The following is a 42,311-nucleotide window of genomic DNA, read 5'->3' as shown; positions in this document are numbered from 1 at the left end:
GCTCCTTTATTTGCTTTGCTTCAGCCCTTTTGTCACCCTTTCAGTCGATGATTTTTTATCATTTGCTTGCTTGCGTGTGATGATAGGATGAATGAGATTTTGAGCTAATTCAGCGGCACAAATGGCACGCACAAAGTCTGGACAAAAGATTTCTATCGATAAACTCCAAGCTTCCGTAGCAAAACTAGAAAAGTTAGAAGAGAAACCTAAAAAAGAATTAACACTGCGAGAGAGTATTTATTTTCTCCGCACTCAGTTACAATCGGCTCTGAAGAAGGGCTACAGCTATCAAGACCTTTCTGAAATACTTGCCGCTCAAGAAATTCAAGTTTCGCCAGCCACGCTCAAGCAATACTTAACTGAGATTGATAAAGAAGAAAGTTCCAAAAAGCGAGGAACTAAATCAAGACAAGTTAAACAAGCTTCCTCTTCTACTGAGAATTTACCAGGAGCGGCAACGTCATCAGAACCTCAATTAACTCAATTTTCTCAAGTTAATGCAGATTTGACTCAACCGACTCTAGAAATTCCACAGAAGCAGTCATCAGCGGATAGTATAGAGCCTGAACAGGAAATTAGCAAAGTTAGTAGGCGAAGAAGTCCAAAAACTTCTAAGTCGAAAGCAAATATTTTAAATGATTTCAATCAGTACTAGAGGTAGCTGTTATGCCGACGATTCATTTAGTAGATGGTGAAAAGGGTGGAGTAGGGAAATCTCTAGTAACCCGGACAATGGTTCAGTATTGTCTGGATAAGAGAATACCATTTGTACCTATTGAAACCGATCGCTCTAATCCAGATGTCGCTGGTGTTTATAAGGGAATATGTCAGTATGCTGTCTTTACCGAAGATGAACGGCAGGCTGATAAAGCAGATCGCATTTTTGAGATGGCGATGTCTAAGCCAGTAATTGTCAATCTGGCTGCTCAATCGCATAGGGCTGTCAAAAACTGGATTGAGAAAAATCAGTTACTTGAATTGGGAACTGCTGAGGGAGTAACTTTTTGCAAATGGTTTGTGTCTACAGGAGGCTATGACAGTCTCAATTTATTTGTGCAGTCAGTAAATAGCTACGGAGACAAAATCCTTCATATTCTGGTAAAGAATTTCGGTTTGTGTGACGATTGGGAGCATGTTGAGTCAGACCCCGCCATGCAAAAGCTTCTGAAAAAACATAGAATTCAGGTCGTAGATTTTCCCAAGCTGGCATACAAAGAGAGAAATATAATTGACCAAAACCGCCTCACCTTTGCTGAAGCCAGAGACTATAAAGAATTTGGGGTACTTGGCAGACAGCGAATTGTGCATTTTCTCAAGCTTGCTTATGCTGCTTTTGAGACAGTCGGTATTTGGTATGAAGAGGTTAAGTAGAGAAGGTAGGAAGCAGAGGGGCAGAGGGGAAATAACAACTGACAACTAACTCTTGTACAGACGCGATTAATGAGCCAGCGCGTTACGGTGAGCAGTCTGTTGGGCGGCTTCGCCGACTTTAAGGAACTGTGAACCCGAAGGGGGAAACCCCAAGACCGCAGTGGCTCCCCGTTGTAGCAACTGGCGTCGCGTCTGTACGACAACTGTGGCGATCGCTTATTTCGCCATGAATTCGAGCGTCGTTATACAGCCCAGCCCAATATCAAAAAAGCTGAACTATTTGTAAAGCAGCTATCAGAAAAATTACTATCGTAAACTACATAATCAAGGCTTTACCACTACCCATTGCGTGACAGCTGCCATTGCCCGCCAGCCCAAAAATTTACCAATAGGTTCCGCTCTTTGGATGGCAATGCGAGTCAAATTACCCCCGACTTGTTCGTGCCATTGAAATAAGGTTTGCTCGCCTTCAACAGTGACGACATTTGCCACCAAACGTCCGCCTGGATGTAATGCTTGCCAGCAAATATCAAAAAGTCCCAGCGCTGTTACTCCACCACCAATGAAGATGGCATCAGGTGTAGGCAAGTCTTTGAGGGCATGGGGTGCTTTACCTGTAATGATTTGCAAGTTTGGCGTACCGAGGGCATTAGCATTATCAGCAATATAATGCAGTCTCGAAGAATTTTGCTCGATCGCAACTGCCCGACAGCGAACATGACTCCGCAGCCATTCGATAGAAATTGAACCGCAACCCGCGCCGACATCCCATAGCAGTTGTCCTGGTGTGGGAGCTAATGCTGCTAAGGTTATCGCTCTAACTTCTCTCTTAGTTAGCTGTCCGTCATGGTGATAGGCATTATCTGGTAATCCAGGCAACCTCGGCAAAGGCGCAACCCCAGCATCAGCAATACAATCAACTGCGATCGCATTCAAAGCCGCAATTTGGGTTTCACTCCAAGATGCAGCCGTACCTTCTACAATCCGTTCGTGAATGCCGCCCATACGTTCTAAGACCGTAATTTTACTACCACCATAGCCACGTTTTGTCAATATTTCGGCAGCGATCGCGGGTGTATCCTTGCCTTCGCTTAAAATCAACAGCCGCGCCCCCGGATAGATGTAAGACTGGAGTAGGGAGGGTGGACGAGCATTTAAACTCAAGGTTTCCACCTCAGTCAAAGACCATCCCAATCTGGCACTAGCAAGGCTAAAGGTTGAAGGTGCGGGGATAATTGTCATTTCCGAGACAGGAATATGCCGCGTCAAGGTGACACCAATGCCGTAACACATGGGATCGCCACTTGCCAGGACACAAATTGACTGACCCCGACGGCGGATAATTTCTTCTATTGAGGTGCTGATGGGAGATATCCAGGTGATTTTCTCGCGTCGGTCGTCTGGGGGCAACATTGCCAAATGGCGATCGCCACCGACAATTACTTCAGCTTGTTCGATGAGGGAACGAGCGATCGCACTTAATCCCTGTAACCCATCTTCGCCAATGCCCACGATAGAAAGCCATTTTCGTGCCATATCAATAGGATTACACCCTGGAACACCTCAACATTTTTGCATTAATATAGCGGTGCGATCGTCCTTCGCGCAGCCATCGCCTAGCCTGTATAAATTAAGTGAATTATCAGAAAATATCAATTTTGATAGGATGTAAGTCATAGTCCTAAATAAATTGAGGATAACTCAATGAACTCACTCCTAGAAATCGAAGCCGCTATTATGCAATTGTCTGGGGGTGAAATACGGGAGTTGTCAAATTGGCTCCAAGAATATCTTAATGATTCCTGGGACAAGCAAATCGAAGCAGATGCAAAATCTGGTAAACTAGATTGGATGATACAGCGTGCTAAAGCAGATATTGACGCTAATAGAGTCAAACCGTTAGATGAAGTCCTTAACAACCCCTGATTTTTAGCGCTCATATGCTACACTTTCACCGTAAATTCAAGAACAAGCCAGAAAAGCATATCGCCTGTGGATTAACAATCAATTTCATCCTTCTTTGCATTTCAAAAAAGTAGCACATGATTTGTGGTCAGTCCGGCTTAGTGGTGGATATCGGGCACTAGCATTGAAGAAAGGAGAGGATTATGGATCGCACGATGAGTACGAAGCGCTGATTGGTTGAAAGTTAAGCTAACTCGGAAAGTATTTTGATGATTCACTTCGCATTTCCATGAAATTTATCGGCATTGATTTAGGCTGGAAATCGCAACCAAGCGGGTTATGCTGCTTAGAATGGACAGATAAACAACTGCAACTACTCGATCTAGACCGCAAAGAAGCCATTGCAGATATCCTCACCTGGATCGAGCGAAACGTACAACCAAACGAACCAGCCATCATTGCCGTAGATGCACCTACTCTCATTCCCAATATCACCGGGAGTCGCCTACCCGATAAACTCACCCACAAATATTTTGGTAAATATCACGCTGGCTGCTACCCAGCTAACATGAATTTACCCTTTGCAGAACGCACTGTAAACTTTGGTTTAGAATTAGAACTTCGGGGTTTTGCACACGCACCCACTATCGAACCGCAAAAACTCAGCAGATATCAAATCGAAGTTTTTCCCCATCCAGCAATCGTGCATTTATTTGGCTTAGAACGCATCCTCAAATATAAAAAAGGACGCATCAACGAGCGTCGTTTAGAATTAATCAAGCTATATCAATATATTCTTGATATCCTACCTAATTTCTTGCCTCCACTGCACTTGGGCGATTCCTTTATTTTAGAAATTCCTACCACTGGCGCAGCCCTCAAAGCAACCGAAGATAAACTAGACAGCCTAATTTGCGCTTATGTTGCAGCACACTGGTGGTATTGGGGCGAGCAACGTAACTTAGTATTAGGCGATCGCACCACTGGCTACATTGTCATCCCCAAATCAGTGCTGAGGAGCGAGTGTTGAGTGAAGAAGAAAGTTAAGAGTAAAAAGTAATAGATATAACTCACAACTTTCTACTTATAACTCTCTTAAACTCAGCACTCAGCACTCTATTCTGCCCAAGCAATCAACCTTGGTTCATAAGAACTAGACAAATATTGATGTTTCGGCAACACGCGCAAAGACAAGCCTTGCAAACCAGAACTGGTGTAGGTGATGTCAGCCGTATAAACACTCAATTTTTGATTATCCTGTCCTTGGAAATCCATCACTACTGGTATAGCATTGACAATTTCACCATTGGCATCGATCGCACCTTGGTAGAGTTCTACCTGGACATCATCATTAGTCAAAGTTGACAAGTCAATTTTGGCTTTGACAGCAACGGTTTGGTTAACCTCAATGTCCGCAGCTGAGGATACGTCAATATCTTTGATTTTGATATTAAACCAGTCTTCGCTCAGTTTTGCTTTCCATTGGGCTAATTCTTTAGCTGGAGCATAATTATCGGTAGCCAAGATATGGTAGCGATCGCTAGCTGGGAAATAAGCTCTTAGTGCGTATTCTCCCACCATCCGCGCTGTATTAAAAAATGGACAATTCAACCGAATTGCATCTTTCATTTTGGCAACCCAAGGACGGGGTAAACCATCTACATCGCGGTGGTCGTAAAATAGCGGTACTACTTCTTTTTCTAGTAACTCGTAGAGAGCATTCGCTTCTACTTCATCTTGATAATTGGGATCGTCGTAATTCTCTCCGTGTCCAATTGCCCAACCCGTGCGGACGTAATCAGCTTCATCCCACCAACCATCGAGGACACTTAAATTTGGCAATCCGTTCATAGCGGCTTTCATTCCACTAGTACCGGAGGCTTCGCGGGGACGACGCGGTGTATTTAACCAGATATCGCAACCCGCTACCATCAATCTGGATATGTGAATATCGTAATTGGGAACAAAGACTACTTGTTTTTCTAAGTGTTGTTCGTGGATAAAGTGATTGATGTCGCGGATCAGTTCTTTACCGGGAATATCCTTCGGGTGTGCCTTACCAGCTATTACAAATTGTACTTTCCGGTCTTTGTTGCCCAACAAAATCCGCTTGATGCGTTCGATATCGCGCATCCAGAGGGTGGCGCGTTTGTAAGTGGCAAAGCGGCGGGCAAAGCCAATGGTTAAAACATTGGGATCTAAAACTTCTTGGGCTTGGGCTATTTCTGAGGCCGAAGCACCGCGATCGCGCAAATGTTTGACTAAATGCTCCCGGACATACAAAATCATGTCTAAGCGGCAGCGTTCGTGATTGCGCCACAACTCTTCATCGGGAATCGCATCCATCCTCTCCCACAATTGGTTCTCTGGCGGTACTGATGACCAATTTGGCCCTAGGTAGCGATCGTACAACTCTTGAGTTGATTTAGCTACACAACTACGAGCATGGACACCATTGGTAATTGCCGCGATGGGTACTTCCTCTATTGGGACTTTCTTCCACAAACCTTGAAACATCTGCCGCGACACCACACCGTGCAGTTGTGCCACTCCGTTAGAAAATGTTGCCATCTTCAACGCCAGCACCGCCATACTGAAAGGCCCGGATAAATCGCCTGTATTTTCACGCCCCAGCCCTAAAAATTGCTCTTTGGGCAAACCAAAAATCTCTGCATAGTGCCCTAGGTAGTACATAATTTTGTCGGGGGCGAATAAGTCAATTCCCGCCGGCACTGGTGTATGAGTAGTAAAGATGTTGCTAGAAGCCACAACTTGTCTAGCTTGGGCATAATTCAAGCCATTTTCTTGCATCAGAATCCGGATACGTTCTAAGGCAGAAAATCCCGCATGACCTTCATTCATGTGGTAAGCAGTGACGTTATACCCCAACGCTTTCAACATCTGTACGCCACCGATACCCAACATCATTTCTTGGTGGATACGCATATCGATGTCGCCACCGTACAGCTGATCTGTGATGTCGTGATCGTAAGGATTGTTAGGTTCAATGTTGGTGTCCAACATATACAGCGGAACCATTCCTACCTGTACGCGCCAGACTCTGGCATACACCTTACGCCCTGGATACTCTACAGCAATCCGCAGTTCTGAACCATCAGGATTGCGCTCTAGGTGCAAGGGCATGTTATAGAAATCGTTGATCGGGTAGCGTTCCTGCTGCCAGCCATCAGCGTTAAGATACTGAGCAAAATATCCTTGCTGGTAGAGTAAACCAACACCAACTAGGGGTAGCCCTAGGTCGCTGGCAGATTTGAGGTGATCTCCCGCTAGAACACCCAAACCACCAGAATAGACAGGTAAACAATCTACCAGTCCAAATTCAGCCGAAAAATAGGCGTAGCATTCTTTGGGATTCTGGCTGCGTTGTTTTTGATACCAAGTGCGTTCTTGCAAATAATCTGCTAACTGGCGATCAGCTCGATCCATTTGGGCCAAGAAGCCTTCATCTTCGACAACTTCTAAAAGCCGCCCTTGCGAGATAGTACCCAGCATTAACACTGGATTATGATGGCTAGACTCCCATAAATCGGGGTCTAGGCGACGAAATAAATCTTTGGTTTCAACGTTCCAGTCCCAGTGCAAGTTATATGCCAGCCGCCGCAGCGGTTCGAGTCGCGGCGGTAGTGAGGGAGAGACGTTGAATGTGCGAATTGGCTGCATAGGTTGGCAATACTCCTAGTTTAGCTATGGCTATTGTTGACTGTCCTTACCCAATGTTGCCAATTCTTTATACTGTGTTTGTAAAAATCTGATGACTTTGTTAAGGTTTGGAAACAATTCTTTCCTTAGCTGCTAAAGTTTACACCAAGGTCTTTCTACGTCTAGACGTTTCCTTGAAGCACAAAGTTGTTATATTAAAATTTAATTATTTTCTAGGTTTTAAGAGTTCAATACACATCTGTTTGAACTAACGATAAATATTTCTATTTATTTTATATTCAATCTTTTAGTTACTACTTTCTCGCTCGGCACACAACAGAAATTCCATACTAGAAATTATGAGTTTGGGAATAAAGATCGTGGGTGTTTTGTAGTGGTCTGCCAAGGAAACTTTGCTTGGTTAAAAATTCTCCGCGTCTTTATGTCGGCCTTAACCCAACAATTTTGGGTTGGTCGAGTAGTAGGCACAACAAAAGTAATACAAATATTTTTTCCTAATCCCCAGTGGCTGATTCCTAGTCCCAGAATCTAGTCAACCATTAATTATATTCTAAATTCGGTAAGCTAGAGTAGGCTACTGCGATACCATTTTTATAATGTAAATCACATCACATAAACTTATGGAGCCAGACTCTTTACCAACCGAGGTAATTCTGACGCATCCGCGTCAATGCCTTGGTAGAGTCCAACTCGATTGGACACCCCAACCTGGAAACTATCTAGATTTTGAAGGAAAAACCTACGCTGTTTTAGAGCGCCGCCACAGATACCAAATTAAATTAGGGCGTTACCACTTGAATAATATTGCTATTTACGTCCAGTCTGCTCAAAGACCAGCTGAAAAAACTTTAGTACAGGGACGTTGGGTAATTGGTGATGCCACTTGTAGTTTTAATGCTCATTCTGAAATCATTCGCTGTGCAGTTAATCCAGAGGGGCCTTGCGAATCTTGCCGCTTTTATGAAGAGTCACAGTTGTCGTAGAGACGCGATTATACTCTTACGAGAAGCCGCTCTGACGAGCGTCTACGCGTCTCTACAAAGGTCAGTTGTTTTATTTCTTCTGCTCCCCCGGCTGCCTCATCCCCCTTCCTTAACCCCCAAGACCAAATACTTCTCCTACAGTTAGGCGAGTACCATTAACAAAATCCCAGCCCGATTGGGGGCGTTTGCCAGCTGGCTGAACTTCTTGCAAGAGCAACAAACCCTCACCAGTTTGGACGATCGCTCCAATTCCCTTGGCGATGCTTACTATTTCTCCAGGGCTACCCGATATACTTGACAAATTAGGTAGTTTGTGAATTGACTTTTGTAATTCTGTTGGGAGTTCGCGATCGTAAGCAGAACCAAGGGGAATGGTAGCTGTAATTTTTATGGGGTGGCTGCGAAAGGTAGCAGTACAGTTTGGGTAAAAGCCTCTAATTTGATTGTGTAATTGGATAGCACTTTTTGACCAATCTAATCCGTAATCCTGCTTTTGAATCAAAGGTGCATAAGTCGCTTCAGAATTATTTTGCAAAACTGGTTCAATTTCTTGACTTTCTAGTTTTAAAAGAGTTTCTAGCAGTAAATCTCCACCAATTGTAGATAGGCTTTGGGCTAAATCTTGGGCATTATCAAGTAATCCAATAGGTGTAGTTGCTGTTAGTAGCATTGCTCCGGTATCCATCCCCGCATCCATTAACATTGTGGTAATCCCCGTTTCCTTTTCACCGTTATACAGACACCACTGAATCGGAGCTGCACCTCGATATTTAGGTAAAATCGAGCCATGGACATTAACGCAACCTAACTTTGGCATATCTAAGATTTTTTGCGATAAAATCTGTCCGTAAGCAACAATAACAAACACATCTGCGTCTGATTGTTGGAGTTGTGTTAAAGTTTCAATGTCTTTTTTCACTCGCTGGGGTTGCCATACTGGCAAGTTGTGAGCGATCGCAACATTTTTTACTGGTGAAGGGGTAAGTTTATTTCCCCTTCCCCGACGTTTATCTGGCTGGGTCACAACTGCCAAAACTTCAAATTTTGGTTGATTCAGCAACTTTTCTAGGGTAGGAACAGCAAATTGAGGAGTACCAAAAAATATGATTTTCATTAGTTAATAGTTAAAGGTCATTGATGAATAGGCATAGCCATTAGTCATATTCTCTGCGTCCTTTGCAGTTTGCAAATACTTTCAATTACACTAGCGAAACTTGGGTTTATTTGATAGACTTGTGAAAAAATAGCAAGCAGATAAGCTGATATCAAATGCATTTACTGCTGACATTTCTAAATTATTTAGCTATGTCTACCGATAGGTAATTTATGTATAAATCAGTCGGCACAATCAGACCAAACTATGTGAATAAACATGAACTAAATTAAAATCCTCTTTCCTTGTGCCTTGCGCCCAATCTCAATGATAAATATTCACCCTGACTTACTCACCTACTTAATCTCTTTTATTACTATCCTTTTGGATTTGGCTATAAGTATATTTGCGTTAAGTAGATTGTACTCTCGCAATTGTTACAGTTAACATTAAGTTATAGCTGAGGGTGGATGCTAATAGTATTTTTCGAGTATCATGTGATGTGCGTCATCTTTCCCAGCTTTTAAAGTAACGCCTCACTTCTACCGTTATCGGGGTCTGTGCTGTTGTAGCAGGAAATTAGGGGAGCCTCCTGCGACTTAGCTATTGCTAACGCCACTCCCAACAGTTCAGCTATTCTGCTCTACCTTTGTGCTGCTAGTATCTCTAGCCAACATCAGACGTTTAATACTCTTTAACATAAGTTAAGGGTAGCAAAAGTCTATATTTATGCAGTCATTACTTAGTTAATCTGCGTTTGTTTTCTGCTGGCATAATTTCCGTATAAATAAGCGAATGCTAGTAAAAGGTGCGAATAATGATACTAAACTTTTGTAAAAATATTCAAACTTGAAGCAATTTATCTCATTAAACTCGTTCAACTTTTGAGTTTGTTGTTATACCTGTAAATATCGCCTACCCACTTGCTACACAGTCATTGCTCCTCACACAGCAACCACGCCTCTAGAGAGTCTACACATGCTTAAATCCCTCTTGCTGTCAGGATGGTTCCGCGCTCAACCATTTCTCAATTACATTGTCGTTGTGATGCTGATTGCTCCTTTAGTTGCAGCATCTGGTCACGCTACTTCAGCGAAACAATTGAAAGAAGTAGCAAAAGTTACTTCAGAAACCGGAGAATCTGATGTACCTCAGGAAGTTGCTGCTGTTAGCGAACCTGAGTTAGCTGATATATTAAAGCCTTCTCCAGCCACCTCGGCAACTGAAGAATCTGACTCTGTATCATTGGAAATGAATGCTGGAGATCCGCCAACATTACAAGCGGACAACAATGAATCTTTGGTGGCAAAAGATTATTCTCGATCGAGTAGCGATCTAGCCGATATCGGTTCGTTGGCAGCAGTAGAACTCGCACCGATGCCAGAGATATCTGTTAGTAAACTAAATTTAGCACCAAAATTTAAAACTGCTCGTAGCCAATCTTTGACAGGAGAAAATAATTCTCTACCGAGTAAAGTGCCTGTAGTGAAGACATTGGCAACAACTCAAATTACACCAGTCGTACCAATTCTGACAGAATCACAACTAGATTCAACTACGGAAACACCTGCCGAACAACCTGATGAGTCACAAGCAGTTCAAACAGACCCAATCGGAAGTCCGCATCCGATACCTTGGAAGTGGATTGTAGCAACTCAAGAAGCTGTTGGTTCCAAAGGGATTTCTGGAGTCCGCTATTACCGTAGCGTACCTGTGGTTTCTCCTGATGGTAGGTATGTGGTTTACAGTCGGGTACAAATGGAAGTAAAACCCGAAATGTATAACAGCAGAGTTACTAGCGTTTTATTTGTAGAAGATAAACAAACTAAGAAGTTACAGGTGATGGCTTCTACTGCTGCTGTCAACGATCCTTTAGCGAGTACAAATGTTTCTGCGGCGGAAGCAAACGACACCAATGGGAAAATTGGGGTGTTAGTTCCTGTTAGTTGGTCGGAAAAAAGCGATCGCTTCTTAGCACGCAAGTTTGAAGGAGTATTCAACACAGGCGATGCTACAGATCGTGCAGTGATTTGGGATCGGCAAAAAAATCAAGTCAACACCGTTGCTCCCGCCCAAGAGGAAGCTGACCATGAGAAAATTGCAGTGTTATTAGGTTGGAGTAAAAATCAACCAAATAATGTACTATTCCGGGCGGGTGAAATGGGAGACGAAAACTGGCCTTTAGTACAAGTTGATACTAATGGTAAGACAGTGAATACTACAGATGCAGATCAGCCGATTACTTTTGGTCAAAAAATTACAGAAGTTTGGCCGGGTTCACAAGTCGCTTCTAGATAGTTTATCTAAAATCAATTAATTCCCGTTGTCACTAAAGCTGATAACGGGAATTGTTTTGCGATCGCACAAAAATAATATTTTTTTGAATTTTAAATTGAGATAGCTTTCGGCATTTGGCTTGGAGTTAATCTATGGCATGTTTTCTTAATTGGTATAGCTGGGGATTGGGGACTGAGTGAAAAGTCTTTTTGTGTCTAGGTTTAATCGTCTGTATGATGTCCAAACACTACTGGCGACCGCTATATATAGCAAAGTGCTGAGTAAAAACCCAGTTGCTTTAAGGCTTTGAGCAATTAAAAATTGTTTGCTTAAAAAACTCTTTCCGAGCAAAAAACCAAAATTCAAAAGTCAGGAAAAATCTTGATTCTTTTGGCTTCTGACTCCTGAATCTAGACTTTTTGGAGAATCGCTGCTATCTAATTCGGATGTTTCTAGCAACATGTCTTTGACGCGACGGATCGGCAAATTAGCAATTAAGGCTGTCGTTCGTTGGTTGCTTTCTAAAGAAAATTCCAAACCATTCGTCTCAACTTCAACATAGCGACAAACTATTTCTAAAATTTCTTGTCGCATTTTTTCTAAAATCTGAGGTTCTAAAGCTGCGCGATCGTGGGCAATCACCAATTGCAGGCGACGTTTTACTTGAGCGCGACTGTCATCAGAATTGCGAGAAAAAAGTCGTTCTAGAAGTTCAATCATTGCAAATAGGTCTGGGGCGAACCCTGGAAAATGAATTAAACAATCTTTGTCCACAATAACTTTCGCAGACGCGCGAAAATATTCTCTTGGGGTGAGTCGAAATCTAGAAATTCAACGGTTTCCCCTTCTAATCTCCGAGCAATGTTTTCAAAAGCTAAAGCAGCTATAGAGGGAGTTTCATTTAATACCAAAGGTTCTCCGCGATTGGTAGAGACAATAACACGCTCATCGTCAGGGATCACCCCAATTAAGGGTATTGCCAGAAGTTCCTGAACATCTTGCACTGACATCATATCATTTGCTCGTACCATTGCGGGTCTGATACGGTTAATTATTAAATGAACGCGCTTGACACCTTGGGCTTCTAGCAATCCAACTACTCGGTCAGCATCACGAACAGCGGAGATTTCTGGCGTGGTGACAATTAAAGCTTCTTTGGCGGGGGCGATCGCATTTTTAAAGCCATTTTCAATCCCAGCCGGACTATCAATCAGCACGTATTGATACTTTTGTGCTAGTGCATTCACCAATAACTTCATCTGTTCGGGATTGACTGCATCTTTAGAACGATTTTGCGCTGCTGGCAAAAGTACGAGGTTGGGTAGCCGCTTATCTTTCACCAAAGCTTGTTCTAATCGGCACTCTCTAGATAGCACTTCTACGGCAGTATAAACGATGCGGTTTTCTAGGCCGAGCAGCAAATCTAAATTTCTCAGACCAAAATCCGCATCAATTAGGGCAATTTGCCGCCCCATTTTGGCTAAAGCCATACCTAAATTTGCTGAAACTGTGGTTTTACCCACCCCTCCTTTGCCGGAGGTAATCACAATAATGCGAGTCATGATGTGAATGCGCTCGATTGACGTTCAGGAAATATAGAACAATAAATTGAAGTATGTAAATTGAAGTATAAAGTATGAAGTATCGTATCAGATATGAAGAAATATCCGATCGTCATGACGAGAGCGAGGTGAATGTTTTTTATTTCATCCTTTAGCCTTTATCCTAGCTTGCGGCAAGTCGCTTTGCGTCTACATCCTTCATCTTCAAGTTAATATTTATAGGACTTGATTGATCCTGTTGAGTTGATTTTTGGAAAAATCAATTGCCCTAGCAATGCGAATTCCTTGGGGCGTAATATGGGCCACTTCCGGAAAAAACTGCATTGGCGATTTCTCTGGTGCTCTAGCTACAGTATCTGCAATCCGCAATTGGGTTGGTTCCATTTGCAAGGCCATAATCAGGCACTCACGATTGCCACCAGCACCAGCATGAGCTATTCCTCGTAAACGCCCCCACACCAAAATATCTCCTTCTGCAATTACAATACCACCTGGATTTAAATCTCCCAAAACAATTACCGAACCGGGATGACGAATTTCTACTCCAGAACGTATGGTCATTTCCAGGTAGAGGGCATCTGCTTGGGGGGCCGAGGCTGTTTTCAATTCCGAAGTGAGTAATGTTTCTGGTTGTATTTGTTCTACAGAATAACCAGATGTGACAGCAGCGATCGCAGTTTGCCGACGACTTGTTGCTACAGATTTCAGTTGTAGTTGAACTTCGCTAAAACTCTCAGCGAGTTCTTGCAGCTGTCTGCCATCTAATAAGCGGTCTTGTGCGATTAAATGTACTGGTGTATTGGTTACACGCAAGCGATCGCCTGCGTTCAATCGTAACTTTAATTGTTGCCAAATTTCAGACCAAGTAAGTTCTGAAGCAGGTACTTGAAATTCTGTTGGCAAAATTACTACTAGTCGTCCCTCCTCACTTTTCAATTGAACTTGGATGTTATTTGGGAATTTATTCTCTACTATTGCTGATTCAGTGAAATTGATATCTAAAAAAGCAGAATTTGACTCTGCATCGATGGGAACAGAATTAGATTTCATATCTAGGATTGCAGGCTTTGACTCTACGTCGTCAACGGGAGAATTTGACTTTAAATAGAGGAGAACAGAATTTAGCTCTGCATCTGGGATGATAGAATCAGAATCTGCGTCAGAAATGGCAAAATTTGGCTCCATATCAAACACGGTAGAATTGACATCTATATCCGAAAGGTCAGAGATTGATTCTGCATGAGGAAGTGCAGAATTTGACTCTAGATCGGGAGTAACAAAATCAGAAGTCATGCAGCACCAGCCAAAAGACAAGGAATACACCGAGTAAGAGAACTCCAAAAAATAAATTATTCCGCTTAAAGTTGTTGACTGCGAACAGTCAACAGTCAACAATAACAATGGAATATTTTTTACTTGGAAGTTCCTAGTTACCAATATTAGTTGCATAATGCAACAATATTTTCACTTAGTATTTTTAGTTAATCTTTTGTAAATTGTCCCTAAGGCATCAGCATCGCCAACATTACCAGGAAATAGTACAACTGGCAAATTAGGAAACTGGGGATGGTCAGAATTTGTAATTACCATCGAACAACCAGGTAAAATTTGACCGAGTAACCGAGCTGAGGTTAAGGCAAGACCAGTACTCAGGATATCGTTTGAGGTAATGCCACCCTTACCGATCAAAAATCCGATATCCGATGGTAAACCTCGCACGATATCCATTAATAGGCTGGAAACCTTGACCCCAAATTCTAATCGTGTCTTGACATCCTGAAAAGTTAGTTCTTGACGACTGGTATAAACTACTGGTGTTTTGCCAGCGTTGTGTACCCCGCGAATCTTTTCGAGGATATCGTTTAGTAGTGTAGCAGATTGATTTTCTCCATCAAGTAATCGTGCTACCTCCACTTCGATTCCTGCTATGCCTTCTACTTGTAATAGTGCTGCTAATTGCTGAGTTGTCTTTTTGACATGCGAACCGACAATGATTGCACCGGGTTTACCTTGGCGCACGTACTTTGCCATGTTTTCTGCGGCAATGGGTTGGGGAGGTAAGGCAGCTAAAGCCGTTAAGATACTGGCAGCACTACGAAATAAAAAGCGTTTCCCAAGACTTGCTGCGGCCAACACATCAACTGCAAAGGAGTTGAGATCGGTTTGGATTTCACCATCGACAACAGCGCACTGGTTACTACTGAGTTTTAGCAAACGTTCTCGGCTACCACTACGAATATCGGCAAGTAAAAATCTTTCTACTGTCTCGGCACTAATACGTCCTTGAGTTTTTTCTTCTACGTATTTGGGTAAATAGCTGTGATGGTAGCCGAAGACTGAATCTTTGGCAAACTCAGTTTCATGTACTGGGGTGGGTATGCCATCGATAATCAAGTAATGTACGCTGTCACGGGTGATGCGTCCGCCTTCAAAAAATGCAGGGACGAGAAAATGAGCGTCAAACGGGCCGAGTATAGATCCGATCGCATCTGTTTCAATCGGGTAATGTCCCCGCAATGTAGAATCAGAACGGCTGACAATCAAAAAATCTGTAATTCCTTCAGCAGCTAACGCCAGTTTCAAGTTCTGGCAAACTTCTTTCGTCACAGTTGCTGCTGACTCCGTAGGCATAGCTCTGGTATTAGTTAGCACAAAGAAAATCGGCGAATCATCCCGTAATCCGATGCGTAAAGTGTCTACATCCCAACGCATTAGCAGCAAACAGCTGTGAACTGTTTGCGAACCTGTGGGGTCATCATCCAGGACAATTATTTTCGGTTTATTGCTCATTTAAATCTCAGGTGCGACTGTATTTATGGGAAAATTGAGTGAGGAAACTTCAGCTTAGTTTTGTTGTAATTTTTTGATTTCTGCTTGCACATCAAAGGCAATTTGCAAAGATTGATTTAAAAGTTGACTGTATTCGCTGGCTTGACTGCTAACTTGTAAAGCTTGCAGATTGGCTAAATTGTTGACAAATAACTCTTGATTATTAGCAAGTAATTTTTTATTATCTCGTAAAATCCGTTCGCTTTTTAGAGCTAGGACTAAATTTTCTCTAATAAGTTGTAAGGCAGTAATTACTTTTTCTCGATCGTTAATACTACTTTGGGAATTTCCAGACGTTGCTAATTGGTCGTTAATATCTATTGCTTGGACAACAGTATGATATTTATCGACTTCATCTAAAAGTATTGTCAGTGCTTTAGGAAAGGTGATGCGTCGCCATAGCACTCGCCCAATTGTGACTGCGATCGGAACTAAAATTAGTAAGAGAATTCCCAATTTAATTGAAGAACCAATGATTGGCAAAATTAGAAATGCATAAATCAAACCAACAATTATTGGGGTTAGCGCCAAGGCTACTAGCATTTCATTAATAAAAAACCCTATTCGCTTCTCGCGGTCTTTCATCATAGAAGGTCGAAATACATCATCTGGGTCGAAACCAGTTAAACGTCTTAATTCACCTTTGCTAATTTCCAAGCCTATTAAGTCCGGCTGCACGGCTGGATACTCCTATGGAAGTGCGAGTTGCTTATTTATGATGGCATTTTAATTAGGATATGAAGCAGGGTGACAGAGGGTTTCTATCTTCTGGCCGAAGTCTAGAGGAAAACCAACATCTTACTTTGAGGCTTCATCGAATATTTTGCTTTACTTAACATAAAAATTAATCATAAACCCTACATATTCAAGACTTTAGGGAATTTTAAGTATAGAGAGTCTTGGCAGTAAACACTCTCATACTTATTAAGATCTATGAAAATTAGCCAAAAACTGACAACAAGTTTTTTAGGAGTCGCTGTACTAATGGGAACTATCGGAAGTCTGGCTGTGACTCTACAAAGCCAAGTTTCTCAAAAAAGAGCTGTAGAAGAAGCTAAATATGTTGCTGAAACTATTGCTTATTTTGTCAGCGAACACCTTGAGAAGGATTTGGCAGGAAAAAACAAATCGTTAACTGCTGTCGATTTAGAACGTCTTCAACACAATATTACACGTCTCCATGCCTTGAAAAAACGCGATATTGAAATCATCGATCGTAACGGCATCATCATAGCAGATGTAGTTGCTGCCGATGTGGGTCAGCATTTTGCAGATGATGAACATGGAGAAGTTAGGCAGACCCTCAAAGATGGTATACCTAGAACCTTTATTGAGGTTAGCAATGACTATCCCCAAGGTATTAGGCAAATTGTAGTACAGCTCAAAAACGACGAAAGCGGTGAAATCTTTGGAGTCATGCTTTTAGAGTATACAAATCTCCACAACGAAATAGCGATCGCAACACAAAAAAGCATGATGGCGATTCTAAGTATCACTTGTGTAACTAGTTTGCTTGCGGTAGCACTAGGATATTTCATTTCTGCAAGTATATTGCAGCGAATTGAGGAATTACGACAAGCTTCGCTGAATATTGCTCAAGGAGACTTAGATTACAGAGTTGAGATGGAATCAAAAGATGAGATTGGTGATTTAGCAATCTCGTTTAACAAAATGGCTAATCACTTGCAGGAGTCGAAAACTGAATTAGTCAAAACTAATCAGAAATTAGTTAGTGAAATTGTCGAACGCCAGCAAGCAGAGACAGAACTTCATCAAGCACTTCAAAATTTACGGCAGATGCAAGCACAGTTAATTCAAACTGAAAAAATGTCTAGCTTAGGTCAACTTGTGGCGGGTATCGCTCACGAAATTAACAATCCTATCAACTTCATCTATGGTAATCTCGTTCTCACCCAAGGATATACTCAAGATTTGTTAGATATTGTGTCTCTTTATCAAGCGCATTTTCCTGAACCAGGAGAAAAGATTCTCGCAAAAGTAGAAACAATCGATTTAGAATATTTGATTGAAGACTTGCCAAAAATGCTTGCTTCTATGAAGATAGGAGCCAATCGCATTCGGGAGATTGTTTTGTCGTTGCGTAATTTCTCTCGTTTAGATGAAGCTGAACTCAAAGCTGTAGACATCCACGAAGGTATCGATAGCACACTGCTAATTTTGCAAAATCGACTCAAAGCCAAATCAAATCATTCTGAGATTGAAATTATTAAAGAATACGGTCAATTACCTTTAGTCGAGTGTTACGCTGGACAGTTAAATCAAGTTTTTATGAATATTATTAACAATGCGATCGATGCTTTAGATGAATTCAATCAACAGCGCTCAAGTGCAGAAATTCAGGCAAAACCTAGCACAATCCGAATTCGTACAGAGGTGATTCATGGAGAATGGATAGCGATCGCCATAGCAGATAATGGAGGAGGAATAAGTCAGGAAATCATTTCTAAACTGTTCGATCCTTTCTTTACAACAAAACCTATCGGCAAAGGTACGGGGTTAGGATTATCGATTAGTTATCAAATTGTCACAGACAAACACTATGGAAAAATCTGGTGTAATTCTGCACCAGGAAAAGAAACTGAATTTATCGTTCAGATTCCAATTAAACAGCAACTTCCTGCTGGAAAAATTAGGAATAAGGAATTAAAAACTTAAAATTTCCTAACTTTTCATTCTCAAGTTTACTAGCAAGTTATGTAAAGCTTCCTTTGCTGTTGGTGTCTCAGGTAGCGTACTAGCTTCATACGCCTCTTGCAAGCGATCGCGCAGCCTTTCGTATTCTCTATAATGAAAAGCTATATCAACATTTGGTAAAGTTGACTTTTCTACTTCTGCTAGTTTTTGGGCGATTAAATCAGAAATGTATGGTAAATTAAAAATTTGATTAAGTTTAATTAAATTCGCTTCAACTATTCCTGTTTGCATTAAGTAAATGCCAGTCAATAGGACTCGATAAATATAAAGCAATGGCTTGACTCGATGTGGCTGTTCTTTCTCAAAAAGTTTCCATTGCGTTGCGGCAAAACCAAAGTAATGATGGCTATGATGACGAGTAACACAAGCTTTAGCAATTACTTTTAATTCTTCATGTTCTGGTGTAGTTTTCAATATTAAAGGTGAGTAAAGTTGCTCTAATACATAACCATTCTTTTTTAGAAGCAGTAAAAAGAACTTTTTGATATCGTGAGTTACCAAATCAATTTCTAAAGATTCACGAGATTCTGAGATTTCAATAGTTTCAGCCCCAGAATCTAATCCCACCACTTCTGGCACTGGTAAAATATGTACGCCGCGCAAATCATAATCAGAATCTGGTGACGGAAAACCATACAAATGAGAACCGCTAATCGTAGTAAATAAAAGTGGGTAAGGTTGTTGCTCGATTATCGTGGTAATAGAAGCTGGAATATTCATTTAAAAGGTCAGGTAAATAGTTAAATCTAACTGCAAAAAAAGAGATTAATAAAGACTTTCAGCTTTGCAATAAATTTTAGTTGGCGGGTTGCTAAAGTATTTTAACAATGCTGGACATAGCCATCCTTATAAGTTTTTTTCGCTCCAGCGATACCAATGTCCTCCATACTCTTCTTTTACCAAAATCAACTCTATTTGGTAACTGGGAAAGGGATTTGCAGAAAATAACAGTTTAAAACCTTCATCAACATTAGCAATGTCTTGAATGAAAATATCAATCATTTTAGGTATGCCGCTAACGAATGGTTCTTGGACTAATCCCATTCGCTCATCATCAAATACCCATGTTTGATTATGTCTGTATGGGAAAATTACCATCATTGAGTTAGTCATCAGTAATTAGTTATTAGTAATTGCTCATTTATCCTATTTCACTGTTATATTTAAGGATTACCGCAAAATCATCTAAATTTATCTAAAATCTGTTGAGGAGAGTAAAAAGGCTACTTTATCCCGCTCTCACTCAGGCGAGCATAGCGCAAATTTATCCAACATTCAGCGAATTCTCAGTCATCAAGTTTATTCTATACAACTATTGGGAGCAAATACTTCATATCATGTGCCGTTTACTCGCCTACCTCGGTTCGCCTGTTTCTCTAGAACATCTTCTGTTTAAACCAGAACATTCCTTGATAGTTCAGAGTTACCAACCCCGCGAAATGAGTTCCGGGGTAGTAAATGCCGATGGCTTTGGTGTGGGTTGGTATCACAGTCAAAAAGATACTGAACCCTTTATTTATAAAAATACACTGCCGATTTGGAACGACATAAACCTGCCTAGTCTCAGTCGTTATGTTGAATCCAAATGCGTACTAGCTTATGTTCGTAGTGCAACACCCGGTCAAGCTTTAGATTTTGCTAATTGTCAACCATTTCACTATCAACAACAGTTATTCATTCACAATGGACGCATTGTGAAGTTCCGGCAAACATTACATCGAAAAATTCGTAGTATTTTAACTCCCGATTTATACGCAAAAATCAATGGTAATACTGATTCCGAACACATATTTGCCCTACTACTTTCTCAGGGTGAAAACAACAAACATCGACCTCCAGAATATGCTTTACGCAACACATTAATAGCGCTATCAGAGATGGCAAAACGCTATCAAGTAGAAGCTTCAGCAAACGTAATTTTTAGCGATGGAAATCGTCTGATAGCCTCCCGCTTTGCCACTACTTCACCACCTCCATCGCTTTACTGGTTACGGGACGATCCGACTTTTCCTAATTCTGTAATAATTGCTTCCGAACCATTATTTATTGGTAATTGGAATACTTGCCCAGAGAATAGCATTATCAGTGTGAGAGAAGACTGTGATATCCAAATTGAGCAAATCTAGCCCCAAAGAGAGTATTATTTATGCCTTGCATGAAGTTCGTCCTCAAACCCTGAAGCTATTTGAGGATATGGATGAAGCTACATTTCGCAGTCAGCCTCATCCTGACTTTAGCCCTGTTGGTTGGCACTTAGGACATATTGCTTACACCGAGTCTTTGTGGTTGCTAGAGTATAGTGCGGGTTTATCCTGTTTGTTTCCACAATACCGCAAGCTGTTTGCAGCTGATGGTTTACCCAAATCAGAACGCGTTCAATTACCAAATTTAGGTGAAATTTATGATTACCTAAACACAGTTAGAGAAAAGGTTGTGGAACACTTAGAAGTAGGCGATATCGCACAGCATGAAAGTCTTTGGCGCTTTTTAATTCAGCACGAAAGCCAACACTGCGAAATCATCAGTTTTATTTTGGAATTAATTAAGAGGCAAGAGTTAGTTGTCGTAGAGACGCGACGCCAGTCGCTACAACGGGGGGAACCCCCGCAACGCGCTGGCTCATTAATCGCGTCTGTACAAGAGTCAGTTGTCAGTTGTTATTTCTCCTCTGCCCCTCCGTCCCTGCGCCCCTTTGCTACCGAGATGATTCAAATTCCGGCGGGTGAATTTGAGCAGGGGAATGACTCCATAGATGCTTTAGATAACGAACGCCCCGCACACAAAGTATACTTAGACACTTACTGGATCGATCGCTACCCCGTGACTTGTGGGCAGTATCAGCAGTTCATAGAGGCAGGAGGCTACCAAAATTCTTGCTGGTGGTCAGAAGCTGGGTGGCAATGGCTACAAACCGAACAGGTGACAAAACCGCTTTATTGGTGGGACGATCGCATTTACGATTATCATCCAGTTTATGGTGTTAGCTGGTACGAGGCAGAAGCATACGCACAGTTTGTTGGTAAGCGGCTACCTACAGAGGCCGAGTGGGAAAAAGCAGCTAGTTGGGATGCCAAAGCTAAACGTCGTCGTACCTATCCTTGGGGTGATGAACCACCAACTGCTCAATCTCAAAATTGTAACTGCGATCGCTTAATTGGTAAAACAACAGCAGTAGATGCCTATCCTGCTGGGCAAAGTGCCTATGGCTTGTACGATACGATAGGAAATGTCTGGGAATGGACAGCTTCTTGGTTTGATGGCTATCAAGGTTTCCAAAGTTACCCTTACAAAGGTTATTCACAGGTTTATTTTGACCGCAAACACCGTGTTTTAAAAGGTGGCAGTTGGGCAACTCGTCCTTGGGGGCTGCGTTGTAGTTTTCGCAATTGGTATTACCCCAGCGTGCGCCAAATTTTTGCTGGGTTTCGCTGTGCTGTTAGTGAGTGCTGAGTACTGAGTGCTGAGTGAAAACACTTGACGCTAAATTTAATGGGAAAATCCGTAAACATAGCTTTTAAGCTTGATTAAACTGCCTCAAACGTGATTTCATCGGCTATATCTGTGTGTTTTGAGGTAGTGTGCGTTCAAAACAACTCAATTTATTACACCAAGTAGGCAGAGGTTAAATGTCAGTGTCTAAAGCTTTTAGTAAGAAGTTTACTTTCCAAAACAATGTTGAAGAACGCTTGCAAATACAGCGTTTGATAGAAGTAACTCGAATAGTTGCCTCTAGTGCGGGGAGTGATGTAGTTAAAGGACTAACTCAAACGCCCAAATCCCTACCCCCTGCTTACTTTTATGATGACCGTGGTTCTGAGTTGTTTGAGCAAATTTGTGAGTTACCAGAATATTATTTAACGCGTACAGAAACAGCGATTTTACAGCAGTATGCTGGTGAAATTGCCAGAATAACTGGCGTTTGTGAATTGGTTGAACTTGGTAGTGGCAGTTCTACCAAAACCCGCATTTTACTCGATGCTTACCAAAAACTAGGCTATCCTCTGCGTTATCTACCGATTGATGTGAGTGCAGGGATATTAGAAAGTAGTGCTAGGCAGCTATTAGTAGATTATCCTTCACTGCAAGTTCATGCATTAGCTGGAACCTATGAATTAGCTTTAGCACAACTATTGTCAACGCAACTACCCAGTAGGATGATTTGTTTTATTGGGAGTACTTTGGGTAATCTCAAACCTCAAGAATGCGATGTCTTCTTATCCCAAATTACAAATGCTCTGAAAGTCAATGAGTATTTTTTATTGGGAATAGACTTACAAAAACCAAAAGAAATTCTAGAACCAGCTTATAACGATCGCCAAGGAGTGACGGCAGCTTTTAACATTAATATGTTGGATCATTTAAATCGACGGTTTGAAGGTAATTTTGATACAACTCAATTTGCACACGAAGCATTTTATAACGAAACCGAACATCAAATAGAGATGCATCTACGAAGTTTGCGATCGCAGTCCGTTCAATTAAAAGCCCTCAACCTCACCATTAATTTCGCAGCCGATGAGACTATCCTTACTGAAATTTCTCGCAAATTTGACCTTAACACTATCCAACAGCAACTCACAGCAAGAAGTTTAGTACCAATCGAAACATGGACTGATTCAAATCACTGGTTTGCTTTACTGTTATGTCAACTAAAAGTTTGAAGAAGAATTCAGGAGTCAGGAGTCAGGAGTCAGAATAAATTAATTGCAAGGGCGAACGGTCGTTCGCCCTTACCCGTGTACCTCATTGACCTGAAAAGCGCTGTACTTTTATTAGTACTTAAATTGTCAATTATCTACAACTGTGTACTTAAAAATAAGTTAGCTGATTTTAATTTTCTTTGAGAATAAACGTTATCGCAATAAAGTGCCCAAGTAAACCCAAATAAACCATTTAGAGAACCTGCGATCGCAGCTGTTACACCCCATCCTAATGGCCCAGTCCAGTTAGTAATTTCCTTTAAGATGGCAGTACTTGCTTTACTGACTATATAAGCTGCGCCTATTGCACCAACTGTTACTAAACCTAACTCTGCTAGTATTTCTAATAATCCCTTACTCGATAAATCTTCATCAAAATAAATTCTCCAAATTCTGGCATACATTAAAATATCAGAAGCTGTGACAATCAACTGCTTGGGAATTTCTCCACTAGGCGTTGGTGCAATTAGGGCTGTACCGCTACCGACAGCATAAGTTGCGATCGCTAAAGCAGTTTCTAATCTTTTATTGCCTAAATTACTCACAGTCTCATCTCCTATAACTCTTGCAGACCTTGTATTGACCAGTGAGGTTGATATAGGATTTCTAATTGATTTTTGTCAAGCTAGCTCCACCTTTACTTCTCTTTTTTTCTATTGTTTACTACCTACTTAGCCAAGTAATCTCAATAACCAAATTGGATTACTATGCAATTTTATCAACCCCATACAGTTGGCTACCCTAATTATGATATATTGGCTTTTCGCTATTAAACATGCATATTTTTCTCTATTTTAAGAATAAATTTACTTTTTATCCTTTTTAATATGATAAATAAAGTCCGCTAAAGCGGACATACTATAAGGGCTAATGATTACCTGATTAGGCAATAATCAGGTAACACTTTTATTTTCTCTGTTTGCAAAAATAAATCAAGAGTATAAGATAAAACATTTAGACATAATTTGTTTTTTTACTTTAGCTTCTCCAAGGATATTCTTATATTTCTGAATAGCTTGACTGGCAAATTTTGTATTTAAGTATATATAAAAATAAAAGTCCGCAGGTGCGGACTCATGACATTGGATAAGGTTAGGTTATTACAAAGAATGCCTACTATTTCTTTAGAGGCTATCTTTATTTTTGACGAACAAATTTAAAAATACAAGTATTGAAAATTAAGTCTTTAGACATAAAATCAGGAGTTAAGTCTTGTTAGTTAAATACTAAGCTACCTAAAAAGTATGTAAATTTCTCTATTGTTGAGAATCAGTTTTAGAGATTTTATCAACTTTAGTTGATTAAGGATAGCTAATTTTAATATTGAGATAGTGATTTATATAACAACTAAATTAGACATAATCAAGAAAATTAGGTCTATATCATTAAGATTGGGCAAATATTTTTAAGTTAAAAATAAAATGGTGGTTCAAGAGGAAAAACCCCAGACTTGATAAGTTCTGGGGCTTTTTTACAACATTTTTCAATTGATTGAACTCAAAAGACAGGAAGCAGCAAGGTACAAGATTTAGAAGTGAGTTAAACTCCATACTGCTTAAACCATGCTTGGAGGCGATGCCAGCCATCTTTAGCTTCTTTCTCGCGGTAGGAGGGGCGATAATCAGCAAAAAAAGCGTGGGGTGCATTAGGATAAACAATGATTTTGGATTTACTGCTGCTTTCCTTAAGGCGATCGCGCATCTGTTTGACTGTATCTAGGGGAATGCTCGTATCCTTACCGCCGTAGAGTCCGAGAACCGGAACTGTGAGGGCAGATGCAATATCAACGGGATGTTTAGGTGTCAGTTCGCTAGTATCGCCTACCAGTCGCCCGTACCACGCCACGCCTGCCTTGACTTTGGGATTATGTGCAGCGTACAGCCAAGTAATGCGACCGCCCCAGCAGAAGCCAGTAATCGCCAACTTATCTGCATTGCCCTTAGCTGACTTCACAGCCCAATTTACAGTGGCATCAAGATCGGATAGCACTTGGGCATCTGGAACCTTAGCTACAATGGGGCGAATTTCGTCGATACTGCTTAACTTGGAGACATCGCCTTGTCGCACGAACAATTCCGGAGCGATCGCTAAATACCCCAACTTGGCAAAACGACGAGTGATATCCTGAATGTGTTCGTGTACGCCAAAGATTTCTTGAATTACCAACACGATTGGAAAATTTTTACCAGTTGCTGGTACTGCCCTGTAGGCAGGAATTTCACCATCTTTGACGGGGATTTTTATTGCACCGGCTACTAACCCTTTAGCATCGGTGGAGATGACTTGTGCAGAAATAGGTTGCACTGCGAGGGCAAAACCCGTTGCGATAGTGGCAGTTGCAATAAATTTGCGGCGTGTTATTTCTTTCATCGTCTTTTGCGATCGTTTGAGAAAAATTGCCTACAGTTGTGGATAATTACTTAACCTACCTTTACGTAGTAAGGGCAAATTTTTCTTGGTATTGACTAAAACCCGATTGTCTGTCACTCGTGCAGTATTGCACGAGTGATACTACGGTTTGTTTATTAATTTACCGCAATCTTAGCTGCTTTTGCTACCCTAGCGTTATCTGTGGTTCATTTCCTTGCCTGTATATCAAGGCGATCGCTACACTCAAAAATAATCTCTGATTAAAGCTGAAGCTGCTTTGAAGAATGAAACACAGTTAAGATATTTACTTCATCACCACTTACTAAATATACAATTCGGTAACTACCAAACACAACCTCTCGAAGATTCTCTTGAGCAATTTCAGGTACTACACGCCCTGAGCGCGGAAACTGTTCTAGACGTTCCACAGATTGAAATACTCTATCTACAAATATCTGGGTAAAACTGGGTGCATCCCGTGCAATAAAATCGCCAATTGCTTCTAAATCAGTTAAAGCTTCACTAGTCCAGCTTACTCTTGCCATGTCTTAATCTGCTTTTTGGCTTCTGCATGTGAGATGGTATTACCAGCCTTGACTTGCTTTAAACCTCGATCGACTTTGTACAAGAAATAAAGATGTTCCATTACTTGCTCAAAAGTAACATCCTGAGGCATTTCTTCTACTGCCTTTAAGACTTGGTACTTTACAGTAATATCTGTCATAATTTAGCCTTCCTCAAGCAGTGAGTCGGATTTAATTCACAAATTTCTTCAATTTTAGCTTTTGGTGCAAGTTATTTCTGTCACCACGCTCGCAGTTCATTTCCTTGCCTGTATCACTTGCAAACTGCCACCTGCATACAAAGTTGGCTTGCCTACCTTAAACCCAATTTGAGTTAATAGATTGGGTAAATCAGTCTTCAGTAACTGCCAAGCTGTTTGTGTCTCAAACAACAGCAAAAATAGCGATACCCCAGGCCAAAATATCGGATTAGTCGGAGCATGAAAATCAACCAGTGTAAACATTCCTCCCGGTTTCAGTACCCGATAAACTTCATTAATAATTTTTTGCAACTGCTCGGACTGCATCTCGTGCAGTGCAACGCTGGTATGCACTACGTCAAATAAATTATCTGCAAACGGCATCTTTTCCGCAAAAGCTTCTACATATGCAGCTTCAGGAACATTCTGCTGTGCCCGTCGCAAAGACAATGGTGAAGCATCCAATCCTGTTACGTTTTGTGAAGATTTTACTAAGAATTGTGTCGATTGACCGCTACCGCAGCATAAATCTAATACCTGATTATCTGAGTTAATTGTTAAGCCTTGCAAAGCGAGTTGTCGAAAACGCGCTTCACCGCCTACACTGAAAGCCGCTAAACGTGATATTCCATCGTAAAGCCATTGATAGCGGTAACTCCAATCTCTTAAAATTGTTGCCATTATATCTTTCCTGATGATTAACCTTATATATTTAATAATTAGAGATATATTGTTAACATTAGTAAAAAATCTGAAAAGGTTGGGGGAAAGTAACTGCTATGGGTCGTGTAGGCGTTTTATTACTCAATCTGGGAGGACCTGACAAATTAGAGGATGTCGGGCCGTTTTTGTATAACTTATTTTCCGATCCGGAAATTATTCGCCTACCGTTTCGCTGGTTGCAAAAACCCCTAGCTTGGTTCATTGCCTCCCGACGAACCAGAACATCTCAAGAAAACTATAAACAAATTGGTGGCGGTTCCCCACTGCGGCGGATCACAGAAGCTCAAGGTGAAGCCCTTAAAGAGCAATTAGGTTATTCCGGGCAAGAAGCTAATATTTATGTGGGAATGCGTTATTGGCATCCTTATACCGAAGAAGCGATCGCTCAACTTACTCAAGATAATATCGAGAAGTTGGTAATTTTACCACTGTACCCTCAATTTTCCATCAGTACTAGTGGTTCTAGCTTCCGCTTATTAGAAAAACTGTGGCAAGAAGACCCAAAACTGCAACGCCTTGAATACACTGTCATTCCCTCTTGGTACAAACAACCGAGTTACCTACAAGCAATGGCAGAACTCATTGCCCAAGAGCTAGATCAATTTCCCGACTCTAATGAAGTCCATATTTTCTTCAGCGCTCATGGCGTTCCAAAAAGCTACGTTGAAGAAGCTGGCGATCCTTACCAACAAGAAATTGAGGACTGTACTGCCTTGATTATGCAGACCCTCAATCGCCCTAATTCCTACACCTTAGCTTATCAAAGTCGCGTAGGGCCAGTAGAATGGCTGCAACCTTATACTGAAGATGCGCTGAAAGAACTAGGCGCACAAGGTATCAAAGATTTAGTTGTCGTACCCATCAGTTTTGTCTCAGAACACATTGAGACACTACAAGAAATCGATATTGAGTATCGAGAAATCGCTGAAGAAGCGGGAATTCACAACTTCCGTCGCGTACCAGCTCCCAATACCCATCCGGTATTTATTAAAGCACTGGCAGACTTAGTAATAGACGCGCTGAAAGAACCTAGTTTCAAACTTTCGCAAGCCGCCCAAATGAAAAAAAGGGTGAAGATGTATCCTCAAGAGCGCTGGGAATGGGGGCTGACAACTAGCGCCGAAGTTTGGAACGGTCGGATTGCTATGCTAGGCTTTATTGCTTTAATCATTGAGCTAGTTACCGGTCGCGGTCTACTGCACATGATAGGTCTTTTGCAGTAGTGGGTACTGGGTACTGGGGATTAGGGATTAGGTATTGGGGATTAGGAAAAGGTAAGAACTATCTCTTTGCCCTTTACCCTTTAATCTCATTTTCTAGTCCCCAGTCCCCAGTTCCCAGTCCCTAAGCCCTAGTCCTTTGTCCCCACCGATACCAGTCATACCACTGTTTAGCGCTACGCACTGCTAGCCAGAGGAGAATCATCGCAATTAATCCTCCTTGCTTGGGAGCATCAAAAGCAAACAGCACCAGAGCAATACACAAGGTATCTTGAAGAAAAACTGCCCACAAGGGTAAGCCACGCAAACGATAGAACCAACCAACTTGCACGAGCTGGAGTACTAAAGCTAATAAACCCCCAATTAAAGCAATCAGCCAGTCTGGTGTTGCAGTGGCCGAAGCTACAGCTAGCCCCATAATTGCGCCTACAAGGGGAGACAGTAATAACTGAACTAGTTGTACTACTCTTTGTCCCCACAACTTTTTTGAGGCAAGTAGTTCGATTAACGACCAGGTAGTAAGACAGCCTAACAAGATCGGTGAAGAAATGTGAGATAAGATTGGAACTTGTGACCATAAGTTACTGCCCTGCAACAATCCAATTATCAATAAAGGTATGCCTATTCTCATTCCTGCTGCGGCAGAAGCAGAAAGTGTTGCCAGGATTTCAATCATCAGGGCACTCTCAGCGCTACTATATAAGCAAATATTTGTTATTTATACTACCCATCGTTAGTGAGAATCGCAGCACCCAACTAACAGTTTTAGAGAAGGCAATACTGAATATTTTTAGTATCTTTAATAGGATTTTAAATTTATAGCCGTCGCCAGTAGTGTTAGGACATCAACAGACAATCAAACCTAGACACAAAAAGACTTTTCACCCAGTCATACCAATTCGCAATTCGCAATTAAAAAAATCAGGTGCAGCAAAGCTTTTAGAGTTTACATCTGTATCAAATTTTTCGTGAAATGGTATCACCCTTGGGGTGACGCTCGTTCCTCGCTACCGCTGGCGCTAACGCAGTCGCCTGATGCCACTTTGCTCAAGTAGGGAAACCCGCCCACGCAAGTGGCTCCGGAGGGAAACCCTCCCGCAGCGCTGTCTCACCAGTCACCAGTCCCCAGCTATAACTACATTTATATACTTGTATTTTTATTCACACTATCGGGAACTAGAGACTTTGTAATCTCTAATTCCCAGTGCTTAGTTAAAGCTAAATACTTAGCCTCTGGTAAACCTGTTCTAAATGTCGCAGATGTTGCTGGGGGTCAAAACACGCCTCAATTTCATCTGGTGACAAATGTTGAGTGACACGCGAATCTTTACTAATCAAGGCGTGGAAATTACCTTCTGGCTTGTTCCAGGCAGCGTGAGCGCTTTCTTGGACGATCGCATAAGCTTGTTCCCGGTTTAGTCCCTTGTCTATCAAAGCCAGTAGCACTTTCTGACTGAAGACAACACCACCGTAGCAGTTAAGATTGCGTTCCATGTTCTCAGGATAAACCAATAGGTTTTTCACCAATTCGGTTATTTCCACAAGCATGAAGTGAGTCAAAATGCAAGCATCGGGCAAAATCACTCGTTCTACAGAACTGTGAGAAATATCGCGTTCGTGCCAAAGAGCAACGTTTTCTAAGGCTGCACCAGCATGACTTCTAACCAATCGTGCCATTCCCGTCAGCCGTTCCGAACGAATGGGGTTACGCTTGTGCGGCATGGCACTGGAACCTTTTTGACCTTTAGCGAAGAACTCTTCAACTTCTAAAACGTCTGTTTTTTGCAGATTGCGAATTTCTACAGCAAAGCGTTCGATGGAAGCTGCTACCAAGGCTAATTGCTGCACGTAGTCAGCATGGCGATCGCGGGAAATAACTTGTGTTGAGGCTGTATCGGGTTTAAGTCCGAGTTTTTGGCAAGCGATCGCTTCTACGCGGGGTTCAATATTGGCATAAGTGCCCACTGCACCCGAAATCTTCCCCACAGCAATCGTGTCATGGAGAATTCTTAAGCGTTCTTGGTGTCGCAACACTTCTGCTAACCATCCAGCTAATTTAAAACCAAAGGTGATTGGTTCGGCGTGAATGCCGTGCGATCGACCGATCATCACTGTCTGACGATGTTCTCGTGCTTTTTGGCGAATTGCCTCAATCAAATCTTCCAAGCGTTGCGATAACACATCCAAACTAGCAACTAATTGCAGCGCTAAAGCTGTATCTAGTACATCCGAGCTAGTTAAACCCAAGTGAATATAACGTCCGGCATCACCTACATATTCGTTGACATTTGTCAAAAAAGCGATGACATCATGACGGACTTCTGCTTCAATTTCCAGCACCCGCTTTGGGTCAAAATTCGCCTTGGCCTTAATTTCCTCAACTGCACCAGAGGGAATGTAACCCAGTTCAGCTTGGGCTTCACAAACTGCAATCTCTACCTGGAGCCAGGTTTTTAATTTATAAGATTCAGTCCACAGGTCGCCCATTTCGGGCAAGGTATAACGCTCAATCAACGTTCGCGGCAGAATACAACTGTCATATTCTACCAAGAAACATACCGAAGCAACGGTATATCAGTACTTTCAGCTCTGAGCAGAGCTTTTGTTGCTCATTTGCTCCTCAATGCAAGCATTTTTATGCTGATTTTTAGCGATTTTTGAGTGCGATCGCGGTACTCAAATGGTACTCCTTGAAAATGAGACGTTAAGGGAATTATGAGAAGAGATTGCTTTTATCCATCAAGCACGAAGCAAAAAAGAATAAGAGAAGCAATAGATAACGAACCAAGTTTTAAGCCTAAGATTTTAGTTGGAACAGCAGTTATCTATTTTCAAAAATATACAGATGATTGGGGTTACAAATTAGAACGAAAAATTAAAACTAAAATTGTTGATGAAACTCCAAAAGATAAAAATTATCAACTTAAGGTAAAAATTTTAGTTGAAGAAAAAGCTAGATGGGTATCCCGTTCTAGCGTTATTCCTGCTGAAAAGGAACGTTAAGGGGAATTCTGACTAAAAGCTGTATGAGCTACAAATACAAAGGATTCTGGGCAAGTATTCATACAGTGTGAGAATCAGATGCATCTAGATTGGCTAGAGGTGATTGGCGTTCTCGCATTCTGGGGTACAAGTACACGGTTCGCCGGAATGGTAAAGTTTGCTTTCGTGTGGGAGAAGAAGATGAGGAAGTGTTGCCTCCTACTCATGAAGAAGCGATCGCAAAACCATGAGTCAACAAAAAGAGCTATTTGACCCTGACGACGATGACGAGTATGACAATCAAGGAAACTTAGATTTTTACGGTGAGTGTCCTAACTGTGCTGATGGTCAAATGTTTATAGACCCGGACAATATTGAAGAACTAATTGCTTTTTGCATTGAATGTGGGTACGTAATCGACTTGCAAGAAACTCATTAAGTTAATAATGCTAATACCCTACACTACAGTAGGGTACTTAATAAATTTAAAACGGTTACTAGAGTGAATAGCCTCAAGACGAATAAGAATAAGGGTAATGGCAATTCCCCCAGCCAAGAGTTATCACAGATACTTAGTTATCTAGGGGTATTCATTATTTTGATAGCGATCGCTATGCTAGTGAGAAGCTGTAGCTATTTTGATGCAAAGGCAACTTTCCCTAAGCCATCTAAAATTGCTCGCAACGCAGACGAATTTATTGGTAAATCTGTAACCATTAGAAGTAGAGCGATTCAGAAAATTGGTTTGAGTTCCTTTACTGTCAGCGATGCCAGATTTTTTAACGGCAAACCCATTGTAGTTATCAATGCTTCGGGTGTACCTTTCGATTTACCACTTGACCGAGATATCAAAGTTCAAGTTACGGGTGAGGTTCGTAATTTGATAATTCCGCAAATTGAGCGAGAGTTTAATCTCAACATCCAAGATGAATATTATAAAGATTATATCAATCAGCCTGTAATTATTGCTCGATATCTGACCTTAGCGCCTCAAACCGAGCAAATAACGCAACATCCCGAACAATACTACCACCATCAAGTTGCAGTTACGGGGAAACTGGAAAATATTCGCAGTCCTATTTTATTAACGCTAGATAAAAACCAATTGTTTGGCGGGCAAGATTTACTAGTGTTATTAAAAGCACCACCCAAAGTAACAATAAACCAAGGTCAGACAATATCGGTAATCGGTGAAGTTCGTCCTTTTGTTGTGACTGAAATTGAGCGAGAGTATAACTTTACCTGGGATTTAAATGTGAAAAAGGAGTTAGAAGCTGAGTACGGTAACAGAACTGTTTTAGTTGCTGAAATTGTCTACCCTACTGAAAAATTCTAAATTTGCGATCGCTAAAAAAGACAGATGGAATGCTCCTTCTGTCTCCTAGTTACCAAATATATGACTTTAGTCATGGTTATATTTGTGACTTTTGTACGATTTAATTTTTTTCTAAATAAGTCTTAATAGTAATTTGAATGTAGAGTTCATAATTAACTGTGATAAGGGCATTGGGGCGCAGTAGCGCCCTTTTACTTTTTAAAGATTCAATAAAGAGAACTCCGATAAATAATACCGTAGTGTAAATTCATCTGTCGCAACTATTTTTCGATTTTACAGTCATCATCTGTGACACTTCTGCAATTATCCTGAAATCTAGAGTAATTCCTCAAATTGATGTATATACTCGAAGTTTGAGACTGAGCAGACGCGAGTTATGATAGTAGATTGGCTAGCTGTTTGGGGCGTGACTCAAGCTGTCGGGTTTGCTTTTAAGCCCATTTTCGAGGACTTAGCAAAAGACGCAGCAAAAGATTGGGCTAAAGATTTACTAAAAGGTATTCCTAAAAATATATTCCAGCAACTCAAAAAAGAAGATATTGAAATTGCTGCGGGTAAAGCATTGAAGGAATTTTTGCAATTAATGCAGCAGGAATTAGAAGACGCAGATTTAGAAGAAGCAGAACTGAAACTATACACTAAACCGTTAAATAAATTTATCAGTAATAAATCTCTCACATATATTTTGGGACATCCTTTTCAAAGCGACTGTGAGTATTTAGACTATAAAGTATTGGCAAATACATGGTATGAAATGAATTTGCCTATATTACCCAGCGCCTTTGAATGGGAGAGACTCACCAAGCGCTATCTCAAAAAAGTTAAAGCAATTATTAAAGAATCAGACGAATTACGTCCTATCCTAGATTCGCAAAATTTAGAAGCAGCAAAAGATACTCTCACACAAATTGCTGGGGTTACCATAGATTTTGACTTACCGGGATATCAGGAAGGGCTGCGCGAACGATATGGTAACTTGAAATTAGATAGTTTAGATACTACTGGTTATGCCTATAATGAATTGAAGTTATGGCGGATGTTTATTGCTTTAAATGTGCGGGAAGTTCACCAAGTTTTGCCCCACGTTCACGAACTTCCCAAAGAACATCTTAGACGACTGCGAGAAAGCAACCAAGCAGAAGAAATTCCCTTTGAAGAATTAGAAGTTTACAAACAAATTTATTTTGAACAGCCAATAGTTTCAGTCTTGGATGCGATTAGCGATCGCCTAACATATAAATATATCGTAATTTTAGGAGATCCCGGTTCGGGAAAATCTACTTTATTGCAATTTTTGGCAATCAATTGGGCAGAAACACCCCTCAATAATGTAGTTTCTCAGCCAATTCCTTTATTAATTGAGTTACGCACTTATATTCGCAGGCGAGAAAATAATGAGTGTAGTAATTTCCTCGAATTTTTCCATAAATGTAGCGGTACTGTCCATCATCTCAATCAAAATCAACTCCACGACCATTTAAAAGCTGGTAATGCTTTAGTAATGTTTGATGGGTTGGATGAAGTATTTGAAATCGGCAAGCGAGAAGATGTAATCACCGATATTCATCGCTTTACAAATGAATATCCGAACGTGCGAGTGATAGTGACTTCTCGCGTGGTTGGCTACAAACCGCAGCGGTTACGAGATGCCGAATTTCGCCACTTCATGCTCCAAGATTTAGAACCAGAACAAATTCAAGATTTTATCAACCGCTGGCATGAATTAGCCTTCCACGACCGAGTTGAGAGATTGCGAAAACGACAGCGCCTACAAAGAGCAATTGATACATCAAAATCAATTTTAGAATTAGCAGGAAATCCCCTACTATTAACAATGATGGCAATTCTCAATCGCAATCAAGAATTGCCTAGAGATAGAGCCACACTTTACGAACAAGCATCACGAGTTCTGCTGCATCAATGGGATGTGGAACGTGCCTTAGTCGAAGATTCTCGATTAGATCCCAAAACCATTGATTATAAAGATAAACAGGCAATTTTACGTCACACTGCCTATCACATGCAAACCAGTGAAAAAGGTTTGGCAGGTAATTTAATTGGTGTCAGCGATTTAGAAAAGATTTTGAGTCGCTATCTCAAAAATATAGAATTCGAGCATCCTACGAAAGTTGCTAGGGTGATGATTAATCAGCTGCGAACCCGCAACTTTATGTTGTGTTTTTTGGGTGCAGATTATTATGCCTTTGTCCATCGAACTTTTTTAGAATATTTCTGTGCATGGGAATTTGTCTGGCAGTTTAAAGAAACGCAAACGCTGTCAATTAAAGAACTCATGCACGAAGTTTTTGGCAAACACTGGCAGGATGAAACTTGGCATGAAGTTTTACGTCTGATTGCAGGCATGATTGAGCCAAGATTTGTCTGTGAAATTTTGGATTACTTGATGGCTCAAAATGGAGAAGAGGAAAAATTTATCAATTTATTTCTCGCAGCTAAGTGTCTGGCAGAAGTGCGAAATCGCTTGTTAATTGCGCCAACAGCAATTAAGTTACTAGAAACAATCAAAGATTTAACTAAATATGACCTCGGTTATTATTACCAACCTTATATAAATGAAGAAGAAACTAAGCTAGTTCAAGAGATTCGTACCACAGCCGTAGCCTCTGTGGCTACTACTTGGAAAGACGATTTTGATACTCTGGCTTGGCTGAAACAACTCGCTATTGCTGACGATAATGAATATGTGCGGCGTGCAGCATTGCAAGAATTAGCTAGAGGATTTAAAGACGATGCTGATACTTTGCCTTGGCTAAAACAATGCGCTACTAACGATGATGATTGGACTGTACGCCAAGCAGCAGTGCAAGAACTAGCCAGAGGATTTAAAGACGATAGCGATACTCTGCCTATCTTAAAACAACAAGCTACTACTGATGAAAATGAATATGTGCGACAAGTAGCAGTGCAAGAATTAGCTAGGGTGTTTAAAGATGAATTAGATACTCTTCCCTGGCTGAAACAACAAGCCACTGTTGATAACTCTGGAAATGTTAGACAAGTAGCAGTACAAGAATTAGCTAGAGGGTTTAGAGATCATCCTGAGACTTTAGCTTGGCTGAAAAAATACGCTGTTGCTGATGAAGATTGGACTGTTAGGCAAGCAGCAGTCCAAGAATTAGCCAGAGGATTTAAAGACGATGGCGATACTCTGCCTATCCTCAAACAACGTGTAATTGCTGATGAAAATGAATATGTGCGCCAAGCAGCAGTCCAAGAATTAGCCAGAGGATTTAAAGATGATGCCGATACTCTGCCAATTCTCAAACAAAGTGCCACTGCCGATAAATATTCAGATGTCCGACAAGCCGCAGTCCAAGAATTAGCTAGAGTCTTCAAAGACGATCCTGATACGCTACCTTGGCTGAAAGAACGCGCTACCGCTGATGATGATAAATATGTGCGGCAAACAGCAGTGCAAGAATTAGCCAGGGGATTTAAAGACGATAGCGATACTCTGCCTATTCTCAAACAACGAGCGATCGCTGATAAATATTCTGATGTACGACGTGCAGCGGTGCAAGAATTAGCCAGGGGATTCAAAGATGACCCCGACACTCTCCCCATCCTCAAACAACGCTCGACTAACGATGATAATGAATATGTACGTCGTGCAGCATTGCAAGAATTGGCTAGGGGATTTAAACATGACCCCGATACTCTTCCCATCCTCAAAAAATACGCTACATCTGAAAAATATGTGGATTTGCGGCAAGCAGCATTGCAAGAATTAGCCAGAGGGTTTAAAAATGACCCCGATACTCTTCCCATCCTCAAAAAACGTGCCACTGTCGATAAATATTCAGATGTACGGCAAGTAGCTTTGCAAGAATTAGCTAGGGGATTTAAAGACGAACCAGGGATGTTTGAAGTATTTTACAACTGTGTTGTCAACGATCCCTTCGTGCGGGAATACAACTTTCAAGATAATCCCCGACAAGTAGCACTTGAAACAATTATCGAGCAATATCTTTCTCATCCCCAAACTTTACCACTATTACGCGACAGAGCTGAAAAAGACCCCGATAAACAATTACGCGAGTTTGCGAAAAAGAAATTGGCAGAATTTGAGGTTACATTAAATAAAACTGATATGTCTTAAATAACAGTGGTTTTACATAGCGATCGCTTGACGTTACTTTTACAATACAATCCTGGGATAAGCGATCGCTATGTTCAAAATCTCCTATCTATTGGGAATAATTAAACAGGAACCTTTTCCATAATGGAGAGGGGATAATCCTAATTTTTGTAACTTATAGTTAAAAATCAATGCCAAATCGGACTGGATACCAAATCAATTCCATTCTCCATGAAGGAATTCAAACTATTATTTATCGAGTACAAATGCCAAAAACGCAACAGCAAGTTATCCTCAAGTTGCTAAAAAATGACTATCCTACCCTGGAAGCTTTTACTCGCATTAAAAATGAGTACCAAATTCAACAAAATTTAGACCATCTCAATATAGTTAAAGCAATTAGTTTGGAAAATTCTGATAACCGTATAGGACTTTTATTAGAAGACTTTGACGGTCAGTCTTTAGCACAATTTCTTCAAACAGAAAAACTTAATTTAGTTAGCCATTTAAAAATAGTTATTCAACTAACTCAAGCTTTAGATTATTTACATCAACATCAGATTATTCATAAAGATATCAAACCTAGTAACATTATCATCAACTGCCAAACAGGTTTAGTTAAACTCACTGACTTTGGGATAGCTTCCCGCCTCAATAAAGAAAATCCCCAATTTAATAATCCTAACTGTGTCGAAGGTACGCTTGCTTATATGTCTCCCGAACAAACTGGGAGAATGAATCGCATTCTCGATTATCGCAGCGATTTTTATTCTCTGGGCGTGACTTTATACGAAATGCTTACAGACCAATTACCATTTCTCAGCAAAGAACCTTTGGAGATAGTTTACAACCACATTGCTGTTCAACCGATAAATCCACAGTTATTAAATCCCAAAATTCCTACCGCCGTTGCTGAAATTGTGATGAAGCTGATGGCGAAAAATGCCGAAGACAGATATCAAAGTGCTACAGGATTGTTAGCAGATTTAGAATTATGTCTCAAGCAATTAGAAAATCAAGGTGAAATTACTAATTTTGTTCCCGGTCAGTTAGATATCTTAAGTCAGTTATTAATTCCTCAAAAATTATATGGACGCGAACAACAAGTTCATGAATTGTTAGCTGCATTTGAGCGTGTTACGTCTGGAACTAGTGAAATGATGCTAGTTTCTGGTTATTCTGGTATTGGCAAATCTGCTTTAGTCAATGAAGTTAATAAACCTATTACTTACCGACAAGGTTATTTTATCTACGGTAAATTCGACCAATTAAAACGAAACGTACCTTATGCTTCTCTAATTCAAGCTTTTACCTATTTAATTAGATTTTTATTGACAGAGAATTACGAACAAATAGAAATATGGCGAAATAAAATACTAGCTGCATTAGGAACTAACGGCAAAGTCATTACTGATGTAATTCCAGAAGTCGAATTGATTGTGGGAAAACAACCAGAAGTGCCCCAACTTGGCGCAACAGAATCACAAAACCGTTTCAATCGTGTTTTTGAGGAATTTATCCAGGTCTTTACTCAAAAAGAACATCCTTTGGTCATCTTTTTAGATGATTTGCAATGGGCAGACTCAGCCACATTAAATTTAATCCAACTACTCATGGGTAATGCCAAGAGTAGTTATTTATTATTTATTGGAGCATACAGAGATAATGAAGTCAGTCCGACTCACTCTCTCATTCAAACAATAGAAGAAATTCAAAAAAATGGCACTGTAGTTAATAATATTGTCTTGCAACCTTTAAAACTAGAAAATGTTAATGATTTAATTACTGAAACTCTCCAAGCCAGTCGAGATTTTGAAGGTAGTTTGTCAAACAATAATTACGAGCTAATTAAAAAAGATTTCCATAACAAGATTCTGCAACTGTCAGAGTTAATCTTTAATAAGACAGGTGGTAATCCATTTTTCATTACACAATTAATTCAAGTACTTTATCAAGAAAAACTTCTCATATTTGACTTTACTACAGCTAAATGGCAATGGAGCCTAGAAGAAATTCAAGCAATTGGTATTATCGATAAAAATGTAGTTGAACTAGTTGCTAGCCGATTGGAAAAGCTACCACAAGTTACCCAAGATGTTTTAAAATTAGCGGCTTGTGTGGGCGATAGATTTAGCTTGGATGTTTTATCGATAATTAATGAAAAATCTCCATCTTTAACGGCAAGCGATTTATATTCAGCTTTACAAGCCGGATTAATTCTACCTTTAAGCGATGCTTACCGCATTCCTTTAGTTTTCGAGCGAGAAGAAGCTGCTCGTTTAAATTTTGATACCTCGCGAGTGGGTTATAAATTTTTGCATGACAGAGTACAACAAGCAGCTTATTCATTAATTCCAGAATCTCAGAAAAAAACTACTCATCTGAAAATCGGTCAACTACTCCTACAAAATACACCAAAGGAGGAAATAGAAGCCAATATTTTTGATATTGTGAATCAGTTAAATGTCGGTATGGTTTTCTTAAATGACCAATCCGAAAAAACCGAATTGTCACGACTAAATTTCATTGCAGGACGTAAAGCAAAAGCATCAACAGCTTATGAAGCTGCTTTAAAGTACTTAAAAACTGGAATCGAACTTTTAAGTATAGAGGCTTGGCAAAATGAATATAACCTAACTATAGGTTTATATGAAGGAGCCGCAGAAGTAGCTTATCTCAGTGGGAATTTTGAGCAGATGCAGCAATTGACTGAAGTAGTGCTAAAAGAAGCCAAATTCCTGCTCGATAAAGTGAAAGTTTATGAAGTACAGATTATCGCTTATGTAGTCCAAAGCAAACAACTAGAAGCTATTCAAACAGCACTAGCAGTTCTGAAATTGTTAGAAATAGACTTTCCAGAACAACCGACAGCTGCTGATATTCAGCGGGGAATGGATGACATCGCTAATAATTTGCAGGGAAAAGCGATGTCTAACGATAAGCCGCTGCGTGTCTATGCTGATTTAATTAACTTACCTCTAATGACCGACCCCAACAAGATAGCAGCCATGAAAATCTTAATGGGAGTTCTCCCGGCGGCTTTTCAAACTGCTCCGGCAATGATGCCAATTATTGCCTGTGAAATGGTCAATTTATCTTTAAAATATGGCAATAATCCTGTGTCTGCTTATGGTTACAGTCTTTACGCATTAATTCTTTGTGGAGTTCAAGGAGAAATTGATTCTGGCTATGAATTTGGCAAATTAGCTTCGAGTTTGGTGTCCAAATTTCATGCTGAAGAATTCAAAGCAAAAATTCTCACAGTTATTAGCGCCCATGTTCTCCATTGGAAAGATTCTCTAAAGGAAACATTAGCAACAGCCAAGGCAGGATATTCGAGTGGTTTAGAAACTGGAGATTTAGAATATGCTGGCTATTGTGGTTACATTTATCCTTATCATTCATTTTGGCTGGGTAAGGAACTTTGGGTTTTAGAAACAGAACTAGTAGCTTACTGCGAATCGTTGAAAAAAATTAAACAACAAGTAGCCTTAACTTGGAACCAAATATATTTACAAACAGTTATCAACTTGAAAGGAAATGATGAAAATGTCTGGTGTTTAGTTGGAGAAGCATATAACGAACAAAATATGTTACCAATTCATCAGCAATTTAACGACCTTTATACAATTAACCACTTGTTTGTCAATAAGCTGATGCTTTCTTACTTGTTTGGCGAGTACCTGCAAGCTAGAGAAAATGCTGCAATAGCAGAAAAATCTTTAGGTGGTGTTACTGGGTTATTTGTTGTACCTTTGTTTTATTTTTATGATTCTTTAGCTCAACTAGCAGTCTATCAGATTGTTAATAAGTCCGAACAACAAGCTATTTTAGAAAAAGTACGAGCTAACCAACAAAAGATGGAACTCTGGGCTACTCATGCCCCGATGAATCACTTAAATAAATTTTATTTGGTTGAGGCAGAACGCTGTCAGGTTTTGGGTCAAAAGCTGGAAGCAATGGACTATTATGAATATGCGATCGCTAAATCTAAAGAAAGCGGTTTTATCCAAGAGGAAGCTTTATCTTATGAATTAGCAGGAAAATTTTATCAGTCTTTAGGTAGAGATTTAATTTATCAAACTTACCTCACTAAAGCTTATTATGCCTATATTCGGTGGGGAGCGATCGCTAAAGTTAAACACCTAGAATCAAAATATCCTTTTCTAGGAGAACAAACTAATATTCCAGATGCTTCTGCTTTACAACTAGACGTTACTCACATTACCACTAACACCACTACCAGTAATGGATTGAGTGCTTTCTTAGATTTTAATACATTTATCAAGTTTTCCCAGGCAATTACTAATGAAATTGTTTTAGAAAACTTGTTGAGTAACTTAATCAAAATATTATTAGAAAATGCTGCTGCCCAAAAAGCGGTACTCTTGTTACTGAAAGACGATCGACTATACGTTGAAGCTTCTGGTAATGCTGATAATATAGTGATAGTTTTACAAGCAATTCCTGTTGAAACCTATCACGAACTACCTATTTCTGTAGTTAATTACGTTTTAAGAACTCAACAACACCTCGTTTTGAATGATGCGGTAGCGACTGAACCTTTTAACATTGATACCTATATTCGCAAATATAAATCAAAATCAATCTTTTGTTTGCCGATTATATATCAATCACAGATGACAGGTGTTATTTACTTAGAAAATCAATTGTCAGCAGGAGCTTTTGTTCCTGAAAGAATAGAAGTGTTAAAAGTCTTAGTTTCTCAAATGGCAATTGCTATAGAAAATGCCCGTTTGTATACTAGAGAGCAAGATAAATCTAGACAATTAGAACAGTATCTCAACGATTTGCAACAAGCACAACTGCAACTTATACAAAGTGAGAAAATGTCTTCTCTTGGTAATTTAGTTGCAGGAATAGCACATGAAATAAATAACCCTGTTGGTTTTATTACAGGTAGTATTAGCCAAGCAAAAGATGCTATCAACGATTTAATAGATTATTTGCAACTATACCGAGTTAAATTTCCCAATGTCGATGCTGAAATTGAGAAAAAAGCAGAAGAAATAGATGTAGATTTTCTTCTAGAAGATTTGCCCAAAATGATTGAGGGTATGAAAGTTGGTACGCAACGCATACGCAATATTAGTACCTCTTTGCGGACATTTTCCCGCGCTGATAATGTCTCGAAAATATCAGCTAATATCCACGAAGGCATCGACAGCACTTTGATGATTTTACAACATCGCCTGAAAGCTAATTCTAATCGCCCAGCAATTGAAATTATCAAAGAGTATGGAAATCTTCCCTTAGTTAAGTGTTACTTAGGGCAACTAAACCAGGTATTTATGAATATTCTGGCAAATGCGATTGATGCTTTAGAAGAAGTCAATGCTGGTCGTAGTTATGAAGAAAATTTAGCCAATACTCATAGTGCTATTAGGATAAAAACTGAGATAAACGAAGACAATCAAAATGCAGTCATTAAGATTAAAGACAACGGTTTCGGCATGACAGAAGAAGTCAAATCCTGTATTTTTAACCACTTATTTACAACCAAAGATGTAGGCAAAGGTACGGGATTAGGTTTATCTATCAGTCGGCAGATTATAGTAGAAAATCACGCTGGTAGTTTGATGTGTGAGTCAGTTGTTGGACAAGGGACAGAATTTATCATTTCTATTCCTATCGCTGGGGAGTGAGGGGGGAGAAGAGAGTAGGGGGAGTAGGGGGAGTAG

Annotated in this window: 35 protein-coding genes; 18 read left to right on the top strand and 17 right to left on the bottom strand. The window is 40.4% G+C overall.

The features are described from left to right. Positions 1–121 precede the first annotated feature (121 nt). Positions 122–655: a hypothetical protein gene (locus I8752_RS10035; protein WP_214432164.1), complete on the top strand. Its 534-nt coding sequence runs from the start codon at positions 122–124 to the stop codon at positions 653–655. A gap of 11 nt (positions 656–666) precedes the next feature. Beyond that, positions 667–1,371, top strand: coding sequence for a P-loop NTPase family protein (locus tag I8752_RS10030; RefSeq protein ID WP_214432163.1), 705 nt, complete (start codon positions 667–669; stop codon positions 1,369–1,371). Between the two features lie 324 nt (positions 1,372–1,695). On the opposite strand, the gene cbiE is transcribed toward I8752_RS10030, so the two are convergent. After that, positions 1,696–2,907 carry a precorrin-6y C5,15-methyltransferase (decarboxylating) subunit CbiE gene (gene cbiE / locus I8752_RS10025; RefSeq protein WP_214432162.1) on the bottom strand — a complete coding sequence of 404 codons (1,212 nt, stop codon included), beginning with the start codon at positions 2,905–2,907 and terminating at the stop codon, positions 1,696–1,698. Between the two features lie 168 nt (positions 2,908–3,075). Here cbiE and I8752_RS10020 point away from each other — a divergent pair, with 168 nt between their 5' ends. The 3 genes from I8752_RS10020 to I8752_RS10010 are packed head-to-tail and all read left to right on the top strand — an operon-like array spanning position 3,076 to position 4,306. After that, on the top strand, positions 3,076–3,297 hold the full coding sequence (locus I8752_RS10020; RefSeq protein WP_214432161.1) for a hypothetical protein: 222 nt from the start codon (positions 3,076–3,078) through the stop codon (positions 3,295–3,297). Between the two features lie 34 nt (positions 3,298–3,331). Next, positions 3,332–3,517, top strand: coding sequence for a ParE family toxin-like protein (locus tag I8752_RS37990; protein WP_422615220.1), 186 nt, complete (start codon positions 3,332–3,334; stop codon positions 3,515–3,517). A 48-nt stretch (positions 3,518–3,565) separates the two neighbouring features. Next, positions 3,566–4,306 (top strand): DUF429 domain-containing protein, encoded by a 741-nt coding sequence (locus tag I8752_RS10010; protein ID WP_214432160.1) that lies wholly within the window; start codon positions 3,566–3,568, stop codon positions 4,304–4,306. An 86-nt stretch (positions 4,307–4,392) separates the two neighbouring features. On the opposite strand, the gene glgP is transcribed toward I8752_RS10010, so the two are convergent. Beyond that, the gene (glgP, locus tag I8752_RS10005) at positions 4,393–6,957 is read right to left on the bottom strand and encodes an alpha-glucan family phosphorylase (RefSeq protein WP_214432159.1); all 2,565 of its coding nucleotides are present in this window, start codon (positions 6,955–6,957) and stop codon (positions 4,393–4,395) included. A 620-nt stretch (positions 6,958–7,577) separates the two neighbouring features. Between glgP and I8752_RS10000 the strand changes: the two genes are divergently transcribed. Then, entirely contained in the window at positions 7,578–7,940 is a 363-nt protein-coding gene (locus tag I8752_RS10000; protein WP_214432158.1) for a DUF6464 family protein, read from the top strand. A gap of 109 nt (positions 7,941–8,049) precedes the next feature. On the opposite strand, the gene fmt is transcribed toward I8752_RS10000, so the two are convergent. Then, a complete protein-coding gene (fmt, locus tag I8752_RS09995) occupies positions 8,050–9,054 on the bottom strand; it encodes a methionyl-tRNA formyltransferase (protein WP_214432157.1) in 1,005 nt (334 codons plus the stop codon). Positions 9,055–10,011: 957 nt separating this feature from the next. On the opposite strand from fmt, the gene I8752_RS09990 reads away from it, so the two are divergent. Further along, positions 10,012–11,331, top strand: coding sequence for a hypothetical protein (locus I8752_RS09990; protein WP_214432156.1), 1,320 nt, complete (start codon positions 10,012–10,014; stop codon positions 11,329–11,331). Between the two features lie 348 nt (positions 11,332–11,679). Here the strand turns inward: I8752_RS09990 and minE are convergent, their stop codons facing one another. From minE to I8752_RS09965, 5 genes are all read right to left on the bottom strand, one after another. Next, a complete protein-coding gene (gene minE, locus I8752_RS09985) occupies positions 11,680–12,030 on the bottom strand; it encodes a cell division topological specificity factor MinE (RefSeq protein ID WP_214432155.1) in 351 nt (116 codons plus the stop codon). 35 nt (positions 12,031–12,065) lie between these two features. Further along, a complete protein-coding gene (gene minD / locus I8752_RS09980; RefSeq protein WP_214432154.1) occupies positions 12,066–12,872 on the bottom strand; it encodes a septum site-determining protein MinD in 807 nt (268 codons plus the stop codon). 216 nt (positions 12,873–13,088) lie between these two features. Beyond that, on the bottom strand, positions 13,089–14,165 hold the full coding sequence (minC, locus tag I8752_RS09975; RefSeq protein ID WP_214432153.1) for a septum site-determining protein MinC: 1,077 nt from the start codon (positions 14,163–14,165) through the stop codon (positions 13,089–13,091). Between the two features lie 171 nt (positions 14,166–14,336). Continuing rightward, positions 14,337–15,662, bottom strand: coding sequence for a four-carbon acid sugar kinase family protein (locus I8752_RS09970; protein ID WP_214432152.1), 1,326 nt, complete (start codon positions 15,660–15,662; stop codon positions 14,337–14,339). A gap of 54 nt (positions 15,663–15,716) precedes the next feature. Further along, complete coding sequence (locus tag I8752_RS09965; protein WP_214432151.1) at positions 15,717–16,379, bottom strand: hypothetical protein; 663 nt, start codon at positions 16,377–16,379, stop codon at positions 15,717–15,719. Positions 16,380–16,634: 255 nt separating this feature from the next. Between I8752_RS09965 and I8752_RS09960 the strand changes: the two genes are divergently transcribed. After that, on the top strand, positions 16,635–18,377 hold the full coding sequence (locus tag I8752_RS09960) for an ATP-binding protein (RefSeq protein WP_214432150.1): 1,743 nt from the start codon (positions 16,635–16,637) through the stop codon (positions 18,375–18,377). Positions 18,378–18,383: 6 nt separating this feature from the next. Here the strand turns inward: I8752_RS09960 and I8752_RS09955 are convergent, their stop codons facing one another. Then, on the bottom strand, positions 18,384–19,136 hold the full coding sequence (locus I8752_RS09955; protein ID WP_214432149.1) for a nucleotidyltransferase domain-containing protein: 753 nt from the start codon (positions 19,134–19,136) through the stop codon (positions 18,384–18,386). Positions 19,137–19,262: 126 nt separating this feature from the next. After that, entirely contained in the window at positions 19,263–19,529 is a 267-nt protein-coding gene (locus I8752_RS09950) for a hypothetical protein (RefSeq protein WP_225895567.1), read from the bottom strand. A 224-nt stretch (positions 19,530–19,753) separates the two neighbouring features. Here I8752_RS09950 and egtC point away from each other — a divergent pair, with 224 nt between their 5' ends. The 3 genes from egtC (at position 19,754) to egtD (ending at position 23,077) form a co-directional block, all read left to right on the top strand. Beyond that, entirely contained in the window at positions 19,754–20,542 is a 789-nt protein-coding gene (gene egtC, locus I8752_RS09945) for an ergothioneine biosynthesis protein EgtC (protein WP_214432148.1), read from the top strand. Then, entirely contained in the window at positions 20,517–21,866 is a 1,350-nt protein-coding gene (egtB, locus tag I8752_RS09940) for an ergothioneine biosynthesis protein EgtB (protein ID WP_214432147.1), read from the top strand. Before egtC ends, egtB begins: the two co-directional genes overlap by 26 nt. 176 nt (positions 21,867–22,042) lie before the next feature. Then, positions 22,043–23,077, top strand: coding sequence for an L-histidine N(alpha)-methyltransferase (gene egtD, locus I8752_RS09935; protein WP_214432146.1), 1,035 nt, complete (start codon positions 22,043–22,045; stop codon positions 23,075–23,077). 134 nt (positions 23,078–23,211) lie between these two features. Here the strand turns inward: egtD and I8752_RS09930 are convergent, their stop codons facing one another. From I8752_RS09930 to I8752_RS09910, 5 genes are all read right to left on the bottom strand, one after another. Further along, a complete protein-coding gene (locus I8752_RS09930; protein WP_214432145.1) occupies positions 23,212–23,661 on the bottom strand; it encodes a hypothetical protein in 450 nt (149 codons plus the stop codon). Positions 23,662–24,655: 994 nt separating this feature from the next. Continuing rightward, on the bottom strand, positions 24,656–25,486 hold the full coding sequence (locus I8752_RS09925; protein WP_214432144.1) for a dienelactone hydrolase family protein: 831 nt from the start codon (positions 25,484–25,486) through the stop codon (positions 24,656–24,658). Between the two features lie 260 nt (positions 25,487–25,746). Continuing rightward, positions 25,747–26,031 (bottom strand): type II toxin-antitoxin system RelE/ParE family toxin, encoded by a 285-nt coding sequence (locus I8752_RS09920; RefSeq protein WP_214432143.1) that lies wholly within the window; start codon positions 26,029–26,031, stop codon positions 25,747–25,749. Next, a complete protein-coding gene (locus tag I8752_RS09915; RefSeq protein ID WP_214432142.1) occupies positions 26,019–26,210 on the bottom strand; it encodes a hypothetical protein in 192 nt (63 codons plus the stop codon). Before I8752_RS09915 ends, I8752_RS09920 begins: the two co-directional genes overlap by 13 nt. Positions 26,211–26,306: 96 nt before the next feature. Beyond that, positions 26,307–26,930, bottom strand: coding sequence for a class I SAM-dependent methyltransferase (locus I8752_RS09910; protein WP_214432141.1), 624 nt, complete (start codon positions 26,928–26,930; stop codon positions 26,307–26,309). Positions 26,931–27,028: 98 nt separating this feature from the next. On the opposite strand from I8752_RS09910, the gene hemH reads away from it, so the two are divergent. Further along, positions 27,029–28,195: a ferrochelatase gene (gene hemH, locus I8752_RS09905; protein WP_214432140.1), complete on the top strand. Its 1,167-nt coding sequence runs from the start codon at positions 27,029–27,031 to the stop codon at positions 28,193–28,195. Positions 28,196–28,316: 121 nt separating this feature from the next. On the opposite strand, the gene I8752_RS09900 is transcribed toward hemH, so the two are convergent. Beyond that, positions 28,317–28,868, bottom strand: a complete 552-nt coding sequence (locus I8752_RS09900; RefSeq protein ID WP_214432139.1) for a DUF4126 domain-containing protein — start codon at positions 28,866–28,868, stop codon at positions 28,317–28,319. 542 nt (positions 28,869–29,410) lie between these two features. Continuing rightward, entirely contained in the window at positions 29,411–30,706 is a 1,296-nt protein-coding gene (gene purB / locus I8752_RS09895) for an adenylosuccinate lyase (protein ID WP_214432187.1), read from the bottom strand. 201 nt (positions 30,707–30,907) lie between these two features. Between purB and I8752_RS09890 the strand changes: the two genes are divergently transcribed. From I8752_RS09890 to I8752_RS09865, 6 genes are all read left to right on the top strand, one after another. Beyond that, complete coding sequence (locus I8752_RS09890; RefSeq protein ID WP_214432138.1) at positions 30,908–31,195, top strand: hypothetical protein; 288 nt, start codon at positions 30,908–30,910, stop codon at positions 31,193–31,195. Between the two features lie 89 nt (positions 31,196–31,284). Beyond that, a complete protein-coding gene (locus tag I8752_RS09885; protein WP_214432137.1) occupies positions 31,285–31,425 on the top strand; it encodes a hypothetical protein in 141 nt (46 codons plus the stop codon). Beyond that, the gene (locus I8752_RS09880; protein WP_214432136.1) at positions 31,422–31,613 is read left to right on the top strand and encodes a hypothetical protein; all 192 of its coding nucleotides are present in this window, start codon (positions 31,422–31,424) and stop codon (positions 31,611–31,613) included. Before I8752_RS09885 ends, I8752_RS09880 begins: the two co-directional genes overlap by 4 nt. A 63-nt stretch (positions 31,614–31,676) precedes the next feature. Further along, complete coding sequence (locus I8752_RS09875; protein WP_225895565.1) at positions 31,677–32,510, top strand: hypothetical protein; 834 nt, start codon at positions 31,677–31,679, stop codon at positions 32,508–32,510. Positions 32,511–32,886: 376 nt separating this feature from the next. Continuing rightward, positions 32,887–36,630: a HEAT repeat domain-containing protein gene (locus I8752_RS09870; RefSeq protein ID WP_214432135.1), complete on the top strand. Its 3,744-nt coding sequence runs from the start codon at positions 32,887–32,889 to the stop codon at positions 36,628–36,630. Between the two features lie 170 nt (positions 36,631–36,800). Continuing rightward, positions 36,801–42,275 carry a trifunctional serine/threonine-protein kinase/ATP-binding protein/sensor histidine kinase gene (locus I8752_RS09865; RefSeq protein ID WP_214432134.1) on the top strand — a complete coding sequence of 1,825 codons (5,475 nt, stop codon included), beginning with the start codon at positions 36,801–36,803 and terminating at the stop codon, positions 42,273–42,275. Positions 42,276–42,311: the final 36 nt, after the last annotated feature.

The sequence above is a fragment of the Dendronalium phyllosphericum CENA369 genome (genome assembly GCF_016056275.1).
Classification (GTDB): Bacteria; Cyanobacteriota; Cyanobacteriia; order Cyanobacteriales; family Nostocaceae; genus Dendronalium; species Dendronalium phyllosphericum.
This window is presented reverse-complemented; position numbering and strand designations above follow the sequence as displayed.

What these genes read in the sequence shown, in the direction of transcription:
- I8752_RS10035 (WP_214432164.1), top strand. Translation starts at nt 122, where the DNA reads ATGGCACGCACAAAGTCTGGACAAAAGATTTCTATCGATAAACTCCAA.
- I8752_RS10030 (WP_214432163.1), top strand. Translation starts at nt 667, where the DNA reads ATGCCGACGATTCATTTAGTAGATGGTGAAAAGGGTGGAGTAGGGAAA.
- cbiE (WP_214432162.1), bottom strand. Translation starts at nt 2,907, where the DNA reads ATGGCACGAAAATGGCTTTCTATCGTGGGCATTGGCGAAGATGGGTTA.
- I8752_RS10020 (WP_214432161.1), top strand. Translation starts at nt 3,076, where the DNA reads ATGAACTCACTCCTAGAAATCGAAGCCGCTATTATGCAATTGTCTGGG.
- I8752_RS10010 (WP_214432160.1), top strand. Translation starts at nt 3,566, where the DNA reads ATGAAATTTATCGGCATTGATTTAGGCTGGAAATCGCAACCAAGCGGG.
- glgP (WP_214432159.1), bottom strand. Translation starts at nt 6,957, where the DNA reads ATGCAGCCAATTCGCACATTCAACGTCTCTCCCTCACTACCGCCGCGA.
- I8752_RS10000 (WP_214432158.1), top strand. Translation starts at nt 7,578, where the DNA reads ATGGAGCCAGACTCTTTACCAACCGAGGTAATTCTGACGCATCCGCGT.
- fmt (WP_214432157.1), bottom strand. Translation starts at nt 9,054, where the DNA reads ATGAAAATCATATTTTTTGGTACTCCTCAATTTGCTGTTCCTACCCTA.
- I8752_RS09990 (WP_214432156.1), top strand. Translation starts at nt 10,012, where the DNA reads ATGCTTAAATCCCTCTTGCTGTCAGGATGGTTCCGCGCTCAACCATTT.
- minE (WP_214432155.1), bottom strand. Translation starts at nt 12,030, where the DNA reads ATGATTGAACTTCTAGAACGACTTTTTTCTCGCAATTCTGATGACAGT.
- minD (WP_214432154.1), bottom strand. Translation starts at nt 12,872, where the DNA reads ATGACTCGCATTATTGTGATTACCTCCGGCAAAGGAGGGGTGGGTAAA.
- minC (WP_214432153.1), bottom strand. Translation starts at nt 14,165, where the DNA reads ATGACTTCTGATTTTGTTACTCCCGATCTAGAGTCAAATTCTGCACTT.
- I8752_RS09970 (WP_214432152.1), bottom strand. Translation starts at nt 15,662, where the DNA reads ATGAGCAATAAACCGAAAATAATTGTCCTGGATGATGACCCCACAGGT.
- I8752_RS09960 (WP_214432150.1), top strand. Translation starts at nt 16,635, where the DNA reads ATGAAAATTAGCCAAAAACTGACAACAAGTTTTTTAGGAGTCGCTGTA.
- I8752_RS09955 (WP_214432149.1), bottom strand. Translation starts at nt 19,136, where the DNA reads ATGAATATTCCAGCTTCTATTACCACGATAATCGAGCAACAACCTTAC.
- I8752_RS09950 (WP_225895567.1), bottom strand. Translation starts at nt 19,529, where the DNA reads ATGACTAACTCAATGATGGTAATTTTCCCATACAGACATAATCAAACA.
- egtC (WP_214432148.1), top strand. Translation starts at nt 19,754, where the DNA reads ATGTGCCGTTTACTCGCCTACCTCGGTTCGCCTGTTTCTCTAGAACAT.
- egtD (WP_214432146.1), top strand. Translation starts at nt 22,043, where the DNA reads ATGTCAGTGTCTAAAGCTTTTAGTAAGAAGTTTACTTTCCAAAACAAT.
- I8752_RS09925 (WP_214432144.1), bottom strand. Translation starts at nt 25,486, where the DNA reads ATGAAAGAAATAACACGCCGCAAATTTATTGCAACTGCCACTATCGCA.
- I8752_RS09920 (WP_214432143.1), bottom strand. Translation starts at nt 26,031, where the DNA reads ATGGCAAGAGTAAGCTGGACTAGTGAAGCTTTAACTGATTTAGAAGCA.
- I8752_RS09915 (WP_214432142.1), bottom strand. Translation starts at nt 26,210, where the DNA reads ATGACAGATATTACTGTAAAGTACCAAGTCTTAAAGGCAGTAGAAGAA.
- I8752_RS09910 (WP_214432141.1), bottom strand. Translation starts at nt 26,930, where the DNA reads ATGGCAACAATTTTAAGAGATTGGAGTTACCGCTATCAATGGCTTTAC.
- hemH (WP_214432140.1), top strand. Translation starts at nt 27,029, where the DNA reads ATGGGTCGTGTAGGCGTTTTATTACTCAATCTGGGAGGACCTGACAAA.
- I8752_RS09900 (WP_214432139.1), bottom strand. Translation starts at nt 28,868, where the DNA reads ATGATTGAAATCCTGGCAACACTTTCTGCTTCTGCCGCAGCAGGAATG.
- I8752_RS09890 (WP_214432138.1), top strand. Translation starts at nt 30,908, where the DNA reads ATGAGAAGAGATTGCTTTTATCCATCAAGCACGAAGCAAAAAAGAATA.
- I8752_RS09880 (WP_214432136.1), top strand. Translation starts at nt 31,422, where the DNA reads ATGAGTCAACAAAAAGAGCTATTTGACCCTGACGACGATGACGAGTAT.
- I8752_RS09870 (WP_214432135.1), top strand. Translation starts at nt 32,887, where the DNA reads ATGATAGTAGATTGGCTAGCTGTTTGGGGCGTGACTCAAGCTGTCGGG.
- I8752_RS09865 (WP_214432134.1), top strand. Translation starts at nt 36,801, where the DNA reads ATGCCAAATCGGACTGGATACCAAATCAATTCCATTCTCCATGAAGGA.